47 protein-coding genes (2 of these 47 running past the window's edge) are annotated in these 57,671 nt (G+C 40.3%); 24 read left to right on the top strand and 23 right to left on the bottom strand.

What is annotated here, in order from left to right; all coding sequences use genetic code 11:
- On the top strand, positions 1 to 903 hold the 3' end of the coding sequence (gene uvrA, locus H0W62_02510) for an excinuclease ABC subunit UvrA (protein MBA3647414.1). The gene continues 1,971 nt to the left of window position 1, outside the view; the window shows 903 of its 2,874 coding nt (coding positions 1,972-2,874); its start codon lies off the left edge, out of view; it ends in the stop codon at positions 901 to 903.
- A gap of 408 nt (positions 904 to 1,311) precedes the next feature.
- Here uvrA and H0W62_02505 read toward each other — a convergent pair whose 3' ends face one another.
- The 4 genes from H0W62_02505 to H0W62_02490 all read right to left on the bottom strand — a co-directional run bounded on the left by H0W62_02505 (position 1,312) and on the right by H0W62_02490 (position 5,658).
- On the bottom strand, positions 1,312 to 1,683 hold the full coding sequence (locus H0W62_02505) for a DUF3800 domain-containing protein (protein MBA3647413.1): 372 nt from the start codon (positions 1,681 to 1,683) through the stop codon (positions 1,312 to 1,314).
- A complete protein-coding gene (locus H0W62_02500; GenBank protein ID MBA3647412.1) occupies positions 1,638 to 2,048 on the bottom strand; it encodes a DUF3800 domain-containing protein in 411 nt (136 codons plus the stop codon). The genes H0W62_02505 and H0W62_02500 overlap by 46 nt, the downstream gene beginning before the upstream one ends.
- A 9-nt stretch (positions 2,049 to 2,057) precedes the next feature.
- A complete protein-coding gene (locus H0W62_02495; protein MBA3647411.1) occupies positions 2,058 to 4,943 on the bottom strand; it encodes a class I SAM-dependent DNA methyltransferase in 2,886 nt (961 codons plus the stop codon).
- A 70-nt stretch (positions 4,944 to 5,013) separates the two neighbouring features.
- A complete protein-coding gene (locus H0W62_02490; protein ID MBA3647410.1) occupies positions 5,014 to 5,658 on the bottom strand; it encodes an NAD(P)-binding domain-containing protein in 645 nt (214 codons plus the stop codon).
- A gap of 144 nt (positions 5,659 to 5,802) precedes the next feature.
- Between H0W62_02490 and H0W62_02485 the strand changes: the two genes are divergently transcribed.
- From H0W62_02485 to kbl, 3 genes are all read left to right on the top strand, one after another.
- Positions 5,803 to 6,051, top strand: a complete 249-nt coding sequence (locus H0W62_02485; protein ID MBA3647409.1) for a GlsB/YeaQ/YmgE family stress response membrane protein — start codon at positions 5,803 to 5,805, stop codon at positions 6,049 to 6,051.
- A gap of 55 nt (positions 6,052 to 6,106) precedes the next feature.
- Positions 6,107 to 6,628, top strand: coding sequence for an RNA 2',3'-cyclic phosphodiesterase (gene thpR, locus H0W62_02480; protein MBA3647408.1), 522 nt, complete (start codon positions 6,107 to 6,109; stop codon positions 6,626 to 6,628).
- 97 nt (positions 6,629 to 6,725) lie between these two features.
- Complete coding sequence (kbl, locus tag H0W62_02475) at positions 6,726 to 7,922, top strand: glycine C-acetyltransferase (protein MBA3647407.1); 1,197 nt, start codon at positions 6,726 to 6,728, stop codon at positions 7,920 to 7,922.
- A gap of 16 nt (positions 7,923 to 7,938) precedes the next feature.
- Here kbl and H0W62_02470 read toward each other — a convergent pair whose 3' ends face one another.
- A complete protein-coding gene (locus H0W62_02470) occupies positions 7,939 to 8,694 on the bottom strand; it encodes a segregation/condensation protein A (protein ID MBA3647406.1) in 756 nt (251 codons plus the stop codon).
- 199 nt (positions 8,695 to 8,893) lie between these two features.
- Between H0W62_02470 and H0W62_02465 the strand changes: the two genes are divergently transcribed.
- Complete coding sequence (locus H0W62_02465) at positions 8,894 to 10,816, top strand: 1-deoxy-D-xylulose-5-phosphate synthase (GenBank protein ID MBA3647405.1); 1,923 nt, start codon at positions 8,894 to 8,896, stop codon at positions 10,814 to 10,816.
- A 233-nt stretch (positions 10,817 to 11,049) separates the two neighbouring features.
- Here H0W62_02465 and odhB read toward each other — a convergent pair whose 3' ends face one another.
- Entirely contained in the window at positions 11,050 to 12,288 is a 1,239-nt protein-coding gene (gene odhB, locus H0W62_02460; protein MBA3647404.1) for a 2-oxoglutarate dehydrogenase complex dihydrolipoyllysine-residue succinyltransferase, read from the bottom strand.
- 153 nt (positions 12,289 to 12,441) lie between these two features.
- On the opposite strand from odhB, the gene H0W62_02455 reads away from it, so the two are divergent.
- Genes H0W62_02455 through H0W62_02445 form a run of 3 tightly spaced genes read left to right on the top strand, consistent with a single transcriptional unit; the run spans position 12,442 to position 14,936 of the window.
- Positions 12,442 to 13,110 carry a DUF2306 domain-containing protein gene (locus H0W62_02455; GenBank protein MBA3647403.1) on the top strand — a complete coding sequence of 223 codons (669 nt, stop codon included), beginning with the start codon at positions 12,442 to 12,444 and terminating at the stop codon, positions 13,108 to 13,110.
- Positions 13,111 to 13,141: 31 nt separating this feature from the next.
- Positions 13,142 to 14,182: a histidine kinase gene (locus H0W62_02450; protein ID MBA3647402.1), complete on the top strand. Its 1,041-nt coding sequence runs from the start codon at positions 13,142 to 13,144 to the stop codon at positions 14,180 to 14,182.
- A 4-nt stretch (positions 14,183 to 14,186) separates the two neighbouring features.
- Positions 14,187 to 14,936, top strand: a complete 750-nt coding sequence (locus tag H0W62_02445) for a response regulator transcription factor (protein ID MBA3647401.1) — start codon at positions 14,187 to 14,189, stop codon at positions 14,934 to 14,936.
- Positions 14,937 to 14,996: 60 nt separating this feature from the next.
- On the opposite strand, the gene H0W62_02440 is transcribed toward H0W62_02445, so the two are convergent.
- The 9 genes from H0W62_02440 to mce form a co-directional block, all read right to left on the bottom strand.
- Positions 14,997 to 15,533 (bottom strand): TlpA family protein disulfide reductase, encoded by a 537-nt coding sequence (locus H0W62_02440; protein ID MBA3647400.1) that lies wholly within the window; start codon positions 15,531 to 15,533, stop codon positions 14,997 to 14,999.
- A gap of 96 nt (positions 15,534 to 15,629) precedes the next feature.
- Positions 15,630 to 16,934 (bottom strand): UDP-N-acetylglucosamine 1-carboxyvinyltransferase, encoded by a 1,305-nt coding sequence (gene murA / locus H0W62_02435; GenBank protein MBA3647399.1) that lies wholly within the window; start codon positions 16,932 to 16,934, stop codon positions 15,630 to 15,632.
- Between the two features lie 113 nt (positions 16,935 to 17,047).
- Positions 17,048 to 17,722, bottom strand: coding sequence for a DUF4290 domain-containing protein (locus H0W62_02430; protein MBA3647398.1), 675 nt, complete (start codon positions 17,720 to 17,722; stop codon positions 17,048 to 17,050).
- A gap of 160 nt (positions 17,723 to 17,882) precedes the next feature.
- Positions 17,883 to 20,099 (bottom strand): T9SS type A sorting domain-containing protein, encoded by a 2,217-nt coding sequence (locus H0W62_02425; protein ID MBA3647397.1) that lies wholly within the window; start codon positions 20,097 to 20,099, stop codon positions 17,883 to 17,885.
- 641 nt (positions 20,100 to 20,740) lie between these two features.
- Positions 20,741 to 23,350, bottom strand: coding sequence for an AAA family ATPase (locus tag H0W62_02420; GenBank protein MBA3647396.1), 2,610 nt, complete (start codon positions 23,348 to 23,350; stop codon positions 20,741 to 20,743).
- A 271-nt stretch (positions 23,351 to 23,621) separates the two neighbouring features.
- Positions 23,622 to 27,953: a T9SS type A sorting domain-containing protein gene (locus H0W62_02415; protein ID MBA3647395.1), complete on the bottom strand. Its 4,332-nt coding sequence runs from the start codon at positions 27,951 to 27,953 to the stop codon at positions 23,622 to 23,624.
- A gap of 216 nt (positions 27,954 to 28,169) precedes the next feature.
- Positions 28,170 to 28,565 (bottom strand): hypothetical protein, encoded by a 396-nt coding sequence (locus H0W62_02410; GenBank protein MBA3647394.1) that lies wholly within the window; start codon positions 28,563 to 28,565, stop codon positions 28,170 to 28,172.
- The gene (locus tag H0W62_02405; GenBank protein ID MBA3647393.1) at positions 28,565 to 28,960 is read right to left on the bottom strand and encodes a GNAT family N-acetyltransferase; all 396 of its coding nucleotides are present in this window, start codon (positions 28,958 to 28,960) and stop codon (positions 28,565 to 28,567) included. The genes H0W62_02410 and H0W62_02405 overlap by 1 nt, the downstream gene beginning before the upstream one ends.
- A 7-nt stretch (positions 28,961 to 28,967) precedes the next feature.
- On the bottom strand, positions 28,968 to 29,375 hold the full coding sequence (mce, locus tag H0W62_02400; protein ID MBA3647392.1) for a methylmalonyl-CoA epimerase: 408 nt from the start codon (positions 29,373 to 29,375) through the stop codon (positions 28,968 to 28,970).
- A gap of 54 nt (positions 29,376 to 29,429) precedes the next feature.
- On the opposite strand from mce, the gene H0W62_02395 reads away from it, so the two are divergent.
- A complete protein-coding gene (locus H0W62_02395; GenBank protein ID MBA3647391.1) occupies positions 29,430 to 30,644 on the top strand; it encodes an IscS subfamily cysteine desulfurase in 1,215 nt (404 codons plus the stop codon).
- Between the two features lie 65 nt (positions 30,645 to 30,709).
- Entirely contained in the window at positions 30,710 to 31,036 is a 327-nt protein-coding gene (locus H0W62_02390; GenBank protein ID MBA3647390.1) for an iron-sulfur cluster assembly accessory protein, read from the top strand.
- A 100-nt stretch (positions 31,037 to 31,136) separates the two neighbouring features.
- Here the strand turns inward: H0W62_02390 and H0W62_02385 are convergent, their stop codons facing one another.
- The 4 genes from H0W62_02385 to H0W62_02370 form a co-directional block, all read right to left on the bottom strand.
- Positions 31,137 to 31,988 (bottom strand): hypothetical protein, encoded by an 852-nt coding sequence (locus tag H0W62_02385; protein ID MBA3647389.1) that lies wholly within the window; start codon positions 31,986 to 31,988, stop codon positions 31,137 to 31,139.
- Between the two features lie 323 nt (positions 31,989 to 32,311).
- The gene (locus tag H0W62_02380; GenBank protein ID MBA3647388.1) at positions 32,312 to 32,818 is read right to left on the bottom strand and encodes a rod shape-determining protein MreD; all 507 of its coding nucleotides are present in this window, start codon (positions 32,816 to 32,818) and stop codon (positions 32,312 to 32,314) included.
- Positions 32,819 to 32,825: 7 nt separating this feature from the next.
- Positions 32,826 to 33,662 carry a rod shape-determining protein MreC gene (gene mreC / locus H0W62_02375; protein MBA3647387.1) on the bottom strand — a complete coding sequence of 279 codons (837 nt, stop codon included), beginning with the start codon at positions 33,660 to 33,662 and terminating at the stop codon, positions 32,826 to 32,828.
- Between the two features lie 82 nt (positions 33,663 to 33,744).
- Complete coding sequence (locus H0W62_02370; GenBank protein MBA3647386.1) at positions 33,745 to 34,767, bottom strand: rod shape-determining protein; 1,023 nt, start codon at positions 34,765 to 34,767, stop codon at positions 33,745 to 33,747.
- A gap of 371 nt (positions 34,768 to 35,138) precedes the next feature.
- Here H0W62_02370 and H0W62_02365 point away from each other — a divergent pair, with 371 nt between their 5' ends.
- From H0W62_02365 to H0W62_02355, 3 genes are all read left to right on the top strand, one after another.
- On the top strand, positions 35,139 to 36,482 hold the full coding sequence (locus tag H0W62_02365) for an OmpA family protein (protein MBA3647385.1): 1,344 nt from the start codon (positions 35,139 to 35,141) through the stop codon (positions 36,480 to 36,482).
- Positions 36,483 to 36,551: 69 nt separating this feature from the next.
- Positions 36,552 to 37,223: a hypothetical protein gene (locus H0W62_02360; GenBank protein ID MBA3647384.1), complete on the top strand. Its 672-nt coding sequence runs from the start codon at positions 36,552 to 36,554 to the stop codon at positions 37,221 to 37,223.
- 75 nt (positions 37,224 to 37,298) lie between these two features.
- Entirely contained in the window at positions 37,299 to 37,781 is a 483-nt protein-coding gene (locus H0W62_02355) for a low molecular weight phosphotyrosine protein phosphatase (GenBank protein ID MBA3647383.1), read from the top strand.
- On the opposite strand, the gene H0W62_02350 is transcribed toward H0W62_02355, so the two are convergent.
- A complete protein-coding gene (locus H0W62_02350; protein ID MBA3647382.1) occupies positions 37,771 to 39,924 on the bottom strand; it encodes a S46 family peptidase in 2,154 nt (717 codons plus the stop codon). The genes H0W62_02355 and H0W62_02350 overlap by 11 nt on opposite strands.
- Before the next feature lie 203 nt (positions 39,925 to 40,127).
- Positions 40,128 to 41,114 carry a DUF1028 domain-containing protein gene (locus tag H0W62_02345; protein ID MBA3647381.1) on the bottom strand — a complete coding sequence of 329 codons (987 nt, stop codon included), beginning with the start codon at positions 41,112 to 41,114 and terminating at the stop codon, positions 40,128 to 40,130.
- Between the two features lie 120 nt (positions 41,115 to 41,234).
- Between H0W62_02345 and H0W62_02340 the strand changes: the two genes are divergently transcribed.
- The 5 genes from H0W62_02340 to H0W62_02320 all read left to right on the top strand — a co-directional run bounded on the left by H0W62_02340 (position 41,235) and on the right by H0W62_02320 (position 46,325).
- Entirely contained in the window at positions 41,235 to 41,753 is a 519-nt protein-coding gene (locus H0W62_02340; GenBank protein MBA3647380.1) for a DUF4199 domain-containing protein, read from the top strand.
- Positions 41,753 to 43,114: a histidine--tRNA ligase gene (locus H0W62_02335; GenBank protein ID MBA3647379.1), complete on the top strand. Its 1,362-nt coding sequence runs from the start codon at positions 41,753 to 41,755 to the stop codon at positions 43,112 to 43,114. Before H0W62_02340 ends, H0W62_02335 begins: the two co-directional genes overlap by 1 nt.
- Before the next feature lie 18 nt (positions 43,115 to 43,132).
- Positions 43,133 to 44,629, top strand: coding sequence for a histidine ammonia-lyase (gene hutH, locus H0W62_02330; GenBank protein MBA3647378.1), 1,497 nt, complete (start codon positions 43,133 to 43,135; stop codon positions 44,627 to 44,629).
- A gap of 96 nt (positions 44,630 to 44,725) precedes the next feature.
- Entirely contained in the window at positions 44,726 to 45,466 is a 741-nt protein-coding gene (locus H0W62_02325) for an acyl-CoA desaturase (protein ID MBA3647377.1), read from the top strand.
- An 88-nt stretch (positions 45,467 to 45,554) separates the two neighbouring features.
- Complete coding sequence (locus tag H0W62_02320; GenBank protein ID MBA3647376.1) at positions 45,555 to 46,325, top strand: TIGR02757 family protein; 771 nt, start codon at positions 45,555 to 45,557, stop codon at positions 46,323 to 46,325.
- 42 nt (positions 46,326 to 46,367) lie between these two features.
- Here the strand turns inward: H0W62_02320 and H0W62_02315 are convergent, their stop codons facing one another.
- Both H0W62_02315 and H0W62_02310 read right to left on the bottom strand, forming a co-directional pair.
- Positions 46,368 to 46,574 carry a hypothetical protein gene (locus H0W62_02315; protein ID MBA3647375.1) on the bottom strand — a complete coding sequence of 69 codons (207 nt, stop codon included), beginning with the start codon at positions 46,572 to 46,574 and terminating at the stop codon, positions 46,368 to 46,370.
- A gap of 7 nt (positions 46,575 to 46,581) precedes the next feature.
- Positions 46,582 to 47,421 (bottom strand): sulfurtransferase, encoded by an 840-nt coding sequence (locus H0W62_02310; protein ID MBA3647374.1) that lies wholly within the window; start codon positions 47,419 to 47,421, stop codon positions 46,582 to 46,584.
- A gap of 328 nt (positions 47,422 to 47,749) precedes the next feature.
- Here H0W62_02310 and H0W62_02305 point away from each other — a divergent pair, with 328 nt between their 5' ends.
- The 6 genes from H0W62_02305 to H0W62_02280 all read left to right on the top strand — a co-directional run.
- Positions 47,750 to 49,003 (top strand): efflux RND transporter periplasmic adaptor subunit, encoded by a 1,254-nt coding sequence (locus H0W62_02305; protein ID MBA3647373.1) that lies wholly within the window; start codon positions 47,750 to 47,752, stop codon positions 49,001 to 49,003.
- Between the two features lie 84 nt (positions 49,004 to 49,087).
- Positions 49,088 to 49,765 (top strand): ABC transporter ATP-binding protein, encoded by a 678-nt coding sequence (locus H0W62_02300; GenBank protein ID MBA3647372.1) that lies wholly within the window; start codon positions 49,088 to 49,090, stop codon positions 49,763 to 49,765.
- A 94-nt stretch (positions 49,766 to 49,859) separates the two neighbouring features.
- Complete coding sequence (locus tag H0W62_02295) at positions 49,860 to 52,283, top strand: ABC transporter permease (protein MBA3647371.1); 2,424 nt, start codon at positions 49,860 to 49,862, stop codon at positions 52,281 to 52,283.
- Positions 52,284 to 52,475: 192 nt separating this feature from the next.
- Positions 52,476 to 54,902 carry an ABC transporter permease gene (locus H0W62_02290; GenBank protein MBA3647370.1) on the top strand — a complete coding sequence of 809 codons (2,427 nt, stop codon included), beginning with the start codon at positions 52,476 to 52,478 and terminating at the stop codon, positions 54,900 to 54,902.
- Positions 54,903 to 54,983: 81 nt separating this feature from the next.
- Positions 54,984 to 57,401: an ABC transporter permease gene (locus H0W62_02285; GenBank protein ID MBA3647369.1), complete on the top strand. Its 2,418-nt coding sequence runs from the start codon at positions 54,984 to 54,986 to the stop codon at positions 57,399 to 57,401.
- A gap of 256 nt (positions 57,402 to 57,657) precedes the next feature.
- Positions 57,658 to 57,671 carry the 5' portion of an ABC transporter permease gene (locus H0W62_02280; GenBank protein ID MBA3647368.1) on the top strand. 2,323 nt of this gene lie beyond the right edge of the window, so 14 of the gene's 2,337 nt are visible here — the first part of the coding sequence; it begins with the start codon at positions 57,658 to 57,660; its stop codon lies beyond the right edge, outside the window.

The following is a 57,671-nucleotide window of genomic DNA, read 5'->3' as shown; positions in this document are numbered from 1 at the left end:
GTTTCAGGCAGTGGCAAATCTTCACTCATTACTGAAACACTCTATCCTATTCTTAACCAGTATTTTTTTAACTCCAGAAAAAAGGCTCTTGAGTACCGGGCAGTTGAAGGGCTGAAGCTGATTGATAAAGTGATTGAGATTGATCAGTCACCGATTGGCAGAACGCCAAGATCGAATCCTGCAACATACATTTCTGTGTTTTCAGATATCAGGGAATTATTTGCACTGATACCGGAGTCAAAAATCCGGGGATACAAAACCGGCAGGTTTTCTTTTAATGTAAAAGGCGGAAGATGCGAAGAATGCCAGGGGGGTGGTATGAAGCTGATCGAAATGAATTTTCTTCCTGACGTATATGTAGAATGTGAAAAATGTCTTGGCAAGCGTTACAACCGTGAAACACTGGAAGTCCGCTACCGTGGAAAATCAATCAGCGATGTTTTGGAAATGACGGTAGATGAAGCGGTAGCATTTTTTGAGAAAATGGCGAAAATCCATCGCAAGATAAAGACGATGCAGGATGTTGGGTTAGGTTATATACGGCTGGGACAACAAGCTACTACGTTAAGCGGTGGTGAAGCGCAACGCGTAAAGCTTTCGACCGAGCTTTCAAAAAGAGATACAGGAGCAACTTTTTATATCCTGGATGAACCCACCACGGGTCTTCATTTTGAAGACATCCGTGTGTTAATGGAAGTGCTCAGCAAACTGGTTGACAAAGGAAATACGGTTCTCATCATCGAACATAATATGGACGTAATAAAACTCGCCGACTACATCATTGACCTGGGACCGGAAGGAGGCAACGGCGGAGGGTATATTATTGCAGAAGGGACACCGGAAGAGGTGGCTAAAAACAAAAAAAGTTTTACAGGGGAATTTTTAAGAAGGGAACTGAATTGATTAGTAATAGGTGGAATAGATAGTTTGTGTCGATTAAAGATAAAATTTTTACAGTCACTGTATATCCTGGAACCAGCCAAAGTAACCAATATATGAATACAAACTCAGGTGCTATTCTTAAACCATCTTTTTATTTTCCACTCTCAACCTCACACAATCCTTTTTTACAAAGAGCTCTTTGTTTTTTATCCCTGATGGCAAGCCTTGTTATGCACATTTGCCCACGCCTAACTCCAGGGTTTCAGTTATTTGTTATCTGTGAAGATAGGAGCGGTCGCGTGCGAGTGCAGGCAATTCAGAAATATCTATCTACCTTTGTATTACCGTCACGCAAAACCGAAAACCCAAATGATGTTTGGGAAACCTGCAAAAGGTAGCCAAGAGGCGTAGGTTTTACGGACGGTTTTTTTATTGCTGCAATTTGAAGTTCCATATTGTGAATCGTTGATTGTTTCTGAGTGTATTTTCACTTAAATTTTTTAGCCCTGCACTTTGCGCAATATAATTTGCCAATTCAATTTTACTCTTCTTTGATTCGGTAAGCAAGGGGTATCCGTTCTTCTGGTATCCCATTGCACCAAGGATGAGGTCGCTGATTTGAAGTAAATCACTTTGCTTCGATTCTACAGGCTCAATGGCTACAAAGGGGTTGAAGTCAATTTCAAACTTTTTGTTCATCCCTGAATTGAGAACCTTCTTGAGAGTATTCAATTTATATTTTGTCTGTCGCTGATCTAGGTGAACTGCAAATCGAACAGGTTTGTCTTTGTTACAATACACTTTTCCAAAACAATGAAGCAGCAACTGGTAAAAGAATTTATAGAAGCCCAGCTCCTTGTCTCCTTTGTTGAACTTTCTATGATTACCTGATGGTTATCAATGATGATGCTGTGAAAATGAATATTGTCAGTATTATTGAGAGCGAAAAAATAATCAACAAACCGTTTGTACTCATTTAATTTTTGTGATGAAACTTTTGACCACTTCAATTCAGCATTCATATTCTCTTCAGCTCGGAATTTTTTCATGGTTTCATTGAACTGCGGGATGTCTCCCTTGTTCATAATGATTCCGCCTAAAACCATATAACGATCTTTACTTTGACGGCTTTCATCGCAGTAGATATAATTAACTGAGATGGACATGATTATTTCTTATTTTTTAAACAACCCTTCTCCTTCATCTATCCTCAACCTCACACAATCCTCCGTCACAAATTGCTCTTTGTTTTTTATCCATACTGGCAACCCTGGGGAAGTCACTTCTTTTCCTTTTGTTTCCAGCGCTGCGACTTCGAGATTGAGTTCTAGCAATTGTTCAAGAATATCTTTTTCAGAGGAGAAACCATAAGCATTCATCACAGCTTCATCGAGCGCGGCATGTAAATTTTTGAGCGGATTTTTGCCGGGCGTTTCGAGTGAGGTGTAGAGTTCGCGCAGCGTGAGGCGATATTGCTCGATCATTTTGTTTCGGTAGGCGCGCAACTCAACTGCGGCTTTGGTTACTTGCTCGACTTGCTTTTGTGTGGGATGTTGTGGGAAAGGAAAGGTATCCCAAACAGTTGTAGTTGTGTATCGAAAATCTCCTCTCATGGTTGAGCATCTTTCTAACCACCAACGCCAATGGTGTTCTGATGAAATAATTCCGAAAGAATAATCATCATTGAATACAAAAGTTGTTAGCGCATCATTGGGATGAATTTCAGGTGAAATAAACTCAAAGATTTTTCTTTTGGAAACGCGCGAGCAAGCAATATATCTACCAAATGAATTTATTTCTCCGAGCATTTCTTGCCTTGATCTCCACAATTTCCACCAAGTTTCAAGATGCTCAATCATTCCATTTAATTTTATTTTACCATTTTTCTCCAATTCAGCTTTCTTCAAAATAGCTGGGTAAACTTTTTCATTAATAATCTTGAAAAGCTCTTTATATTGCTGTACTTCGATGATGTTGTCAAGAGTTGAAAAATCCATTACGAATCTGCCCGGTTGCGAAAAAACAGTTCCTACCAATTCATCGCCAATCAAAAATGGCTTAAGTACTACGCTGTATTCAGAATGTTTCTGCAACATCTTCAATCCATCTTTCATGGACAGAAGAAATCCTTCGTGCCCGTGTGTTTGTCCCTGAAAACATTTCTTGGGGTGCTTGTTGCATTCCAGAACTTTTGCTGCGGTTACATCAGTTTGCAAACTGAGGGAGCTGTTGATGTAGGATAGGCGATGCGGCAAAAGTTCTTCGCCGTTCTCAGAGGTGTAAAGAGTTTTTACTCTATCAAATTTTCCTTTCTTCCAGCATGCAAGGGAAACATGCACGGCTGCTTCACCACTCCATTTTTTACTTGACACCGCTTCAATAATTTCTCCGCCGTTGTGCGTGATGTAATCCAAACTTCCTTCGCGGCTGTAGTTCTGGCGAATCGTATTCGTTCCGACCAATCCTGCAAAAGAATTTTCTTTCAGTTGCCTGTGCGCTTTGTAAAACCAATAGACACAGAAATCAGCACGACCGGGAACTTCTGTATATGCGGCGCGTAGCTTGTTCATGTACTCAGCGCCAAATTCCTGCTGCATTTTATTCTTGCTCTGAAACGGCGGGTTGCCGATAATGGCATCGGTTTCAGGCCACTGAGTGAACAAGGCATCGGCACATAAAATATTTAAATCAAGGTTGTCGAGCGGCAATGCACGCTCGCGGTCGTAGGCCTCACCTGTATCAAGCAAGGAGAGTTCTTTAGCTACCATCAACGTCACCTTCGCAAGCTCAACCGCATATTCATTGGTATCAATTCCGAAAAATTGCTTCGTGCTTACGAATGGATTCTCCATCAAAAACTTTTTGAAGCGATTTCCTTCTGCAAGCTTTACAGACTGTGCGCGAATAAGAGTAAGCAATCGCTTCTCAATAATTTTCATTTCACGAAAAGCCACGAACAAAAAATTTCCGGAGCCGCAAGCAGGATCAAGCACTTTGAATTGGCGAAGTGCATTCAGCAAATTATACAATTCGTCGAGTGAAGCTGCTTTATCAATCCGTTCCGTCCATGGTCGCACGATCACGGGATACACAATCATCTTAATGTCAGCTTCACTGGTATAATGTGCTCCGAGCGTGTGCCGCTCACCGGCATTCATTCCCGCTTCGAAGATGCTGCCGAAGATGGCGGGGTTTACTTCGTCCCAGTTTTGCCGTGCTGCACTTGCGAGCAAATTTATTTCCTGTTCCCGAAGATCAATGGCATTAACGATGCTGAACAAACCTCCGTTGAAATATTGAACATCTTTAAATTTTCCTGCCGCGGCTGGCTTTGGGTTATTCATTTGCCTGAATAGTCCGCTGATGAGATCGTAATTAACTGATTTGTCCTTTTCACACTCCTCAAGAATTCGGGTAAAAATTTTTTCAGGAAGTAACTGCACGTCTTCAGAAAACATTGCGACCACACACTGAAGAATGTAACGCAGTGCTTCATCAGTGGCAATCGTGCCACCGACACGTTTCTTGTCAGTCATCTGCTTGTATGCATTGCTTACACGATATGCAGCTTCCTTAGATACTTTTTCCCAATCCGCACCAAAGGAAGGATTGAGTGGTTTGGGAAGAAGAAAATAAAATGATTGTTCACGCTTGGGCAGCTGGTCGAACTTCACGCGGTCTACCGGCTCATAAATATTTTTGTTGAAGTCGTAAATCCAGAACTCATCGAAGTTGCAGAGGATGGTATATTGCGGACGATCAGGCACGAGCTTCATCCAGTAATCAAATGACTGCTGGAAATGTTTTTGCAAATCTTCGCCGCTCTTTTTCATTTCGATGAGCACGCGCGGCTTCCAAACCAGATCGGCATACCATTGTGCTTTGTGCTTTTCGTTATGGATACGAAACTCACACGAGGCACCCGCACCTTTTAATCCATCTTCATAACCGAGGGCAAGAAAGAAATGATCAAGAAAGATTTGTGCTTCGCCGGCTTCATCCCCTGCTATGTGCTTTGTGCAATAGTCAACAAATTTTTGCAAATCCTGATCATGATGCATACCGTTTCGAAAGATAAAAATATCTTTTCAATGGAATCAAATGGATGCTCATTATGTCCGGGCGAAATTGCTATTTCTTTAATAATGTAAATGCATGGTTCCATGTATTTGTGCTCGCGCCATAAATCACCCACAGTATACACATCGGCTCTAGCAGCCGCGCTCCTTCAATGCCGCCTATATCAATAGGATTCCATCCAAACTTCAATAAGATATCCTTCACCTTTTCTTTCGCATCCTTATTATTTCCGCAGTAAAACATATCGGGAGTGCCTTCGGGAAAATTGGGATTTACCATCAGCGTATTACCAACGGTGTTGAATGCCTTTACCACAGACGAATCTTTCAACCAGCGCTGCACCTGTTCGCCTCCTGAATCTGTATGACCTAAAGCAAGACCCGGAGGCATTCCTTTTGAAAAATCAAGTGGATTAGTAACATCCACTACAACTTTTTCCATAAAGTTTTCGATGTCCGCAAGCTGCAATGCATTTTCTGTTCCTGACCAAAGCGTACATAGGAAAATCATTTCACCAAAAGAAGCAGCATCGGCAAAGGTTCCTATGCTTGCCGAAGCACCGGTTTTTTCTGCCCAGGTCTTAAGCTTTTCATTGTCGGCACTTCGTGATCCAATCATCACGTCATGACCAATACGGGTAAGTCCGGTTCCAAGTGCCCGGCCTACATCCCCTGATCCAAGTATCCCAATTTTCACAAATTAATTTTTAGTAAAGGAATAAAATATATTCACAAATAAAGTTCAGTAAAATTATTCCAGCTAGGGAAAAGAAATGAAAATGCGATTGCAAATTAGTTTTTGCTATATTTCGAAAATAATTCAACCAAAAATAATTCAACCATGAATTTTTTGTACTTCATTTTAATTGGTGCCGTAGCAGGCTTCCTTGCCGGTAAAATTATGAAAGGCTCCGGTTACGGATTGATAGGTGATATAATAGTAGGAGTTATCGGGGGTTTGATAGGAGGCTGGCTTTTTGGCCTTATGGGCATTGCAAATGGAGGACTCATTGGAGCTCTTATAACTGCTGTAGTGGGTGCCGTTGTTCTGATCTGGATACTAAGGTTAGTGTCGGGTAAGAGAACCTAATACCGATCACGGTTTCTTCAGAAGTTTAATCAGGGGAGAATGAACTTTTTATTTTATGAAAAGACTCTTCTTTGCTATTCCTTTGCCTAAAGAAATTAAGAAGCAGATTAATTATTCCTTTCCTCCGAAGTCTTTCCATGGCATCAGGTGGATAGGCGAAGAAGATATGCATATCACTGTTCACTTTCTTGGAGCCACCGGGGAAGAAGAGTTGCCGCAGGTTTTGAAAAAAGCCGAGGGCGTTTGTGAATCCGTTTTTTCTTTTGAATTGAAGTTTGCTTCTTATAAAACAATTGTAAAAGACAGAAAACCAATAATGGTCTGGGCACAGTTTGAAGAGAATAATACGTTTGAAGATATATGTCTAAAATTCAGAGAAAGTTTTCCGACGGAAGAAAAGAGAAAACCCGCTCCGCATCTTACACTGGCCCGGATAAAACAATTACACAAGCTGCCGTTTGATCTTCCAAAAGAATTTCCCTTTTCTTTTATTGCGCATGAAATAGATCTAATGGTGTCGCAACTTCATGCCGACGGAGCAAAATATGAACTGGTTAAAAGCTGGTATTTAAATTGATTTTTGTCTGAAGAAACTTTCAGAATGCAGTCTCTTTTAAAGTAATCCATTTTAAAGTAATCCATTTGTATTTACAACTTTTAAATCTTAATGATTTATGTATACCATACAAACACGCCTGCTGAAAGAGCTTGAAGAAATCAGGAATTCTGGTCTTTATAAAAATGAGCGCATCATTTCCTCACCACAGGGTGCAGAAATAGTGGTGAACGGCAAAACAGTTTTAAATTTTTGTGCAAATAATTACCTGGGTTTGAGCTCCCATCCAAAAACTATTGAAGCTGCAAAAGAGACTATTGACACTCACGGCTATGGCATGTCAAGCGTGCGGTTTATTTGTGGCACACAGGACATCCATAAAAAACTGGAGGAAAAAGTTTCTGCATTTCTTGGCACCGAAGAGACCATTCTATACGCAGCTGCCTTTGATGCGAATGGAGGAGTGTTTGAACCTTTATTTAATGAAGAGGATGCCCTGATTAGTGACGAGCTGAATCATGCCTCGATTATCGATGGAATCAGGTTGTGTAAAGCGCAGCGGTTTCGCTATAAGAATAATGATATGAATGATCTGGAGGCGCGTTTAAAGGAAACGCAATCGGCACGGACCCGCGCCATAGTTACCGATGGCGTCTTCAGCATGGATGGCACTATTGCACAATTGGATAAAATTGCAGAGCTCGCGGAGAAGTATGGTGCAATAGTTATTGTAGATGATAGCCATGCCAGTGGGTTTATGGGTAAAACGGGCAGAGGCACTCATGAATACCGTGGTGTAGTGGGAAAGATTGACGTAATAACTTCCACTCTTGGAAAGGCTCTCGGAGGCGCGTCCGGGGGTTTTATATCCGGCAGAAAAGAGATAATTGATTTGCTCCGTCAAAGATCCCGGCCTTATCTGTTTTCAAACACACTTGCTCCCTCTATTGCAGGCGCTTCCATAGCAGTGCTGAATATGCTAAGTGAAAATACGGCACTTAGAGACAAATTGGAATCCAATACAAAATATTTCCGGATGCAAATGACAGAAGCGGGCTTTGACATTAAGCCCGGCGAGCATCCGATTACTCCCGTAATGCTGTATGATGCAGTACTCGCTCAAAAGATGGCGGACCAGTTGTTGAAAGAAGGTATTTATGTGATCGGATTTTTTTATCCGGTGGTTCCTAAAGGTCTTGCAAGAATACGGGTTCAGATTTCAGCCGCGCATGAGCAACATCACCTTGATAAGGCTATTGAAGCATTTATAAAGGTGGGGATGGAGCTTGAACTACTGAAGAAGCAATTAGTATAAAAGGAAATACTGCTAATTATGCTGCTGCTTTATTTACCCAAAAATTATTCAGGCCCAAACCGGTTTGAATAATAATTAATTTCTGCTGTATCATTTCAAGAAGGGCAAGAAATGTAAAAACTGCATGTATGCGGTTTTCGCAATTAGTAAATACTTGATTAAATGCTAGATTCTTTTCACTTTCTAAGAGATGTAAGACATAATTTTTTTGACCTTCAATGGTAAACGGGTAATTGACTACGTAATGAACCGGTTTATTCTTATTTTCTTCGAAGCGATTCATGACCTTATCGAAGGCCTTGAGTAATTTAAAGAGGGTTAGCTGGTGCAATTCCGCTTCTCCTGTCCAGGCCTCAGAGACTGCTTTTAATTCTGCCTTCATATTTCCCCTCTCAAATTGCTTACTGCGTTCTTCTTCAAGAGAACGAAAATCATCCAGAATTTCTTTATACCGCCTATATTCCAGCAATTGTTGCACTAAATCCTTGCGCGGATCTATTTCATTACCTGAATCATCTATGTCTTTTCTTGGCAGAAGCATCTTTGCTTTAATACGCATCAGAGTTGCTGCTACCACTATAAATTCACTCGCTAATTCTATATTCAGCACACTCATTTTATTCAGGTAAATGAGAAAATCCTGGGTGATTTTTGCTATTGGAATATTGTATATATCCAGTTCGTCGCGCTCAATGAAGAATAACAATAAATCAAACGGACCTTCAAACTCCGGCAGCTTTATCTCATATGTAACCGGAGTTTCAGAAATCATCTAACAAAATTATTCTATGCGCTGCGCTAATGCTAAAGCGGATGAAAAGACATGTTAACAGTATAATTCTGTATGCAGCGGGAATTGTATTAAACTTTTCCAAAATAATAACCCCTGGAAATCAGATATTTAAAACGTTTCGTATGTTGCTTTATTGAGTAATCTCTAATTTAGCAATTCAATTGTTCACATCCTGGAAATGGAAATTAATGCAGGTGACCTTCTTTCGGAAATTAATTATCCGGCGGATCTTAGAAAACTAGGCAAAGACAAGCTGCACCAGGTTAGCGAAGAATTGCGCCAGTACATAATTGATTCCGTTTCTGTATATGGCGGACATTTCGGGGCGAGCCTGGGTGTAGTGGAACTTACCGTTGCAATTCACTACGTTTTTAATACGCCGTATGATCAGCTGATCTGGGATGTAGGCCACCAGGCTTACGGGCATAAGATTTTGACAGGAAGAAGAGGAAGGTTTCATACTAATAGGAAATATAAAGGTATAGCCGGATTCCCTTCACGTTTTGAAAGTGAATATGATACGTTTGGCGTTGGGCACTCTTCCACATCCATATCAGCCGGTGTAGGGATGGCAGTAGCAAGTAAATATAAGGGTGAAAAAGACCGTCAGCATATAGTGGTGATCGGAGATGGTGCATTAACCGCCGGCCTGGCATTTGAAGGGTTAAATCATGCGGGGGTATCCGACACTAATCTGCTCATTATTCTTAATGATAATTGCATGAGCATAGATCCCAATGTGGGTGCACTTAAAGAATACCTTACAGACATCACTACCTCGCATACTTATAATAAAACACGCGACAAGATTTGGAGATTTTTTGGAAGATTAGGAGGTAAGGGGGCTCAAAAACATTTATCCAACTGGGAAGCAAGCCTGAAGGGCGCCATTTCTAAAAGCAGTAACATCTTTGAAGCACTTAATCTTCGCTATTTTGGACCTGTAGATGGGCACAACGTAAACCGGCTGGTAGAAATCCTTGAAGATTTGAAACATATTCCTGGCCCGAAATTATTGCATTGTATCACTACCAAGGGAAAAGGTTACTCTCTGGCGGAACGGGACCAAACCAAGTGGCATGCACCGGGCTTGTTCGATAAAGTGACTGGAGAGATTACAAAGAAAAGTTCTGATCAGCCTTCCCCTCCGAAGTATCAGGATGTTTTTGGCTATACGATTGTGGAGCTCGCTGAAAAAAATCCGAAGATTGTAGGGATAACACCTGCGATGCCTTCTGGCTCTTCGCTCAATTTGATGATGAACCTGATGCCTGACCGCGCTTTTGACGTTGGAATTGCTGAGCAGCACGCAGTCACCTTTGCTGCCGGACTGGCAACGCAGGGATTGATTCCGTTTTGTAATGTATACAGCACTTTTTTGCAGCGGGGCTATGATCAGGTAATCCACGATGCTGCTATTCAGAAACTGCCCGTTATTTTTTGCCTTGACCGCGGGGGCCTCGTGGGTGAAGATGGAGTTACTCATCAGGGTGCATTTGATCTGGCATATATGCGGATGCTTCCAAACATGGTGGTAAGTGCGCCAATGAATGAAGAGGAATTGCGTGACCTGATGTATACTGCACAGCTTGAAAAATATCAGGGGCCTTTTTCCATCCGGTATCCGCGTGGTGAAGGTGTAATGGTGGAATGGAAAAAGCCTTTTAAGGAGATAGAAATAGGCAGAGCAAGAAAAATTTGTGATGGAGAGCAGGTTGCAATTTTAAGCATTGGCCACCCAGGCAATTTTGTTATGGAAGCCTGTAAGCAATTGCGTTCCGATGAAATCTTTCCGGCTCATTTTGACATGCGTTTTGTGAAACCTCTTGATTCAGAATTACTTCATGAAATATTTTACAAATTCAGGAAAATTATTACTGTTGAAGATGGTGTAATTGCAGGAGGCTTCGGAAGCGCTATATTGGAATTTATGTCCGAGCATAATTATTCCGCAGAAATAAAACGCCTGGGCATTCCCGATAAATTTGTGGAACACGGCTCGCTTAAAGAATTGTACCATGAGTGCGGCTTCGATGCAGACAGTATTGCAGATGCAGTGAGAATTATGGTAAAAGATTCAGTAGCGGTGAGTGTAAGGTAAGACTCAAAGGTCTTTGGCAGGAATCTTCTCAATTTTTCCATTTCGCTCAAATACAAGGTATCCTCCGGCTTTCTTCTCCTTCTTAATCAGCCGGCGAATAGCTAATTGAACCCCCTGAAAATCTTTTCACCTAAATCTTTTCTTTCTTTATCCGTTATGTTTTCTTTCATAGATGTTATTCCAGTTTTCACTATTGCAACCGCCAATAATATCGAGATTCTTATAGACATAAATTACATCCCCAGCATCGCTTTCACCGGATCGTTTCCAATAAGCATCTGTTCAGGATGTTCCAGTAATTCTTTTACCCTCACAAGGAAGCTAACTGATTCACGCCCATCAATGATCCTGTGATCATAGCTTACTGCCACATACATCATCGGCCGTATTACCATTTGACCATCTACCACTACAGGGCGCTCCTGTATTTTATGCATTCCAAGAATTGCAGATTGGGGAATGTTAATAATGGGTGTAGACATTAATGAGCCGAAAACACCACCATTAGTGATGGTAAAAGTGCCACCACTCATTTCATCGGGCGAGAGCTTATTATCCCGTCCACGTTTTGCCAGATCCGCTACTTTTAATTCAATCTCCGAAAAAGAGAGGGATTCCGCATTTTTAATTACAGGTACTACCAGCCCTTTAGGTGTAGAGATAGCAACAGAAATGTCACAGTAATCATGATAAATTATTTCATCTCCATCAATAAATGCATTTACTGCCTGCCAATCCTGCAAAGCATAGCAAACTGCCTTGGTGAAAAAGGACATAAAACCCAAACCGACACTGAATTTTTCTTTAAATAAGTCTTTATATTTTGAACGGATATCCATAACAGGTTTCATATCCACTTCATTAAAAGTGGTAAGCATGGCCGTGGTATTTTTAGCCGTCACCAAATGCTTGCTCACTGTCTTCCGCAATGAGCTCATCTTTTCCCTGCGCTCATCACGGCTGAATGCCTTTTTTTGCTGTGCGCCGTTCTTTAACGTATTTAAAATATCCGCTTTAATTATTCGGCCATCCTTGCCGGTGCCATTTGTAATTTCTGCACCGCTCTCCCGAATTAATTTGTCAGCTGCAGGTGAAGGAATATTTTTAGCGTACGTATCTCCTGCAGTTATTTCATTTTTTGCTGTTTCAGGAATGTTCCCTTTAGCTAAGACTTCCGATTTTGGTTCTTGTTTCTTTTCTTCTTTCACAGGTGCTTCGTTATTCTCAGATGCGCTAACCTCCGTATCGATTCTGCATAAAATATCTCCGATTTTTAATGCGGATTTTTCTTCAGCTTCAATTTTCAGCTGACCAGATTTTTCTGCTGTAAGTTCAAAGGTTGCCTTTTCCGATTCCAGTTCACAGATCACCTCATCCTGTAAAACCAAATCACCATCTTTCTTAAGCCATTTCGATAGAGTAACTTCATTTATAGATTCACCAACTGCGGGCACCTTAATTTCAATTAGCATAGCGGGATAATTGATGGTAAAGTTACTTTTCTTTTTACTGGTGTTAAGCAGCTTAACCGGCATAAATCACTTTCAACCGCTCATGAAACACTTCCATCCCATTTAGCCTACAACTGAAATGAATAAGTAATTTTTTTACAAAAATTTATTTATATGGATCTGTTTTTTAAGACATTATTAGCACTTCACATTGCTTCTGGCTTTACAGCACTAACGAGCGGCTTAATTCCAATGTTTTCAAAGAAGGGAGGAAACATTCACAGGCGATTCGGTATGGTCTATTTTTGGGCAATGTTTGGCGTCTTTTGTACGGCTATACCCATGTCGTTCATGCACACAAATTTCTTTCTTTTTGCCATAGGGATATTCAGCTTCTACCAAACCTTTACGGGTTATCGGCACACAAAGATTAAGAACAACATGATAGTTCCAATACCTGATAAAATTTCTACGTGGATTACTTTTAGTACCAGCATTTGCATGATTGTTTACTCCGTTTATCTCGCAATGCATTCCATCTGGCAACCTGCAAGTGTTCTTACAGTGTTCGGAGCGATTTGCCTGCTGCTAACGGTACATGACTTACAGCGATACCGGCGGCTGAAAAAATCCATGCAGGATAAACAGGCCTGGTATTTTGGACATATTACGCGCATGGCAGGTTCCTACATAGCAACATTTACTGCTTTTGCAATAACGAATCTTATTTTTCTCCCTTCCATAATTGCCTGGCTGGCACCTACCGTTATTGGAGTATTTTTAATAACCAGGTCAGTAAATTATTATAAGAATAAGTTTAGAATGAAAACGTCCACAGCATAATTTTATATAGTATTTACCGGCTTTACAGAAAATGAGAAGAGTATCTTTTTCCCGCTTAAACTGGTTGCTGGTAATTCTTATTGGAATATTTCCTCCTGTATTTTTATTCTTAAGTCAATGGCTGATTAATGGATTTAGAACTGGTGACCAGGTATGGATGGATTTTTTTAGTTCGGCTTTGTTTTCAATCGCAGTAACCATTTTACTCTTTTACGGAATAACGTTTATTGTCCACTGGTTACAGAAACAATATCCCTGGAATAAAAAGGCAGGGGAGCGATTAATTATCGAATTGATATGCGTAATAGGTTATGCAATCACTTGCATGTTGGTATTTTCATTAATAGTAAATGCCCTTTTTTTTCACGTTACTTATTTAAAAAGTTATCTGTTTCAGAATGAAATTCTTGCTGTTGTTATTTCAATAATAGTCACCATGTTCATGGAAAGCAGGGGACTTTTCATCAATTGGAAAGTTTCACTGATTCGCTCTGAACAATTGAAAAAAGAGATGGTGCAGGCGCAATATGAAGCACTGAAAAACCAGGTAAATCCTCATTTCCTGTTTAATAGCTTGAATACCCTTTCATCACTTGTATATAAAGATCCCGAAAAGGCAGTTCAATTTATAATTGAGTTTTCTAAAATGTACAGGTATGTTCTGGAGAAGAGTAACAATGCATTGGTGGAAGTATCCAGCGAAGTGGATTTTGTAAACTCCTATTTCTTTTTACAAAAAATCAGGTTTGGCGAAAGCTTGGTAGTACACATGGACATTCCTGTAAGAAATATGCACCAGTTGATACCACCATTATCTTTGCAATTGCTTGCCGAAAATGCAATAAAGCACAACGAAGTTTCTGTAGAAAATCCATTACAGATTACTACAACTGTTGAAAATGATTTTTTAATGATGAGGAACAATTTGCAATTGCGCAATGATAAGATGGAATCTACAGGAATTGGATTAAAAAATCTGAACGCCCGCTATGAAACGATTACTGAGAAACTGATGGAGCATCGTATTGAAGGGCATTTTTATATTGCGAAAATTCCAATGTTAGAGGAATAACATGATACGCATATTAATTATTGAAGATGAAGCAATAGCAGCCGAACGGTTAGAAGCACTTATTCAAAAGGTCGAACCGCTTATGGAGGTTGTTATGAAGCTTGGTTCTGTTAAATCAACGGTAAAATGGCTCAAGGAAAATTCTGTCGATCTTATTTTTATGGACATCCATCTTTCCGACGGAAACAGCTTTCAGATTTTTGATCAAATCAATATCAGCGCCCCTGTTATTTTTATTACGGCATATGATCAATATGCTCTTAAAGCTTTTAAAGTAAACAGCATAGATTATCTGCTGAAACCCATAGCTGAAGAGGACCTCAGCGTTGCTATAAAAAAATTTAAAGGCATAAAAAATAATACTGCTGATTTACAGCCTTTGCTGGAATGGATGCATCAACAGAAGCCCGCTTATCAGAAGCGCTTTATGGTAAGCACAGGTAAAAAAATAATAAAACTGGATGCCAATGAAGTGGCATATTTCTTTATAACTGATAAAGTAGTAATTCTTCAAAGTAAAGAACAGTATCTAAAATTTTCTATAGATTATACGCTCGATAACCTTGAAGAAATATTAGATCCTGATGATTTTTTTCGCATCAACCGTAAAATAATTGTGAGTATTCACTCAATTACCAGTATGTCATCTTATGGACGAGGTAGAATTTTTTTGGAGCTGAAACCCAAGCCTGAATTTGAAACTATAGTGAGTATAGACCGGTCAGCAGCATTTAAAAATTGGCTGAACGGGTAATAAGGTAAATAACATTGTAGACAAGGAGGCAAAATCGTGATGCAGGCAAAATGAAGGAACTTAACTGTCCGAACGCTTTTTTAAGACATTTTCAATTTCAGTCGTCGTCAAATTATTGCCGATTATTTTTCCGTTCTGATCGATAAGAATATTTGCAGGAATTGAACGCACTCCAAATTTCAAAGCGGCGTCTGAATTCCATCCCTTCAAGTCACTCACCTGGTAAGGCCAGGTAAGACCGTCCTGCTGAATGGCGTTCACCCAAAAGTCCTTATTGTTATCCAGTGAGATGCTGTAAATTTCAAATCCCTTTGCATTTTTAAAAGAAGTGCTGTGGTAACGCTGGTATAAATTTACCAGTTCCCGGTTTTCATACCTGCATGGGCCGCACCAGCCTGCCCAAAAATCAATGAGCACGATATTGCCTTTCAGGGAAGAAAGAGATATTTGATGGCCGCCGGGATCATTATAAGAAAGCTCCGGTATGCGATCTCCATTTGAGAAATCTAAAACTTTATAGTAATCATATATTTCGTAAATAATAATTCCTATTACTGCTAATATACAGAGTGCAATTATTAAGTTTTTGTACTTCAATTCTTAAAAGTTAATCTTGTTTTTAAAGGAACTTGCGTAAACCTATATGTACTCTACAAATTCTAAAAAATTGGACTTCTGATTTGACCATCGGGTTTACACTCTTTTAATCCTTGCTCCTAAATTATTCAATCGCTCATCTATCCGCTGGTAACCGCGATCTATCTGGTTAATATTATTTATGGTACTGGTTCCTTCTGCGCTCATCGCGGCTATTAAAAGCGCAACTCCAGCACGGATATCCGGAGAAGTCATAGAGATGCCCCGCAGAGGTTGCTGGCGGTTCATCCCAATCACTGCTGCGCGGTGCGGATCACATAAGATAATCTGAGCACCCATATCAATTAATTTATCTACAAAAAATAACCGGCTTTCAAACATTTTTTGATGGATCAGTACGGTCCCTTTGGCCTGGGTTGCCACCACCAGCATCACACTCAAAAGATCAGGCGTAAGGCCAGGCCAGGTTGCATCAGCAATAGTAAGGATGCTGCCATCAATAAATGTTTGAATCTTGTAAGATTCCTGTGCAGGAATAAAAATATCTTCGCCGCGTATCTCCATTTCTATTCCTAATCTTCTATAGGTATCAGGAATTATTCCGAGGTGTTCTGACTGTGCGTTTTTAATCAGTATTTCAGATTGCGTCATAGCGGCAAGACCTATAAAGCTCCCGACCTCAATCATATCGCTTAACATTCGATGCTCACAGCCATGCAGGGCTTCTACCCCTTTTATTTTCAAAAGATTGCTTCCTAATCCTTCAATCTTTGCACCCATGCTCTTCAGCATTTTACACAGCTGCTGGATATAAGGTTCACAGGCAGCATTAAAAATGGTAGTGGTGCCTTTTGCGAGGGTGGCCGCCATTAATACGTTCGCCGTTCCGGTTACAGATGCCTCATCGAGCAAAAGGTAAGCGCCGTTCAGCTCGGATGCATCAACGGTAAAAGAATTTTCTTTTGCATCGAAATTAAATTTCGCCCCTAATTTCTCAAAGCCCAAAAAGTGAGTATCCAGCCTTCTCCTCCCGATTTTATCGCCGCCCGGTCGCGGTATGTAAGCTTTTTTGCAACGGGCCAGCAGCGGGCCGAGGATCATAATAGAGCCCCGAAGTTTTGCGGCCTTTTGAGCATACTCCTTAGTATAAAGAAAATCGAGGTTTATGTTTTTGGTCTGGAAGGAATATATTCCTTCCGAAAGTTTTTTCACTTCAGTTCCCAGGTCCTTTAACAGGCTGATAACCATATTCACGTCACTGATATCGGGAATATTAGAAACGGTAATTTTTTCACCGGTAAGAAGGGTAGCGCAGAGAATTTGCAATGCTTCATTTTTTGCGCCTTGCGGAACAATGGTGCCTTTCAGTTTCAGGCCACCTTCAATTTTAAATGCATCCATAATCAGTGCTGAGAGAATTCACCAACAATATGCTGATTAATTGAAGGACAATTGCATATGTTTTATAAACACTTTGTAGACCCAACAATAAATTAATTTACTGATGAGGATATTTAGCGGGCAGGAGGATTATTTCTTCTCTTAAAGCGATTGTTACTTCCATTGAATGGCCGGTTCTTTTTCGCAAATCCGCCTTTCGCAAAATTTTTCTTTTGAGGCTTGAATGAAAATTGAGAATTAGGTCCTGGCACGGGTACTTCGAAATTATAATTTTGATCCAGTTCCAGCAAGCCTTTCGACATGGATTTAAGATCCTGTCGTATCAGATCATCACTTACCGTTTCCTTGTTCCAGTTGGCATATACCAATTTCATATAATTGGCAACCACGTAAGCCAGGCCATTCCGTTTTTCAGGATCTACATCTTTTGTCTTCTCAACCAGAGTTTCAAGATTTTTGCCATAGTGGCGAAACTTAATTTTATGCTTGGGATACGGTAAAGGTTCATTGGATTTTACTTCTATATTTCTTCTTTCCGGAAATGGATAAGGAGAATCTACTACCAGCTTGAAATCACTGATCATAATCAGGTGATCCCACAACTTATGCTTGTATTCTTCAATATTTTTAAACGCAGGATTTGCCTGGCTCATAAGCTCAATTATAACCCGGGCTGTTGCGTTGCGTTCGTTTTGGTCTTCTATTGTGGCAGCATAGCGCGCCATATTCTGAATGATACGTCCATATTCGCTGATCAACAGCTTCGGACGCTGCGTATTGTATTCCATTAATTATTTAAAAAGTGAGAGAAGGGCAAAGGTAAATGTATTTTTTGAATGAAAAGAATCCAGGTATAGTTCTGTACAAGCTTATACGAAGCTATTAGCTGACAACTTAAAAATAATAAAGCGCCATCCAAAAATTGAATGGCGCTTTAAGGATTTAGAACTATTTCTGGATCATTACTCTCGAATGCTCCGAGGTTCCATTACACTTAACTTCAATCATGTATAACCCATAGGTCAATTGATCAGGCTGAATGGTGAAGTGGTTGATTCCTTCGAACACATTAGCATTTTGCATATATACCTGCTTACCCAGCATGTCGTACATGATTAGTTGGGCCTGGCCTGATTTCAAAGCACTGAAATCGATTGTCATATTTCCGGTGGTAGGGTTGGGGTAAATGCTGATCATTTTACTGTCCAGCGTATTACCCGATGCAATATCTGTTAACCGGAAAGGCGTGCTGCTGATAGATGCGTTTAGTGTATAACAGGAGGAGCTATTGAAAGCTCCGCTTACGCCAACTACTTTTATCTTATACGTTCCAGCTACAGAAGTATTAAAAATAATCTTTTCATTAGCTGTTCCGCTATTTTTTGACGAAGCTACCTGCGTGCCGCTGGGATTAAAAAGAAATAAATTGTAATTCGCTGGCAGCGATGAAAGCGTAACCTGAATGTTAGGCTGACTTACGCTATTAGCAAAGCTATAAAAGTCTTTATCTGTTGAAGAGCTGATTAAGGCCGTGATATCGGTATTCACCGAAATTGGAGCTGCAGCACCCTTCGAATTGTTCGGTTCAAAATTATCGGTGCAGGATGTTCCGCCACCTCCGGCAACATTAGCCCAAACGGTTCCCCAGTTGTTTCCGGTCTGTGCCCATTCCACTAATGTCCAGAAGCTTCCGTCAACAGGATCTACAGAGGTCATGGAATAATCTCCCCAGCGGTTTCTGCCTGATCCAAAATCTTTAAAGTATGAAGCCAAACCTGCCTTAAAGGTGAAGTTAGATTGAATGGTATTTGCTGCATCAGTCCCGGCTCTGAAAGAATAGCCTCCACTCGCATAATCATTGGTTCCTGAAAGCGTATAGCCCATCAGCACATCGTTATTGGAATTTACCGCCATAGAGGGATAATAATAATTGGTATTTCCGGTAGCATCTTCCACACGGATAAATTGCTGCACTGTATTGCGTGCCGGATCAATCTGCCACATATCAGCTGCACTGTGCGTAGGATTAGTAGCAGGAAGATACACATGGTGGGAACCCCACAAAGAACCATTGCGATAGATGCAGCTGATGAAGCGCTGGTCATCTGATTCAATAAGCTTGGTGCTTCCTTTTTGCTTTACATCAATCGCTGAATTGCTCCAGGGATGATTTGTGCCAATAGTAACACCGGTGTTATAAACAGGCGAGCCAACACTGCCGGTTATGTTTGCAACCTTTACATATCCAAAACCTCCGGAGTTGCTGTTCGTTGCATCGCTGATCAGGTATTCCGTGGTTTGGCTCGCATCCAGCGTGGCAGCCGGAAAGATTACCTGGATGTGGGTATTATCGGTAAAACGGGACGCAGTACCTAATGTTCCACTGTACAAGCTTGCACGGTTCATGACCCAGATATCTTCTTTATTCCAGCTAAATCCACCCGAGAAGTTATCATCGGTAATTACCACCCAATTGGTATTAAAACCCATAGAAGGATAATCAGGAAGATCACTTCCTGACCCTGTATCCAGCACGTATTCAAACCATGTTCCGGTTGGATCATCTGTTTGAGATACGGCAATGTAAAAAGCATAGTGGTTATTGCTTGTCAGCTGGCCAATGATGCAGGTGAGCCATTTATTATTTATTGGATCATAAAGCAGTCGCGGATCAGAAAAAAAGGAAGTATTTGGGGCACCTGACCAGAAAGAGGAAAGGCTTAAGGTGCTTACTATTCCACCCGTTTTAGTAGAGATACGGTACTGGGTATTGATGGTCTCCATAACATGATTCGAACCTGCCACACCCATTACATCAGGCGGAATAAGCGTATTATTATCAAGCAGTCCATTAAAGGTGATCACTGGAGCCGGTGAAGGAGCAACAGGAGCTGCCTGGTTAGGGAGCGCAATCGTAGTCTCAACAGCATCTGCAGGAATAGGAGCAATGCTACTGGATGTAACTACGTTTTCGGGCTCATTTTCCCGGTTGCGGAAAACTACTGCCGGCGGATTTTTTAATTCCTGCTGTGCTAATTCTGAGAAGTTAATAGTTCCTGAATTAATGATGCTAAAAGGAACGGGTTGCTGCTGTGCCCAGGTTTTATGCGCGAAGGAAAATAACGATAAGGTTATCCCCGCCGCGTAAACGTAAAATTTTTTCATTTAGGAATGGTTTTTTTTGGTTACAATAAAATGGTTAGAATCAAACGTACGTATTAATACATAATTCTTAAAACAAAATTTCTGAAAGAGTTTTTTTCGTGTATGGCCTGGGCGTATTATACTCCGAACTATGTATCTGGTAAGAAATAATTTTAAACCGGACTATCAATAAATTAGCAGGTAAGAATGATTATTAGGTTTTTTCTTCCAAAACAATAGGTATTTTGAAAGTTTTTCATTTTAGTGGTGAGCATGCTCATCAGTATGTTCATGATTTTTTTTAGGTGGCCCGAAGGCTTTTATAAAGGAATAAATTACTCCAATTGCACCAGTAATTATAAGGATCTGTGGAAACCAGATTTCAAGTAATACCATAAATACGTTTTGACAAATGTAGGTCTAAAACAGATTCAGATAATTTATGAGCTGATTATTTAAAAAAGCAACACCGATTGCTCGTGTTGATGGTAACTGCGAAATAATTCCTGTGTTTCCTTACTTAAACTTAAGATGCCTTACGGTCGGAAACTTTGTGTAGGGCTATTCCATTGCCGTTATATCTGAAATGAGCCAATAAGAATTTAGAAAACTGTTTTGTCTCTGGTATTTCTAATTCAATCATATCGGCGATTATTGACAAATCAGGTTGTTCCGGGTAAACTAAAACCAATCCGTTTCCTTACATCCGATACCTGTTGACCTAGCTTAAATTCCTCTACATCCGCATAAATAATTTTAGAAAGCAATTCGGTTGTGCGTTCTTCTTTAGGTATGGAAGAAGCTCTTAGGTCACGATTCTTGATTGTCTCTTCAACTATTCTTCTAACGGCTCTTGCATTTCCAAAATATTTATCCCGTTTATCATAGATCACCTGCAAATATTTTTTGAGGTGCTCCGCAGCCTCCGAGTCAGGTGTCAGATTTTCGTTACTCAGCATCAGAAGCGCAATCGCATACAACTCTTCAGGTGAATAATCATTAAATATAAAAATCTTATCGAACCGGGATTTTAAACCTGGATTTGAATCGAGAAAATAATTCATGTTTCCTGTATAACCCGCTACAATCACCACCAGCTGGTCCCTTAGATCTTCCATTTTTTTTAGCAGGGTTTCAATAGCTTCCATTCCAAAATCATTCCCCGAACCTGTGCTGAGACTGTAAGCTTCATCAATAAACAGCACCCCTCCTTTTGCCGAATCAATTATTACCGAAGTTTTAAGAGCTGTCTGACCAACATACCCTGCAACCAATCCCTGTCGGTCTGTTTCAATAAGGTGGCCCCGCTCCAGCAACCCTAAGGCCTTATAGATGCGGGCGGTGATACGGGCTACGGTAGTTTTTCCCGTGCCTGGATTCCCCATAAATACGCTGTGAAGCGAAAATCTGCTTAATACATCTTTTCTTTCTTCCCTATAGAAGCGAACAAGCTTCACCATTTCATTGATCTCATTTTTTATGTGATCCATGCCAATAAGTGAATTCAGTTCACCAATTGCTTCTTTTAATTCCAATTCATCTACAGGTATATCAGGTGTTACTTTTTCCTTTATTGCAAAAATTCTTTGAAAGTCCTCTCTTTCCAGTGTAGAAAACATTTCTTTGCTTAGAGATTTGGGGTTTTGCAGCGTCATTACGCGAAGACCCATATTCATTTTAGCCTCTTCAATCAAAGCCATTACCATCCGTGCATTGCCAAAAGAACGGTCCCGGCTTCTATAAGCTGCTACCAGTTTTTCATATAGATATTTGCTGGCTTCAAATGTAAATGAGAGTGAGCGTTCCGCAGCTGCATATTGTGCTATTGCAGCAAGTTCCTGAGGAGTATAATCGGGAAACTCGAAAAACTTTCCAAAGCGCGACTTCAGTCCCGGGTTTGAATTGAGAAATATATCCATTTCTTCAGGGTAACCTGCTACAATTATTGCAAGATCTCCCTTACCATCGCTTAGTTCCTTTACCAATATTTCAATCACTTCCTTTCCAAAGTCTTTGCTATCTTCTGCTTTTCGTGCCAGGGCATACGCCTCATCAATAAAAAGGACTCCGCCCCTCGCCCGATTAATTACTTCTTTAGTCTTAGGAGCCGTTTGCCCGATATATTCCGCCACCAGATCGCCACGATCCACTTCTACCAAATGTCCTTTTGTAAGTAAACCCATCCTGGCGTACATAGTACCCAGTAGCCGGGCAACTGTAGTTTTTCCTGTTCCGGGATTTCCGGTAAATACGAAATGAAGATTTAATTTTTCCGTATCCGGCAACCCTTTTTCTGCACGAAGCTTAGTAAATTCCAAAAATTTCAGATAATCGTGAATCTTTGTTTTTATTGATTGCAGTCCAATGAGCCCGTCAAGCTTTTCAACCAGCTGCTCAGCAGTTTCAATGTGATCACTTGATTGACTTGTCTGCTGTAAAAGAACCTGATCTATTACAACTACCACACCTTCTTCAAAAGTTTCGGCTACGGTGAAAGGGATTTTGCTAATAATCTGATCCATAAACACTACTTCCAGGAGAAAATGATCGGCATACCAGGTGCCTTTAGTATCTGATCCCCAGCCGGTGGTAATAGTGTATAAACCGTTTACTTCGGTATCAGCAAAATGGAGCTCTATGCACTGCCCTTTGAGCTGTGCAGCATCATTGTAGAAATCGAAAAAAATTTCGCATGGCCAGCCCTTTTCTTCATAAAAATTTTGAATGACCAGTTCCACCCATATATATCTTGTTTCATCTTTATTGAACTTTTTCAGATACCTGCGCTGCTCCAGGGGGATTCCACTATTAGGACCTTCATAAAGCTTTAATGACTGAATTTTGAAATAGGGATTTATTTCTGCTGTTACTCTTCCTCCATTGTTTACATAAAAAGTTTTGATACCTAATAACTCGCCGTCAACCCAGGCCTCCCAGAAATATTTCCCTTTTTTCCAAAATATTCCCGGCCCGGTACTACCCCATCCTTCACGGAAATAAACAATATTTTCATCAGACCTTACAATACGGCTTACTTTTAGATCACATAATTCTTTTCCGCCTTCAGAAAAAGCCTTCAGGCTAACGTTAACAGTCCACTCATCCTGGTCGAACCTTTTATTAAAAAGAGACAACTCTGCATATATATAAACAATATCAGATTCTTCCAGCACCTGCTGGTATTTACGCTTACTCTCAGCCAGAGGATCGGCGGGACCAAATACTTTCAAGTCGCGAAATTTGTAATTAGGTTTTGCCTGATTTTTTGCCATGCTTATGATAATGCTAAAATGCCTTTCTGCAAATGAAGCATTTTATTAATTGATCTGAATTATGGGGAAGCTATGCACCAGGCTGGGTTAATATTTTAAACATAGCGTTTCCGGTTTTTCTTAATAAATAAAATAGCTTCTATACCGGAAATTGCTTTTATAGATTTAAAATTCTGATCAAAAATACATGGTGCACGTTAAGGCATAAAAAGCTAAAAGGCCATCGTGATTTGATGGCCTTTTAAGATAATTCAAGGACCAAAACAGAACGTCAATCCACGATAAATTCTGTAAAGAATATCTCTTTATCCTTTTTAACTGATATAATGTAAAGACCTTGTGGTATTGCAGTATTTATATTAATTGTTGCCACAAGCACTTTATTATTCACGGGTTTATCTTGAGCAAAAATTAATTCACCCAAAACATTCCTGATTTGCAGAGTACACATTCCACCGGACTCACTAGTAAATACAATTTTTGCGGTCAGCACGTCTGTAACCGGATTGGGGTAAACTATCATACCTGCTCCTGAATTGTTCCCTTCATTGATATCTGATGTTTTACAGTTACTGGTAACAGTTTTGGCGGCTGATGTGGCGGAGCACCCATTACCGTCTGTTACCATATAAGTGTGATTTCCCGGAATACCTGTTATATAGCTGCTTCCGGTTGCACCAGCTATGTTATTCCCATTCAATTGCCATTGATAATGATAACCAATGGCGGTTTTTGCGTTGAGCGTAACTGTTTTTCCGTTGCAAACGTTTAACGATCCGATAACAGAAATGGTAGCAGCAGGAAGTTTATTTGCGGTTACACTTACGGAATTTGATGAGGTTTTAGTACACCCATGTGAGTCTCCCCCAATTACTTTAAACGTGCCTGATGCAGTTGCTATATAAGTGCTATTGGTCGCCCCGTTTACATTAACACTGCTCTTTAGCCATTGATAAGTGGAATAGGCGGAGCTCGTTGAAAGCAGCACAGAATTTCCCGTGCAAAATGTGGTAGGTCCGTTGGAATTTACCGTTGGCACAGCCACATCCCAAACCGTAACAACAGCAGGCGATGATGTGCCGGTACATCCGTTAGGATTTGTAACGGTTACGGAATAACTTCCTGCAGTAGTTACACTAACTGTTTGTGTTCCTTTTCCGTTTGACCAGCTGTATTTAGTATATCCGCTACCGGCGTCGAGAGTTACGCTTCCTCCATTACAGAATGAAACCTGCCCCTGAGCAGTAATAATTGGCGCAGGTAGGGAATTAACGGTAATGGTCTGCACGGGGGAGGTTGCAGCGCATCCATTTGAATTTGTAACGGTGCAGGTATAATTTCCTGCCGTGACAACATTTATAGATGCAGTATATGCGCCTGTTGACCATTGGTAAGAGGAATAAGATGTGTTTAAGCTTAATGTAGTGCTTAAACCTGAACAAATCCCACTTCCCGCAGAAGAAACTATGGTAGGTGTCGGATTGCTGTTAACAGTAATAGTTGAAGCATCCGATGTTTGCGAACAACCGTGAGTGTCAGTTATTGTTACCTTGTAAGTACCTGAAGAGGTAGGATAATAAGTTTGCTGTGTTGCTCCGCTTATTGCTACACTTGCTTTTGTCCATTGATATTGATAACCTGATAGGGTGGTTAAATAAATATTGGCTCCCTGGCAAAAAGTAGAAGGACCATTGGAAGTAATAACCGGAACCGGAGGTGTCCAAACGGTGACGTCTATTGGAGTTACAGCGGTTCCTGAACAGCCATTTAAATCAGTAACAGTTACGCCGTAGCTTCCGGTCGTGGTTGCACTAATGGTTTGCGTATTTTTTCCATTCGACCAATTATAACTATTATAACCAGAACCTGCATCTAACGTTACGCTCCCTCCATTGCAAAAGGAGGTGGCACCTGTAGCCGAAATAACGGGTACAGGCAAGGGATTAACGATAATGGTTTGCACAGGTGTGGTGCCTGCACATCCGTTTGAATTGGTTATAGTGCACCAGTAATTTCCAGCAGTAGTGACCGGAATGCTTTGAGTAGTGGCGCCTGTGTTCCATAAGTATGAATTGTATGTGGAAGTAACCGATAGGGTAGTGCTTGAACCCTGGCAAATACTGATGCCTCCCGCTACCGTGATCTTTGGGGCAGGCAACCCATTAATAGTAACGGAGACAGGAGCAGAAGTGGCAAAGCAGCCATTATTATCTGTTATGGTTACTTTATAGCTACCATTGGCGGTAACATAATAAACCTGACTGGTGGCTCCGTTTATGTTGATCCCCGATTTCAGCCATTGATATTTATATCCTGAAGGTGCACTTATAAAAAAAGTAGTACCCTGGCAAAAGGTGGTGGGACCACTCGGGGTTAAAATGGGTATAGCGATGGTATCTACATAGACGGTAACTGCATTCGTTGAATTTCCAATACAATTATGGTCATTCGTTACTGTAACCGAATACGTTCCGCTTGAAGAAATACTGTTGGTTTGTCCCACTTTTCCATTAGACCAGGTATATGTTTTGTAGCCTGCCCCTGCGTCCAATGTTACGGCGGTTCCTTTACACGTAGTAACAGGACCTTTGGGTGAGATAGTAGCATGCGGCAGGGCATAAACAGTTACTACTTCAGAATCTGAATTCATCTTACAACCATTTTGATCGGTAATGGTTTGCCAGTAATTTCCGCTGATGGTAATGGTAACAGAAGGAGTGGTAGCTCCGTTATTCCATAAAACACTATAGCCGCTAAGATCAAAACTTGGACTTAGCACCACATTTCCACCGTCACAAAAATCACGGACTCCGCTTGGATTAATGTGCGGCTTTTTCGGTAGTGGATTAATTCTTACTGCAATTGTATCACCGGTAGCATAGCCATTTAACGCCGTCCAGACACGAACCCAATAGTTGCCCGAATCACTTACTGTAATAGTAGGACCTGCTGCACCCGTTGACCACTGATAAGCTGCATAACCGGGACCTGCATCCAGCTGCACATTTTGTCCTAAGCAAAAGGTAGTAGGCCCGCTGGCAACAATATCTACCTTTGCCGAAGGGGGGGCAGGAACTGTATTTGCTGAGATGCGTGTGATGGAGTAAGGCTTTAATAAAATACAAGTGCTATCAACCGTTAGGCTCCCGGTAATGTGCTCTACCTGGCTATCGTCTGCGATATAATTTAATGGATCCGAATCATATTTGTCGTAGTTTCCTCCTGCAGGAAAAATGTTTTTTGTATATATCTTATATGGTTTATTGGAAAGATTTAATACGATAACTGCGGAAGAAGCATTGTCTGAAAATAAAAAGCCAAATAATGCCGGATAAGTTACAGGCAAATTAGCTTCATCATTAAATGTTATGGTAGGGCCGGTATTGAAAAGTAAAGGAGCAACGTATTGTTTCTTTTCATAGGTTTCTCCCATAAGCTTCATAATTATTCCCCCCGCGGTAAGCCCCCATTTTTTAGTTGCAGGAGGGTTGGGAGGCGGCAAATAGCCATCATCAGTGTTAAAGGTGAAGCCACTCACGCTTTCAAAAAAAGAAGCATGCTCAGCGGAGCCTACCATGTCATGACAATCCACAATTTTTATTCGCCAGTCTTGCAGAAATTGCATGGTATAATTTGCAAGGAATAGCGCATGCCCCCAGGAGCCATGGACCGGTTTTTTTAGATCATCGAGATTGTATTCTGTAATCCACGCTTCGTCTCCCTGTCTTAAAAATGGAAGGTCCTTATGGCTGAGAACATCCCAGGCATCGAAAGGTCTCCACATAAATTCAGGAATATCCGCGGCTGTGTAAACGCCATAGGTTAAGGTGCCTGGATTTTCCCCTGCATAATAACAATGGTAGGTTATTGCATCCTCGTGGCGTAAAGTGGTAGCAGTAAGTGAATCCCAGGTTGTCCTTCTATCATTTGAGCTTTTATTGAAGGTGCCCTGTGCAGCTACTTTTGCATTCGGAAAATAATGGTGTATGGAATCTATCCAGGTGGTGGCAGAATCGCCATAGACATCAGCCGTAGGATAATATTGTAAAATCAGTGCTGAATCGCCATCTCCGGCACCCCCATTGTCACCAAGAATATAAAATTCGTTTCCCAATTCAACATACTTAACAGCCATGCCTATTGCGGCAGCATGTTTTAGCATGGCCAGTTGATCCTGCAGGGTAGCTGTGAGCATATTGAGATCGAACATAGTAGTGGCATGGCAGCTATCCAGGGTTTTTTTAAAGTTTTCCAGGGTATTTGCCCGCTGTGTCATGTCTTTATACTTCTGAGGCAGGTCGGGCCGGTTGATAAACCATCCTATTTTCCAATCCCACCAATTAGCAGGAGATCCTGCAGGATAGCGAAGGGTCTTAGGCTTCAAGAGTGGCGTATGGCTCATAAGATTGGGCTCATTCCACCACTCGCCGCTGTGGATAGTATTCATGCCATTGTAACCGATATAATCTGAATTAAGCGGCGTTCGCACACCCAGGGTTGGAGTAATTAATTGTGCTGATATATTTTTTGTGGGAAAAATCAATGACCCTGCAAAGCAGGCCAAGATTACACGAAAAGCAGTAGTTAAGAAGAGATCTCTCATAATTTAATAGTTTATGGTAACAAATATGGTTACCCATTAATAGGTACAAAAATATACAAATTTTTTAAGCGGACACCGCAATAATTTCATAATTCTTACTATTAAATAGTAAAAACATCAGATAAGGAGTCCTGAAATGTCCTGGGTGGTATTCTAAATCCTTCTTATACTTTAGAAAGAAGTTATCAATGCCGCTGTCAAAAATTTTTAAAGGTGTCAGATTTTATTCTTAGCTGAAGCAGGATTACACCCACCGGTTTTTGGCAAAAGCTTACCATTAACGCTTATTAATTTATCGAGCCGAATCATTCGTTTGTCTGAAAGCTCCACAAACTCCTCACCGTTCCGGTTTAAAAAAGTTTTGATATGGCCACATATCTTTATTGTAGCGCCAACCGAATTTGAAAAGACAATTTCACATTCACTTTTTATAGTAGCAATTGCCTCCATCTCATCGTAAAAATTACAATCGATAGGAATATAGGGTTCTTCTTTCCAATTTATATTATCGATTTGAAAATACAGGCTGGGATGCTCATGAAACTGCATTTCCTTTACGAGGTGCATTCCGCAGTGTTTTAGAACACTTATAGATGCACTATTTTCTTTCATCACTCTCCCAACTGCTTAAGATTCAGTTGTTCAAATCCATAATCTATTGATGCCAGGGAAGATTCCGTGGCTATCTTTTGTCCCCAGAACTTTTTAAAAAAACGGTAACCCAGATTAACTTCCCCGTCAACACCCAACTCAGCCTGAAATTTTAAGCCACAATAACCTGTAAATTCATATGTCGATTTTAAAATTACCGCCCATCTTCCCATACCATATTTTTCATATTCCCCGTAATGATCCATAAAGTTTTTTGCAGCCGCTAAGGAGTCAAAAGATTTGCCGCTTACATACTTCATTACTTCCGGGTCATTGTTCAGATCGAAAACATCATAGTAATCATCAGGTACAAATTGCCGCAAAATCAGGCGTGGTGTTTCAACAATTATTTTCATTCAGAACCTAACGTTTTATTATCTCCTGGCATAATTCCACCAACACCCCGTTTGTGTTTTTTGGATGTACAAAACACACCAGCTTATTATCTGCTCCGAGTTTAGGTTGCTCACTCAGCAATAAGAATCCTGCATTCCTGAGGCGCTCCATTTCTTCAAAAATATCTTGTACTGAAAATGCAATGTGATGGATACCTTCTCCTTTTTTTTCAATGAATTTTGATATTACCCCATTCGGATCGGCTGATTCAATCAGCTCAATTTTATTTTCTCCTACCTTAAAAAAAGAGGTAATAACGCTTTCAGCCGGTACGGCTTCCAACTTATAATGCTCTATTCCTAAAATCTGTTTATATAAATCATTTGATGATTGCAGATTTTTTACAGCGATGCCTATATGCTCGATCTTTTGCATGCAAATGTAATCAGGGTTAAACTTTTCTTTAAATTCGCGTGTAGATTAGATATGATAAAGCTACCGATTTACCTGGATAACAGTGCTACTACACCCGTAGATCCAAGGGTATTGGAAGTAATGTTGCCTTACTACACGGAAAAATTTGGAAATGCTGCAAGTCGCACTCATGCCTTTGGATGGATAGGTGAAGAGGCAGTTGATCATGCCCGGGAACGGTGCGCCCGTCTTATTAATGCAAGCCCAACAGAAATTATATTTACTTCAGGTTCAACTGAATCGAATAATCTTGCTTTAAAGGGTGTTTTTGAAATGTTCGCTTCGAAAGGAAATCATATTATCACCGTTGTTACGGAGCATAAAAGCGTATTGGATGCGTGTAAGCACCTGGAGAAATATGGAGCTAACATTACTTACCTGCAGGTAGATAAAAAAGGCAGAATTGATATAAAGGAATTGGAAAATGCCATTACTGATAAGACGATTTTAGTTTCCATCATGTATGGTAATAATGAGATCGGTATTCTTCAGCCTGTTAAAGAAATTTCAGAAGTGGCCAGAAAACACCATGTTCTGTTCCATACCGATGCAACTCAAGCGGCAGGTAAAATAAATATAGATGTGGAGGCTGATGGTATCGATCTGCTTTCTTTTTCAGCTCATAAAATTTACGGTCCAAAAGGAGTTGGCGCCCTGTATGTGCGAAGAAGAAATCCAAGGGTAAGGATAACCGCCCAAATAGATGGAGGAGGGCATGAACGAGGAATGCGGTCAGGTACGTTAAATGTTCCCGGCATTGCGGGTTTCGGCATGGCTTCAGAAATTTGTGCAAATGAAATGCTGGCCGAGGCTGCGTACCAACAGAAAATGCGTGATAAATTGGAGAAGGAATTATTAAAACAGGAAGAAGTTTATGTTAATGGTGACACTGAACGCCGGTTACCACACATTACCAATCTTTCCTTTAAGCATGTAGAAAGTGAAAGCCTGATGATAGCCTTAAGTAAGAATATTGCTGTAGCATCCGGAAGTGCCTGTACTTCTGCATCGCTGGAACCTTCTTATGTATTAAAGGCGTTAGGATTAAGTAATGAGCTTGCTTATTCTTCTATAAGGTTTTCTGTTGGCAGATTTAATACTGAAGAAGAAGTTAATTATGCTATTCAGTATGTTACTGAAAGTGTGAAGAAGATCAGGGAACGAAGCTCTTTGTGGGAAACACATAAAAAAGATATAATTATTAGAGAGATAGAAGAAGTCAGAAAGTAAACTTCACGATGTAATATTTAAATCGTAGTACCATTGTTTAGATTACCTAGTTAAAATATATTCAAATGATTACAATCAGTAACAAGGCAAAGTCGAAAGTTCAATCTCTTGTTCAGGAAACAAATTTAAATGAGCCCTATTTTATTCGTGTTAGTGTAGTAGGGGGTGGATGCAGCGGACTATCTTATAAAATGGACTTTGACCATGAATTAAAAAAAGAGGACCAGGTCTTTGAGGATAAAGGATTGAAGCTGGTTTGTGACTTGAAGAGTTTTCTTTATTTATGCGGAACAGAACTGGATTTTTCAGATGGACTGAATGGTAAAGGATTCCATTTCATAAACCCGAACGCTACAAGAACCTGCGCCTGCGGAGAAAGCTTCGCTGTTTAAAATATACTTAGTGGGGTTATTTCAATCTGGCACTTTATTTTAATAAAAAAAGGAAACCTTCTTTCGAAGATTTCCCCCTTCATTCCAAATTATTTATTTGTTATGGCTTATCAATATGAATAGTTCTGGTAGTGCCGTTGCTTAATGTTACGGTTGCAAGGTCATCACAATTTCCATCACCGTAATCAATAGTCCTGGAGGAATTGTCTCCATGTGTAACTATTTTTGTTCCACTTACTATCCATTCACAATCATCTTTACGAAGTGGCTTTAGGATTTCTGCAGTAAATGGTTCGCCTTTGCGATCAATACCATTGCTTCCTCCGGTAATTAAGAATACATCATCACTTCTGTTTGGGGTTTGTGCTCCCTGTACCCATTCGCGGTCATGATTTCCGTTCCAGGTAATAGTTCCTCCATCCCATAAAGTGAGCGTTGCATTTTTCATTTCAACGAGGAAATGAGTATTGCCTTTTTCATTTTTACCCATGTTGGTAATGGTCTTGGAAAATTCAAACTTATTCATCCTGGAAGCAGAATCACCTACATAATAGTTTTGAGGAGTAATTGTTTTTACTGTTCCCGAATCGAGCATATTGCCCGTCCATGTAATAATTAAAGTTCCCTGGCGAAATTCTTCACCGTTTGGAACCTGACAAGGGACACTGCCAAAATCGATAGTAACCGTTTTCACGACGCTGGAAGTGTCATAGGTTACAGTACTACAGGGCGACAGCACACTGGCCGAATTAAGCGGAGTTATTACATTCCAGCTTACCGCCTGTGTAAGTGCATCTACATATGCGGATTGGTGGTCGGCAAAAGCAACATTTGCTTCCCGAGTAATATCCTCATTTTGCAGATCTGTATTCATTTGATCTTTCTGGCATGCAGAGAATACTCCTATACCTGCAAGAAGCAAAATGGTAAGACTTAACTTTAGATTTTTCATGATAGCGAATATTTTATTCAGGTCCCATTTTTCAACTACCATGCCATAGCAACTTTTTAACATCTGCTACATTTCAAAGAAAGGCCTGGGTCAATCGGCACTTTAGAACACATTAAAAAATGATTAACAATATATCTGGCTATTAATAAAGATTTATTATCGGAAATAAATCCTAATATAAATTTTATGTAAAAAAAACCAGAAAATTAAGTAAAGCAAACTGGTTATGTTAAAATGTTTTAAAGAGGATTAATGACGCTTCCGTTACATTTTCTTCCTTCTGAGAAATTTTTGGACGTATTATTTCCGGGAAAAATAATGTCTTATACAAGACGTGTTTTCTTTCTTCTGTAAAAAACATATTGGAGCAGAATCATCAGCAAAACTGATACAGCGGCACTTATTATTATTTTGGAAAAAACGAAAAAAATTTGCTGAAGGCTAAGTGTTTCGATTATAAAGAAATAGAGGTGATGAACAAATATAAGTATAGAGGCATAAATGGAAAACCAGGTAAATCCCATACTGGAGATAGTTGGCCGGTCTTCAGGCTGGTAACCATCATTTGGTTTCATAGCAATGATCAGATAGGGACGTAAAAATGCTACTACAGTTAAGGCAGAAGCATGCAATCCCCCTGTTCCTGAATAAAAGTCAATTACTAAGCCCAGCAGAAATGCCAGTAGCAATTGTAACCCTCTTGAAGTCTGAAAAGGGAGTAATAAAATAAACAATGGGTAAATGTAAGGATTGAATAAACCGTGTAAATGAATGTTATTCAGGATTAAAACCTGTCCTAAAACAAGCAATATAAAACGGACAATATGCACAGGGACTCTATTTATCATTTTCCAATGTCCGGTTCATAAGGGAATCCGATTCGCTATGCATCATATAATTTACTACATATACATAATCCAGGCGGCGGAAGTTTGTTGATAATCTTACGGTAATGTCATAAAAATTACCCGGCGGCTTAAGCGAAAATTGATCAATAGTCCCTATCGGTACATTGTCGGGAAACAGCCTTGAAACGCCACTTGTGTAAATAGTATCACCCTGACGGAGCTTTTCCATCCGGGTAATATCGGCTAAAATCACGTAATCCGGATTGCCACCGTCCCATCGAATGGTGCCCCGGCTTCCATTTTGCCTCACACGTCCGCTGATTGTTACCTCCTGATGTAAAACTGAATAAAGGGTTGCAAAATGGGCAGAGACATTTTTTACAATACCTACAATTCCATCAGGGCTGATAACTGCCATGCGCGGTGCCACACCATCGTTTTTCCCCTTATCTATCATGATGTAATTTTTCATACGATTGGTTGTTGTTTCTATCACGCGGGCCGGAATATAAGTATACAGCTGCCGGTGAATAGAATCAGTTTTAGAATAGACATTTGAAGTATCCGTGTAAAAAGAAGACGGCATAAGCATCCGGAGCCTCGCGTTCTCTTTGGATAAGCGGGAATTTTCATCACCTAATCGAAGATATTCTGTAACCTGATTATAAGCCTTATAGGACCTTCCGACCCATTCATCAGCAAGATTTTGAAAAGCAGCCTGGTGGTAATTTTCATTCCAGACAATTAATACAATGCAGATGGATTGTAATAACAGAAAAAAAAAGAATGCGTAATTCCGGTAAATAAAAATAAATAAATTACGCATTGCAATTAGAGGATATTAGCCTATGGTAGTGACAGGGCAATCTGCTATAACGTCTAATACTAAAGCCATTCAGACATTCTAATCAAGTCATAAGAAATGGGAAACGGGCAATATTTTTAAGTGCAATTCCAGTACCTCTTACCACTGCCCTCAATGGATCATCGGCAACAGTTACCGGCAGTTTGGTTTTTAAAGAGAGCCGCTTATCAAGTCCACGGAGTAATGCACCGCCGCCTGTAAGATGCAGGCCGGAACGGTGAATATCTGATGCAAGCTCCGGAGGGGTTGTTTCTAAAGCCTTTAAAACAGCCTCCTCAATTTTTGCAATCGATTTATCCAGAGCGTGGGCAATTTCCTGATAATTAACTGTAATCTGTTTCGGTATTCCAGTCATTAAATCGCGGCCGTGTACTGCAAAATCTTCGGGCGGATCATCTATATCAATCATGGCTGCACCTACATTGATCTTAATTGCTTCCGCAGACCGTTCACCTATAAGCATGTTATGCTGCCGCCGGATGTAATCCATAATGTCAGCGGTAAATTCATCTCCTGCTACGCGGATGGACTGATCGCATACAATTCCCGCCAGGGCAATCACCGAAATTCCCGTAGTGCCTCCTCCTATGTCGATGATCATATGACCAACCGGCTCTTCCACATCTATGCCAATGCCAAGCGCTGCTGCCATAGGTTCGTGTATAAGGTAAACTTCACGCGCACCTGCCTGCTCCGCTGAATCACGAACTGCACGTTTCTCTACCTCTGTTATACTGGAAGGTATGCAGATTACCATACGCCATGTGGGCTGAAACAGAAACCCCTTCGGGTTGATCATTTTGATCATTTCGCGGATCATTGTTTCTGCTGCATTAAAATCGGCAATTACGCCATCTTTTAAAGGCCGGATGGTCTTAAGGTTATCATGAGTTTTTTCATGCATCTGCATTGCCTTCTTTCCAACGGCAACTACCTTACTGGTTATGCGGTTAATTGCTACGATTGATGGCTCATCCACCACCACTTTATCATTATGGATGATCACAGTGTTTGCGGTACCGAGATCAATAGCGATTTCCTGGGTAAGAAAATTGAATAATTTCATGTATCTCCTTCTTTCTGCTCTAACGGTCACTTTCTAAAAATTGCGTGCAAAGTTCAAAAAAGAATTGGATTAGAGAGGGAAATGTCAAACTTTCTTTGCACTATAATCTGTGTATAAGCTTTTATTGTGATTTTATTTAATGATGAACATTTTGTGAATTATAAAGTGATGGTTAAATAAAAGCTAACAGATTTTTTTGATACACCCTATTGTGGTGCAGCATATCTGCTGCGTGAAACTTACAAGAGATACCGTTCTATAAATTTAAATTAGATTATCTGTTTATTATTGAATTGATTATTTTGTAACGTACCCGGTGTTACATGACACTATTCGATAATAGATTTTTTTTGCGTTGCAGCCTGTTTATAATGCTGGCGTTATTAAGTGAAAGGAGTCTTCTTTTTTCACAAATTAATTTTGATACTTCCTATTCTGCAAATCAACTGGTTGATAAAGTATTAATGGGCCAGGGCGTTCGTGCAGGAAATATAAAATATTCAGGAAACCGGCTTGCCATAGCAGCCTTTCAAACAGATTCTGCAGTATTGGGAATCAGGAGAGGAATTATTCTTTCCACTGGAAGTATTTTTAATGCAAACGGGCCCAACACTTCTCCGTTTATAACCACCAAATTCACGAACTCGAATATTAAAAAAGGTCAAAACAGCGACCGGGATTTAAACCGGATCAGCAAAAGCATTACTTATGACATAGCCTCTCTCGAGTTTGATTTTATTCCTTTCAATAATCGGATTTCATTCATTTATGTTTTCGGTTCTGAAGAATATTCAGAATATGTTGGATCGCGATTTAACGATGTATTTGCATTTATAATTAACGGAGAAAAACTCCATAACCAGAATCTTGCTGTAATTCCAAAGACAATTTTACCAGTTACCATTAATACTATTAATGAGAAGCAAAATTCCAGGTATTTCATTGATAATGACTATTTCAAAAAAGTAGTCTTAAATAAAGTAGTACCAGGGCAAAAAACTACTTCGGAAGAAGATGAAAAATTCAATAACCAATACGAGATTAACAAGCGAAAACGAAAAAAGCTGAATCGCTCCAGGTTAAATACTTTGCAATATGATGGATTAACCACCGTGATGCTTGCCTCCTGCTATGTAATTCCATATAAAAAATATCATATGAAGATCGCCATAGGCGATGTGGGGGATTCACAATATGACTCAGGAGTATTTCTAGAAGGAGGTTCGTTCAGCAGTGATAAAGACAGGTTACAACCTCGGTTTAAGGAGTATTTAAACCTTAGCAATACGCTTAACTTTGACAGCATCTTTGGATTAAAAAACTCACTTACAAAAGCTCAAAAGGATTCCGCTGCAAAAGAGGAAGCAGAATACGAGCTCTATACTCTTACTGATGTAAACTTTGATTTTGATTCGTATGTTATTCCTGACAGCTCAAAAAAAGAATTAGATGCATTGGCTGAGTATCTAAAAAATCACAGAAATTATCATTGTGATTTATACGGCTATACGGATAACCTTGGAACCAGGAACTATAATCAGCCGCTGTCTGAAAAGCGTGCACTGGAAGTAAGGGAATATTTAATATCAAAAAATATAGAACCTTTACGCCTTGACATTTCAGGCCACAATTACGAAAACCCCGTTGCAGACAATAATGACGAGCGCGGACGTGCTAAAAACCGGAGGGTAGAAATTGTATTAATTGAAGAATAGTTTATTTAATCAGCTTTCCCGATGTTTCCGAAAATGGAATTTTTTTTATTCAACTTATAATTTATTGCATTGAAATATTGTAGTAGTCAGGTGACAGGTATTTTTTTATTTGCTGGAATTTTTATGTTGTTATTAGTTGGTTCGGGATGCAACGATTGTAAAGACAGTGATCCTATAACTTTATTGGCTGGACGGAACCTGAAAGCTTACGGTGTTTTTAAGCCCGGCACATATTGGATCTATCAAAATGATTCTACACTGTTGCTGGATAGCATTGCTGTTTCCAACTATATGTATGATACAGTACCCGTACAGATACCGTGTGGAAAAAATAACAGCAATATGAAAATCTCAAGCTACCTGGAAAACTTTTACACTTACCTTACCAGCTATACTTTTAACAAAAACTACTTGCTGAAGGTAGAGATTAATCAGCCGGTCTTATTTTCCCTGGTTGACCAGGCAGCAGACACGCTCTTTATTGATGCAGTTTGTGCAGACACCTCTTTCTGTAAAATAATCGATACTTTAAGAATAATCCGTATAACGCCACCAATAAATTACGACCATTATGAATACATGAACGTGTATGAAAGAATTGATTCAAGCTCTTCTGTTGAAGATGGCAATTTGGTTTATTACTATAGCGCTGCGCATTATGGAATTGTTAAAAAACAAATTCAGCATCCGGATCATACGATAGATTCGTGGAGTTTACTCCGGTTTCATATTGTGCAATAAAAAAATTAGCTATCCTCCTTTCCCATAAGCTAATTGCAATTTCGGGAGTATTAGAATTAGCCATTACTTTGCCGTATGAAAATTTTATTTGTCTGTTTAGGAAACATCTGCCGCTCCCCAATGGCAGAAGGGCTTATAAGAAATATATTGGATCGGGAAGGGCTGAATTGGGAAATAGATAGTGCCGGTACCGAATCCTATCATGTAGGCGAATTGCCGGACAAAAGAGCAATAAGCACTTGCGCAAAATTTAACATTGATATTACGGTGCAGCGCGCACGCCGCATAACGTTTCAGGATTTTAGTCATTTTGATATTGTGTATGCCATGGCTGGCGATGTGCTTGAGGAAATACAATTCTTTCTGCGGGGCAGAACTGTTAAAGCTGAAGTGAAGCTTCTGATGGATGAAGTATATCCAGGGAAAAAGCAATCTGTTCCTGATCCCTGGTATGGATCTGAAGAAGGATTTTTGCCTGTATACAAAATGATTGAATCAGCCTGTGAAACCATCGTAAAAAAATATCATAATAAGAGAGAATCCGTTATTACCGGGTGATCTTCATCTCCTTCAGAAGATAACCTGCACCTGCAAATTTATCGATGATAAAAAGTGTATACCGGACATCGAGGGCTATATTCCTGCACTCATCAGGGTCAAAATAAATATCACTCATCGTACCTTCCCACCAACGGTCGAAATTGGTGCCGATCAGGTTTCCGTCACCGTCAATCACCGGGCTGCCACTGTTACCACCGGTAGTATGGTTCGAGGCAATAAAATCGGTATGTAAAGTACCGTCGGTGTCTGCGTAGTCCCCATAGTCTTTTTTGTGATAAAGATTGATGAGCTTTTTTGGGGCATCATAAAATTCATCATTCGGCTTGTATTTATCCATCACACCATCGAGTGTGGTAAAATAATTATAAGTAACTGCATCTGTGGGCTTATAACCTTTGATAGCTCCATATGAAATACGGAGTGTAAGGTTTGCATCCGGATAAAATCTTTTTTCCGGAAAGACTTCCATCTGAGCCTTCATATATTCTCTGTTGAGCAGATTTATTTCTTCATTGAGCCTCTGATAAGGTGGAGAAATAATGGAATCATAATAATCCGATAGTGAAATTGCAAATTGGTAAACCGGGTCATTAATTATTTTTGTTTCCTGCCCTATTTTAAAAGTGTTCAGGAAACCTAACGTTAGGGAATCGTTATCAAGCATAGATTTATCAAACAACCATTTACCGGCATCATTACTGAAATATTTTTGATTCCATGAGGTCAGCAAACCAGGTTCATATATAGAACCGACGTTCTTTTCAAAAAGGTTCACCATCGCAGCCGTCATTTCCTGATCAGCGGGAGCATAATAGTCTTTATAAAAACCTGTTAGTCCATTTTTAATTTTCAATACGGTACCGGTTATTTCCGCATCATTAGCTGCCTGTATTGAAGCAGCGTCTGTAAGTGGTTTCATTGCAAGTGCCACTTTAAATATTTCAGGAGTCATCAGGGCTTCGCTGTAATAATTGACTGCGGGCAGCAGCATGCTCATGCTGTCGTAGCATTGCTTTAACCGCGGCAGCAGATTGCCGTATTCATTTTTCCATTGCGTGTTACTATTAATTCTTTGTGTAAAAATATTTTCATAAGCAGCCTTTTTAGCAACAGCATCCGCCTTATTCAATCCTCGTATTTCCCCCTGCCACTTTTTCCAGGCATTACTCAGTCCATAATATTTTGAGGAATACTTTATGCGAACCGAATCGCTTTTCATCATCTCATCCCACCATATTTTTAACCTTACATCGCGGATGGCTACTCTTTCCGGATCTGAAATATGCTGTGTGACATCCACTGCATAACTGGAAATGTATTCAGTGGTTCTACCGGGAAAACCATATACCATTGTGAAATCATTTTCCCTAACTCCTTTTAAGGAGATCGGAAAAAAGTATTTTGGTTTGAAAGGAAAATTATGTGAAGAATAATCAGCAGGGTTATTATTTGAATCAGCATAAATCCTGAAAAGTGAAAAATCGCCGGTATGCCGCGGCCATATCCAGTTATCTTCATCCCCGCCAAAATTACCTATTGCCTCAGGTGGTGCTCCAACCAACCTCACATCACGGAAAGTTTCGGTAATGAATAAGTAGTATTGATTACCATTATAGAAAGACCGCACATAAGCAGCGTAATGAGTCCCTTTGACAGCATTTTGTGCGATCAGTTTATTATTCCCCTCGATGGTTGTCTGTCTGTTTATTTGATCCATTCCACCGGTAACATTATTTAATGTTTGATGTGTTACATCCTCCATCCGAACAATAAACGTAACCGTGAGGCCAGGGCAAGTGAGCTCTTCACTTTTATTCATTGCCCAAAAACCATTCTTCAAATAATCATGCTCCACTGTACTGTGCGACTGGATCTGGCCCAGACCACAGTGATGGTTAGTAAGCACCAGTCCTTCTGCTGAAATCACTTCACCGGTACATCCGCTTCCAAATAGAAGAACCGCATCTTTCATGCTGGAGTGGTTCACACTATAGATATCTTCAGCTGAAAGATGACAACCTTTTTGCTGCATGTCCTTAATGTTAAGCTGCTGCAAAAGAATGGGCAGCCACATTCCCTCATCAGCAAAAACAGAATTGGAAAAAAGAGTAAAAACAGATGCGATCAGCAAGTTTTTCATGAGAAGAGGAAGGCTTCAAAAATGCAAAGTTTTGCGCCTTTGTAACTTTTTAATCTGTCCGGCGTCGTACACAAATCAATGAAGAAGAATTATAAATAAGATCATTTTAAGATCTTCCCCGAAGAAGCGTGCAGGCAGTTACTCATGGTTTGGTTCACTTATAGAGCTTCCTGCCGCTTTTTCCTATTGATGAATAAATATTACTATAGGTGCAAAAATTGAATTCTTTCTGAATAACCGCCATCATAAATAAGCTGGAGAAAAATAATTCCCTTACTTAAAGAAGAAATATTTAGTTGCATTTTAGTTGCACCGTTTTCAGTTATTATTTTCTCCGTATTTCCTAATGCATTTGCTATTATAATTTTTTCTATAGGCACGACTGATTTTACTGAAAGCAGATCTGTGGCCGGCGAAGGATATACGGAAGCTCTCTTAACGGCCTGGTTATAAAATGAGGTGCCTGTAACAGTGCATTCCGCATAGGCGCTTGTACCTTTGTAAATTTTAAACAGCGAGTCAATAGGATCAATAACCCGGGTGATAGGCACGGAAGGCACATTCAGATCAAGAGATAAATGTGTAAGGCTGTCGGTTGGCTTTGCCACCCGTAAGAAAGCACTTAATGTAGAAATGCCGTATGGCAGACAGCGCTGGTCGGCACCAGGCACTTTTGCACCTTCCAATGCTGCCATAAGCCGGCAGGAAAGGCTGCCCTGTGTCCTTAAAAATTGCGCTTCCATGGAATCAATAATCTGCGGACCAAGCAGTATGTTTCCCTGTATAGAATAAGTCGGCCCTGTAAGATCACCTTTCCAATCCAAACAATTTACACCCGTATAGGCAGCCGATCCATTTGCGATTTCTACCACACCATATTGCCGCACAGAAGGATTTAATTGGAAATCATTAGCTACCACAGAATCAATAATTTGCTGTGAAGTATAACCTAAATTCATCAATGTCCTGGCATAGTTCTGGTTTTGTGAAATATATGATGCCTGGGTATGAATGACCCCTACCCCGGGATGTACATCACTTATAATTCTGGAATTTCCGATACAGGATGCACCTGCACTTCCCACCTCACCGGTATTGGGATCAAAGGCTGCAATGCTGAAAGTGTCCTGTGAATAAACAGTAATAATATAAGCAAAAAGAAAATTACTGATAAGGAGAAATTTTTTCATAAAGAGGTTTTATAATTAAAGTTATTGATTTTAACTATCAGATTTTGTTTCGCAAAGTATTTTTCTATTTCTGTTTTCCATGTTGGTACATCCTTTTACCTTCGCCGCTTAGTTTGTACAATGAGCAGGGAGCTGGTAAATGGCATTATAACAGGTTTTGTTACGCTGGGCTGGATGTTGCTGGTGACGTCACTTTCATGGGATGATACAGAAGCCGGGAAGTATGCCTCTTTGGTAAGTTTAGCTTTTCTTATTGCTGGAATTTATATCACTATTTTGAAGAAACGGGATACAGAGAAGAACGGAGTAATTTCCTTCAAAGAAGCATGGTATGCAGGTATGGCCGTAAGCTTTGTAGTGGGGTTGATGATTGGTATTTACATGGCTATTTATGTAAAATACATTTATCCCAATTTTATAAATGATCAGATTAAGGAAGCAATGGAATATTACAAGACGGAAAAATATTCACAGGAGCAAATTGATAAGGGAATTGAAAGTATAAAAGCTTTGTATTCGGGCTTTGGTCAGCTAACCTATGGAATTGGGACCACCATGCTTTCAGGAATGCTGATCTCCATTATTTGTGCGGCAATTATGAAACGAAGCATGAAATCACCTAGTAATGTGCAGATTTAATGATGGATAAACCAGCCATACCTTCCGGATTCCGTGATTTTTCTTCGGAAGAAGTTTACAGGCGACAGCATATATTCAATACAATCAGAAGTGTGTTTGAGAAATATGGCTATCAGCCCATTGAAACACCTACAATGGAAAACTTAAAGACGCTGGAAGGGAAGTATGGAGATGAGGGTGATAAGCTGCTTTATCGGATTGTAAACTCAGGTGATCCTTTCCGGAAAATTAAATCAAGTTATCCTGATCAATCTACTTCAAATTTTAACCCCAGGGTATCAGATATAGCCGAAAAAGGACTCCGCTATGATCTGACAGTGCCTTTAGCACGGTACGTGGTGATGCATCAAAATGAAATTATATTTCCTTTTAAGCGCTATCAGATCCAGCCTGTGTTCAGGGCAGACCGTCCGCAGAAAGGACGCTATAGAGAATTTTATCAATGCGATGCCGATGTGGTTGGCAGCGATTCTTTATTAAATGAAGTGGAGCTGATCCAGATTTATATTGAAGTTTTTAAAGAGCTGGGTATTGGAATCCAGATTTATTTAAATAACCGGAAAATTTTAGAAGGAATAGCAGAAGTAATCGGCGCGCCGGGCAGGATGATGGATATCGCGGTTTCGATAGATAAATTGGACAAAATTGGAATGGACGGAGTACGAAAGGAATTGAATCTGAAAGGTTTTACATCCGAACAAATCGATAAGTTGTTTAGCATTCAGGCTCTCGATATTATTAATGGCGGAGCACAAATCTTTCATAATTCGGAAACCGGGAGAAAGGGCAGCACAGAACTCGAGTATATCTTAAAAACGCTCAACATTGCAGGCGGCTTTACAAACCTCGAAAACATAGGGATAGACCTTTCTCTTGCGCGCGGTCTTGATTATTATACGGGGACTATTATAGAAGTAAAAGCAAAAAACAGTTCTTTTAAATCAAGTCTTGGCGGAGGTGGCAGATATGATAATTTAACGGGCGTATTTGGACTGCAAGGTATATCCGGCGTTGGAATTTCCTTTGGCGCCGATCGGATCTACGATGTGATGGAAGAGCAAGGATTTTCCACAATATCCTCTAAGGGAACTCATGTTTTGTTTATCAATTTCGATGAGGCATCTGAAACCTATGCACTCCCTTTGCTTACACAGATCCGTAATGCAGGTATTGCCTCTGAATTATATCCTTCCGCAGAAAAATTAAAAAAGCAGATGAAATACGCCAACGATAAAAAAATTTCATTTGTAATTTTTACCGGAGAAAATGAAAGAAAATTAGAAATGCTAACCTTAAAAGATATGTCCAGCGGGGAACAGATGATGCTGAGTATTGATAAGATTATTGAAAAAATAAAATAACTGCCGAACGGTTACTCCATGATCTCTATTTATCAAATCTCTTCAGAGCACTTATCCCTGGAGAAGCTGGAAGAAATTATTGATTCCAATGCTAAGCTGGAATTATCTGCTTCTTCGGAAGAAAAGATAATCTCCTGCAGAAAATACCTTGATGAGAAGCTAAAAAATTCTGACGGATTATTTTACGGCATCAATACGGGTTTTGGTTCCCTTTGCAACATCCGCATCAGTGATGACCAGATAGGCCAGCTTCAAACAAACCTGGTGATGAGCCATGCCTGTGGCACCGGTGATGAAATACCGGAGCAGATTGTAAAGCTGATGTTGCTGCTGAAGATTCAATCACTTTCTTACGGGCATTCTGCAATAGATATTTCCACCATTCGCCGCCTGATTAATTTCTATAACCAGGATATTTTACCTGTAGTTTATCAAAAAGGTTCTCTGGGCGCTTCCGGTGACCTTGCGCCACTGGCACACTTGAGCCTGCCGCTTATTGGAATGGGTGAGGTTAATTTAAAAGGAAAAAAAATGGCTGCATTGGATGCAATGCAACTCCTTTCATGGCAAGCAATTCACCTTAAATCGAAAGAGGGATTAGCGCTTCTGAACGGTACTCAGTTTATGAGCGCTTATATGGCACACATTTTACTTCAGGCCAAAAAGCTTTCAGGGCTCGCCGATTTTATTGCATGTATTTCCATTGATGGATTTGATTGCCGGCTTGATCCTTTCAACGAACTGATCCACCATGTTCGCCCGCATAAAGGTCAGATCGAAACAGCTGCAACCGTTTTAGAAATATTGAAAGGAAGCGAAATAGCTGCTAAGCATAAAACAAATGTGCAGGATCCCTACTCCTTCCGGTGTATTCCCCAGGTGCATGGTGCGTCTAAGGACGCTATTCGTTATTGTGAGGAAATTCTGACCACAGAAATAAATTCGGTAACGGACAATCCGATTGTATTTCCTGAAGATGATTTAATTATTTCAGGAGGAAATTTTCACGGACAACCGTTGGCACTTTCATTCGATTTTCTTGCCATTGCTTTGGCAGAGCTGGGAAATATTTCTGAGCGAAGAACCTATCTGCTCATAAGCGGACAACGGGACCTTCCGGGGTTTTTGGTTTCTGATCCTGGCTTAAATTCGGGATTGATGATTCCGCAGTACACTGCAGCTGCACTGGTAAGTGAAAATAAGCAGTTGTGCACACCCGCATCGGTAGATTCCATACCTTCTTCCAACGGACAGGAAGATCACGTGAGCATGGGCGCCAATGCAGCAACTAAGTGTTACCGCGTGCTCAAGAACCTGCAGGCCATTCTCGCCATTGAATTGCTGAATGCTGCGCAGGCCATGGATTTTCGCCGGCCCTTAAAAAGCAGTGACCGGGTGGAAGAGTTTTTAGATAAATACCGTAAAAAGGTCTCTTTTAACGAGCAAGACAGGGTATTGCGGAATGATATACAAGCGACAGAGCATTTTTTAACAGAATATTTTTATAAAAAGTGAACGTTATGCAGGTTTCCCTGTTGTCTTTTATGCTTAGCTAAAATGTCGTTTCTTTGCACATCTTTTTCAATGTTAAATAACTAATTTAAATAATACATGATCATCTTAATTTTCTTTGTCTGTCACTGGTACTTTTCGTTATTTTTTCAGACGTTTTTTCACCATCGATATTCAGCACACCAGATGTTTACGATGCCGAAGACCACCGAGAAAATTTTTATTTTTCTTAGCTGGCTTACACAAGGCAGCTCTTACTTAAGCCCTTATTCATACGGAATTTTACACCGTCTTCATCACGCGTATGCCGATACGGAAAAGGATCCGCACTCACCCAAATACGATAAGAATATCTGGGCGATGATGTGGCGCACCAAAATTATTTACATGGATATTCTTCATAACCGTTACCCTGTAGAAGAGAAATTTAAAAAAGATCTTCCTTACTGGCCTTCTTTTGAAAAATTTGCCGATAGCTGGTTTGCAAGGATTGCATGGGGAACCTTTTATGTTCTTTTTTACATTGCTTTTGCTACCCACTGGTGGATGTTTTTGCTGCTGCCCATTCACTTTTTAATGGGACCATTTCATGGTGCAATCATTAACTGGTTTGCACATACTATTGGTTCGGTTCGCTTTAAAATGAATGATACTTCAAGAAATCTTTTTCCTGTTGATTTTTTAATGCTGGGTGAAAGCTATCATAATAACCACCACAGCCATCCGGGAAGACCCAACTTTGGCATAAAATGGTATGAAGTAGATCCGGTTTATCCGTTTATCAAATTATTTCACTGGATGCGGATTATTCGGCTGCGAACAGTTCCTGTAAGAGCTTAGGCATTTACTTTTAAGCTAACTGCGTTTTTATAATGATGCATTGTCATCTATAAAAACGCAGTTTTTTATTGTATTTATCTCACTTTGCATGAAGCAAGAATTAAAAATATTCCTCGATCAAAAATCCGCTCAATATAATAGTCAGGACTTTATTGCATTAGATCCGGTAAGTATCCCACATCAATTCTCTAAAAAACAGGATATTGAAATAGCAGGTTTCTTTGCCGCTACATTCTCCTGGGGAAAGAGAATTTCGATATTAAACAGTTGCAACCGTTTAATAAAACTAATGGATAATGATCCATACAACTTTATTATAGATCACACTGAAAATGATTTGAAGCGATTGCTTGATTTCAGACACCGGACTTTCAATCCAACCGATTTGCTTTACTTCATTCATTTCTTTAAAAACTATTATTCGGAACATTCCTCCCTGGAATATGCTTTTTCACAGTTTTTAAACCGGGAAGATGAAAATGTTACTCCTGCGTTGAAAGGTTTTCATCAATTATTTTTTTCGCTTAAGGATTTTCCACAAAGAACTATTAAACATGTGTCTACCCCTGAAAGAAACTCAGCCTGCAAGCGCATCAATATGTTTTTACGCTGGATGGTTAGAAAGGATAATTGCGGTGTTGATTTTGGAATCTGGAAAAACATTAAACCCTCGCAGCTTATTTGTCCGTGTGACGTACACGTGTTGCGCGTTGCCCGGAAGCTTAAGCTGATCCGAAACAAACAAAATAACTGGAAAACAGCCGTGGAGCTGACTTCAAATCTAAAAAAATTGGACCCGGTTGATCCTGTTAAATATGATTTTGCCTTATTCGGATTGGGTATTCTTGAGCATTTTTAATCTGAATAATACCTCGCCAATTCCTCTTTAAAAAGGGATAACTTAGGAAGGCTTGATCCGTTGTGATGCTTTCACAAGTGCTTTGTCGCGCGCTTGTTCCATAGTGGAACCAATGGCTCTTGAAATAATGGCGCCAGGGTCCACACTTGATATATGGCAATAATAATCATCGGCAATTTTATAGGTGGTTATACACACAGCCACGTTATTGACTTGCTGCTGCTCTTCTTTATACTCCTCGGTTTTCAAGGCTGTATTATTTTTCAACAGGCGCACCAACGAGATTGCCCCATTCAGTCCAGGAACCATCATAGTTAGTAACGTTAGGATACCCCAGTAAATATTTAAGCACAAACCAGGTATGGCTGGAACGTTCTCCGATCCGGCAGTAGGCAATTACTTTTTTTTCGGGTGTGATTCCTTTTCCCATATACAGCGCTTCCAGATCCTGCCGCGATTTAAAAGTACCGTCTTCATTGCAAGCCTGTGCCCATGGAATATTTTTAGCCCCGGGAATATGACCCCCACGCTGGCAGGTTTCAGGCAAGCCGGGCGGTGAAAGTATTTTACCGGTAAATTCATCTCCGGAACGAACATCCACCATCACATAATCTTCAGCATCCATTGCCTGCATAGCCTGTCTCAGGTAAGTACGCAAGGATTCATCGCGATCCTGTGCATTGTAGCGAACTAATTTTTGAGGTGGCATATCTCTGGACAGTTCTCTTCCTTCCGATAACCATTTTTTCCTTCCGCCATTCATGATGCGCACATCCGCATGACCATACATCTTAAGTTGCCAGTGGGCCCAGGCAGCAAACCAATTATTACTGTCGCCATAAAGAATTATTGTTGAGTTATTTGAAATACCGCTCTGTCCAAGAAGCTTTTCCAGATCAGCTTTACTGATAACATCCCGTTGAATTGTATCACACAATTGTGTTTGCCAATTCCAGCCAATAGCATTAGGAATATGACCTTCTGTATAAGAAGCTGTATCAACATCTACTTCGGCTATTACGATGTTTTGATCAGTTTTATGCTCATCTACCCATTCTGTTGACACAAGCATTTCTGGATTGGAATACTCCGGCATAATATGGTTTTATCGAAAACGATGAAGAAAAATCGGGGTCAAATTACAATTTATTCGAGGTTCTTCCCAAGCGTTATATATCTATACGGGGTGACAGATCGCTTGCTGTGATTATATTTCTTTACACACAAAAGCGAACATAGATTGTATCAAAAGCGAACAAGGTTTGATTGTTCTTATTTCATTAATGCATTGAAAATCAGAAAATACCTGTTCTGGCATATTCCTATCATAACGCCGGCATAAAAATTAATTCTTCTGCACATGTAACAAAAACACTTGTAGCTGCGCATTTCAATAATACAAATAGATTCTAAAGCTTAAAGAGTTGGACAGAGTAATTCCAAAAAAAAGGTGGACTACGAAACGAATCCTTACCTATGCTGGTATTGCAGGCATGGCACTGCTGATCATCGCCAGTTATTATTTCACCACAGGAAAAAGCCGGTTAAACGTAGATACAGAGCGAATCACTATTAGTGAAGTGAAGAATGGATCTTTCCAGGAATTCATTCCAGTAAATGGTGTGGTACTTCCTATCACCACCATTTACCTGGATGCCACCGAAGGCGGAAGAGTAGAAGAAAAATATGTTGAAGATGGAGCTGTGCTGAAAAAAAACGACCCCATACTTAAGTTGGTGAACACGGATCTCGAGCTGGATCTTGCCAACCGGCAAACTGCAGTATTTGATGTTTTGACTCAAATGCAAAACACAAAAAATCTTTCAGATCAAAACACCATTCGTGAGCTCAACCAAATGGCGGATGTAGAAAATGCTTTTGAAGAAGCACAGCGCATTTTCTTTGTCGACAGTACACTGTATAAACAAGGAGCGATCGGCTTGCAGGAATTCCAATCTGCAAAAAATAATTATGATTACCAGATAAGCCGTAGGAAACTTGCAGGGCGGACACTTGCAAGTGATTCAATTTCCACCAAACAGCAGCTCCGGCAAATGCATGAGTCTTATGCACATATGCAAAACGCCCTTTCTCTTATGCAAAGGAAAGTAGGTGATCTGATTGTACGTGCCCCGGTTGATGGCCAGCTCACTTCACTCGATGCAGAAATTGGTGAGTCGAAAAATAACGGAGACCGGCTTGGGCAAATTGATGTGCTAAGCGGATATAAAGTACGTGTAGATGTGGATGAACACTACATCTCCAGAATTTTTACCGGGCTGATGGGTGACTTCACATTTGCAAACAAAACATACCAGCTTAAGATAAAAAAAATATTTACACAGGTAAACAATGGTCGCTTCCAGGTGGATATGGAATTTGTAAATGAAGTACCCCAGGGCATCCGGAGGGGACAAACTTTACAGATTCGTTTGGCATTAAGTGATGAAACCCAGGCATTGCTGTTACCTAAGGGAGGATTTTTTCAGCAGACTGGAGGCAACTGGATTTTCAAAGTAAATGCGTCCGGAGCTACAGCTTATAAAACGGATATTCAGATTGGCAGGCAAAATCCGGATTATTACGAAGTATTACAGGGGCTGAAGCCCGGGGACAAGGTGGTTACGTCCAGTTATGAGAATTATGGAACTATGGACGAATTGGTTTTGAAAAAATAAATATTTACGGTTTAGAGTTTCGAGTTGATTCATTACTGTCTAACCCAAACACTAAACCCAAAACACTAACTCTAAACTAATTAAATGCTTAAGATCACTGAACTTGAAAAAATTTACCGCACAGAAGAAGTAGAGACTGTCGCGCTTAACAGGCTTTCACTTGAAGTGAAGGATGGAGAATTTATTGCCGTAATGGGCCCTTCAGGATGTGGCAAATCCACCCTTCTGAATATTGTGGGACTGCTTGATGATCCGGATAGCGGAAGTTTTCTTTTTAACGGAACTGAGGTTGCGCACTTTAACGAACGCAAGCGTGCGGATCTCCGTAAAAGAAACATTGGATTTGTATTTCAAAGCTTTAACCTGATTGATGAGCTTACGGTATATGAGAATGTCGAGCTTCCGCTGATTTACACCGGAGTAAAAGGTGCAGATCGAAAAAAACGTGTAGAAGAGGTGCTTGATAAGATGCAGATCATGCACCGCCGCAACCACTATCCGCAACAGCTTTCCGGCGGACAGCAACAACGGGTTGCTGTGGCCCGGGCAGTAGTTAATAACCCCAAGCTTATTCTCGCGGATGAACCTACCGGTAATCTTGATTCACACAATGGCAGCGAAGTGATGCAGCTGCTTACTGATTTAAATGAACAGGGAACCACCATTGTGATGGTAACCCACAGTGAGCATGACGCCCGATACAGCCATCGCATTATCCGTATGCTCGATGGACAAACAGTGATGGAAAATATTATGGCGTGAATAGCCATCAGCTTCTGTAATCAGAAACCTGAACGCTGATAACTGAAGACTGACTGCTGATTACTGAAAGTTGTAACTGAAAAGCGGATAGCTCATGATTAGAAATTATTTAAAAACAGCCTTCCGAAATTTACTAAGAAACAGAAGCTTCACGATCATCAATATTGCCGGACTTGCACTGAGTGTTGCCTGCGCGCTGATCATTTTTATTAATGTGCAGTTTGAGAAAAGCTTCGACCACTTTAATTCGCAGAAAAGCCGAATCTACCGGATAGTAACAAATACGAGCTATTCGGATGGCACAAAAGCTCAGACCTCGGGTGTTCCACTGCTTTTGGGAGAAGCACTTCAGGTTGACATGCCCCAGTTAAAAGATGTAACTACTGCCTATTCCCAGTTCAATTCCTTTTTTGCAGTTACCGATCCTGAAACGGGGGAGGTCAGAAAATTTAAGCAGGACGATGGCATCTATTATATTCAGCCTGATTTTTTCAAAATATTCACTTTTCCCTGGATCACGGGGAATCCGGCTACCGCGATGGCGGAACCAAATTCCATTGCACTAAGTAAAAGCGTTGCTGAGCAATTCTTTGGTGACTGGAAAAAGGCAATCGGACAATCTATTAAGGTGAACCATTCATTTACGCTTCAGGTGAATGGAATCATGAATGACTCTCCTGATAACAGCAGCATTCCGTTAAAAATAGCAATGTCGTTTATAACTTTTCGTACCAACGATTCCGCTTCATACAATCAACTAAGCGATTGGGGGAATATAAGCAGCAATTTCAACGCTTATGTTTTATTACCTCCAAACATGTCAGCCGCATCTATTGATAGATTGCTTCCTTCGTTTTCAAAAAAACATTACCGCAGTAATACCAATGAGCAGATGCTAAATTCGCTTCAGCCATTGAGCGATGTTCACTTCAACCAGGATTACGGTTCCGATGTAAGGACGGTGAGCAAAACAACTCTAAACGGAGTGATCCTGATTGCCCTTTTCGTCGTTCTGATGGCGTGTATTAACTTCATTAATCTCGCTACTGCACTTGCTACCCGGCGTTCCAGGGAAGTAGGTGTACGCAAAGTGCTCGGCAGCAGCAGGTTTGATTTGGTAAAACAATTTGCCGGAGAGACATTTTTAATTGTTACTGCATCATCAGTGATTGGAATCGCAATTGCAGTTGCCGCTTTTCCTTTTGTGAAAGACCTTACAAACCTGCCGGATAACGTATCCATTCTTTTCAGTAGTAATGTCTGGATATGGATTGCAATAATCATTTTAGCTGTAACTGTGTTAGCGGGTACATACCCTGCATTAGTACTTTCCGGTTTTCAGCCGATTCAGGCACTTAAGAATAAAATCCCCAACAGAACTAAGACAGGTGTAAGTCTGCGGGCAGGATTGGTGGTTTTTCAATTTCTGATTTCACAGGTGCTCATAATCGCAACCATTATTACTGCAGGTCTGCTGCAATACATTCATCAGGCAGACCTTGGCTTAAATCCCAATGTGATTATGCAGGTTCCTTTATACAGTGATACCACTGCTATTGCCCGCTTCAGCGATTTTAAGAATGAGGTGCAGCAGCTTTCATCTGTTACTAATGTTAGCATCAGCAGTGATGCCCCCACTTCTGAAAATGACTGGAGTACAAATTTTTCTTTTGATCATCGGCCAAAAGATGAAGATTTTAATGTTTACCTCAAGTTTGCAGACGCAGATTTTTTCCGGACATACGGATTAAAGTTTCTGGCAGGACAAGGATATGAACAATCAGACACCTCAAAAGAAGTGGTGATCAATAAGACACTGATGAAAAAATTAGGAGTTTCAAATCCTCAGGATGCTATCGGAAAAATGATCCGGACTGGAAGAGGAAAGTGGAAACCAGTAGTTGGTGTTGTAAAGGATTTTAAAACGAATTCTTTGCATGAAACCGTAAAACCTACTTACATCTCCTGCAAAAAAGATTATTATGGAATTGCCGGAATAAAGATTTTACCCGGAACTATAAGTGAAACGATTACAGCAGTAAATAAAATATGGGATAGGATTTATCCTGAATATTTCTTCGGGAATACTTTTCTCGATGAGAACATTGCACAATTTTACCTGCAGGATGAAAAGCTTGCCAAGCTGTATAAAGTAGTTGCTGCCCTCGCCATTTTTATTTCATGCCTTGGTCTGTTTGGTCTGGTTTCATTCTTTATAGCAAACAGAACTAAAGAAGTTGGGATACGAAAAGTACTTGGTGCATCGATAGCAAATATCAGTGCTTTGTTTCTTAAATATTTTTTAGTCCTGGTTATTGTGGCGCTGATAATTGCAATCCCCATGGGTTGGTATCTGATGAATAGCTGGCTTCAAAATTTTGTTTTCCGCATTAATATCAGCTGGTGGACTTTTATCCTTGCAGGGTTGCTTTCTATTTCTATTGCTGTGCTTACCGTGATCGTACAAATATTAAGATTGGCATTTATTAACCCCGTTAAATCACTGAGGATAGAATGAAGAGAATGAGCTCTCAGGTATCAGCCATCAGGTTGAGTTCAGTATAAAATAATGTTGAATGGATACTGATAAACAAATTCAAAATAAAACACACTTCAGCATCAAACCTTAAACTTTCAGACTTCAAACTTGAAACACCTGATTACTGAAATCTAATTACAGAAATCTAAAAACTAACCTGGCACTTTTTCCATGAGCAACTATTTTAAAATTGCAATCAGGAATCTATTAAAATACAAGTTCACTTCCTTTATAAATCTTTTTGGATTAACGGTAGGCCTTACCTGCTGTTTGCTGATCCTGGCATTTATACTTAATGAACTAAGTTTCGATCGCTATAATAAAAATGCAGGCCAGATATACCGTGTTACGAGGAGCTTCAATAACAGCGAAGGTATTCAGGAGCTGAATTTAAGTTCCGTTGCTCCTCCCTTCGGACCACTTCTGAAAAATGATTTTCCAGATATTGAAGACTATACTCGTTTGCTTCCAAATGGCCCTACACCATTTCGCTATAAAGAAAAGATTTTTAATGAACCGGGTTCCTGGTATGCTGATAGGAGTTTGTTTCACATTTTCACTGTAAATGTTTTGCAGGGTGATCCCGAAACAGCATTAAACGATCCATTTTGCGTAATGCTTACTCCGGACGAAGCCAGAAAATATTTCGGAAGTGAAGACCCTATGAATAAGGTGATGCGCCTTAACAATACGAATGATCTGAAAGTAACTGGTATTTATCAGCCTTTTCCGGCAGCTGCCCACATCCATCCTGAAATTCTCATTTCATTTCCTACGCTCGAGGATTCTTCTATTTATGGAATAAATAACCTGCTTACCAATTATGGTAACAATTCATTTTTCACCTACATCAAGTTGCCTGAAAATTATCCTGCAGAAAAAATAGCAAACCAGTTCCCGGCATTTATTGACAGGCACATGAAAAGCAAAATGCACCCTGAATTAAAACAGTCGAAATATACGGCGCTTAGTCTTCAGAAGCTTACGGATATACACCTGCGGTCGCATTTGGATGATGAGGCAGAGCAGAATGGTGACATCACTATCGTGTATATTTTCGCTGCAATCAGTCTTTTCATATTACTGATTGCATGCATTAATTATATGAATCTTTCCACTGCCAGATCGGCGCTTCGCTCGCGGGAGATTGGTGTCCGGAAGGTGATTGGCGCTCAACGCGGAAATTTAATTACCCAGTTCCTTTTCGAATCTGTTTTATTGAGCTGGACGGCGATGTTATGTGCTTTGCTAATGACTATTCTGGTACTTCCCGTTTTAAACCAGGTTACCGGGCAGCTATCACTACCAGGTTTATTGAGATGGTGGCTAATGATCGTTCTATTTATTACTCCATTTATTGTCGGAGTTCTTGCAGGGATTTATCCTGCGCTCTACCTTTCATCCTTCCAGCCTATAATTGCATTGAAAGGAATTTTTAAGCCCGGAACGGGAAGTATTTCATTTAGAAAGGTTTTGGTAGTCGTTCAATTCACCATCTCCATTATACTTATTATTTCAACTGCAATAGTATTTCGCCAGCTGAATTATGTAATGAAAACCGCTCCGGGATTCGATAAGGATCAGGTGGTGACCATGACCTACAATTATGCTCTGGATCCCTCCTTTGAAGCATTCAAGAGTGAATTGCTCCGGCATGCTACTATCAAAGATGCTACACGTTCCTCACGCATTCCAACGGGTCGGCTGCTTGATGATATGGGTGCACAAACCATCTCCGCGGATTCAACTGTACCTGTTTCTGCAGCAATAAAATATGTAGCAGTAGACTATGGATTTATACCCACCTATGGTATTAAGATGGTAGCCGGAAGAAATTTCTCACCAGAATATCCAAAAGATACAGACAATTATATCTTAAACGAGGCGGCAATAAAAATGCTTGGCTGGCAAAACCCAAAAAATGCAATTGGAAAAGCATTTAAGTACGGGAATGTTGAGGGTAAGGTGGTTGGTGTTATGAAAGATTTTCATTTTGAATCGATGCATCAGCCGATTGTTCCGGTAATCCTGATCATGGGAACACCAGTTATTAAAAAATACTATGGCAGTCTTTCAGTTAAGCTTTCGGCAAATAACACCCATGCAGGGTTAAATGATTTAAGAGAGGCATGGAATCAGTTTTTACCTGGCTTTGCATTTGATTATACCTTTCTGGATAATAATTTCAGCAGGCTGTATGATGCGGAACGGAAACAGGAACATCTGTTCACACTGTTTTCTATCATCGCTATTCTGATTGCATGTTTGGGGTTACTTGGCTTGTCATCCTTTACAATTCTTCAGCGGTTTAAAGAGATTGGAATAAGAAAAGTACTGGGCGCAAGCGTGAGTTGTATTGTGCGAATGTTATCCTACGATTTCTTAAAGCTGGTGATCGTTGCCGCATTAATCTCGTTTCCTATCGGATGGTATGCTATGAACGAATGGCTGAAAGGATTTGCATATCGGACGGAAATTAGCTGGTGGATTTTTCCTGTGGCCGCTCTTCTTGCATCATTCATTGCCTTTGCAACAATCAGTATACAATCAATTCGAGCGGCAATTTCCAATCCGGTAAAAAATTTACGAACCGAATAATCAGAAAAAAAAATCCGGAATGGATCAGGATTAAAATTAATGAGGACGCCAACCTAAACAGAAACTGGAAACATTTTTCCTATGATAAAAAATTATTTGAAAATCGCCGCACGTTACCTCTTAAAACATAAAGGTTATACTGCTATAAATATTTTAGGCCTTGCGGTAGGAGTTGCTTCGTGTATTCTCATTATGCTCTTCGTGAAAAGCGAATGGAACTATGATTGCTTTCACACAAAATCGGACCTGCTCTATCGCGTGTGGATGCAGGAGAATTACGGTACGGATAAAATTTATACTGACATCGCAACGCCCATTCCCCTTGGTCCCGCAATTAAAGCCAATATGCCGGATGTGGTGGAATTCACCCGGGTTAATTCATTTTCATCGAATGTAAAAGCAATCAATCAAACGGCGAGTAACGAAGACATTGACATGGTTGATGTTGCTTTCTTCAAAATGTTCGACTTCGAATTGACGCAAGGAAATCCGAACAATCCTTTTCCCACTGCGAATTCTATCATCATCACCAAAGAAAAAGCAAAAAAGTATTTTGGGAATACAGATCCTATAGGACTGAATCTTGAACTGCAAATGCGGGACGATAAAGTGCTGTACACGGTTAGTGGCGTCGTGGATCATGTACCGGAAGAATCGAGTATTCAATTCGACATGCTGATGTCGTTCGACAATGCACACTATCTTTTTTCACCGGAGCAGATGACGGCGTGGACTCAGATCTATCCCGAATCATTTGTGCTTTTGAAACAACCTGAAACATCAGCATCCTTCGCTCCGAAATTTGAATCACTGATTAAAGTGATTTCAGGAGACAATTACCAGCCTGGCGTTTTAAGTTTGTACCTGCAACCGATCAGCGATATTTATTTCGGACGTACCGTTCCTCCCGGCAACGGAACAAGCACTCCGGTTTACTCTTACGTGCTTGCCACCATTGGAATACTGATTCTGTTAATTGCCTGTATCAATTTCATTACGCTTTCCATTGGAAGATCCACCAATCGGGCGATGGAAGTAGGCGTGAGAAAAGTGATGGGCGCAGAAAGAAAACAATTGATCCAGCAATTCTGGACAGAGGCATTCCTCTTCACCATTACTTCAGTGGTGATCGGATTTCTTTTCGCATTGTTGTTTCTGGATCCATTTAACAATTTATTTCAGAGACATCTTTCTTTAACATTTGATCCGGTGGTGATTTTATTTTTTATCGCATTACTCCTTTTTATTGCTTTCGTCGTAGGTATTTATCCTTCTCTTGTTCTTTCATCTTTTAATCCTACCGAAGTTTTCAAAGGGAAATTGAAAGGCTCGGGAAGTGTGGGACTGTTTCGTCGGTCACTGATTGCCGGGCAGTTCATTGCTTCGATCTCGATGATTATCTGCACGCTCGTAATCAGTGGTCAGTTGAATTATATGAAAAACAAAAATCTCGGCTATAATAAAGAGCAAGTGGTAATTGTGCCAATGAATAAAGGTGGAGTGGAAGCCAGTCAGATGGCAATGCGATTCCGTAATGAACTCAATAAAATTCCGCAGGTAAAAGAAGCAACCACTTCGCTCTATTCTTTTTCTGAAAACAGTTGGATTCACATGGGCTTCAGAGATGAGCAAAGGAAATATGGCAACTTAAATATGAATGAAGTGGATGAAGATTTCATTCCTGCCATGAACATTCAGATTGTGGAAGGAAGAAATTTTCAGAAGAATAACACAGCAGATAAAGCCGAGGCTGTGATCGTGAATGAGGCATTCGTGAATGAATTTAAAATAGGAGATCCTATCGGAAAAAAACTCCCCGGTAATTTCAGTCAGCATGTGATTGGTGTCATGAAGGATTTTAATTATGAATCACTTCATGTAAAAGTTAAGCCTCTGGTTCTTGCACTGCAAGCCGATTCGATGGCGAATCAAACGAACGACATCAATATCAATGTCGCTCCGCAGCCAAGAGTGAGTGTTCGCCTCGCTGCAGGAAGTTTATCCGCAGGCATTGAACTTCTGCACGATGCTTGGAAGAAGATCGCGGCCGACCAGGATTTTGATTATCGTTTTCTAGATGAATCCATCGCCGCTCAATATGCCAACGAACAGCGTGTGAGTAACATCATTTTGCTGGCATCGGTACTCTCCATTTTCATTGCATGCATGGGATTGTTTGGGTTGGCAACACTAGTAGTAAACCGAAGGACAAAGGAAATTGGCATCCGGAAAATTCTCGGTGCCTCATATGCACACGTGCTTTCCATAATCTCAAAAGATTTCATGATCACGGTGGCCATTGCATCTGTGATTGCATTTCCTCTTGCCTTCTACGCTATGAATAAGTGGCTGCAAAATTTTGAATACCGAATCAGCATGAGTTGGTGGATGTTTTTAATCGCTGCTATTTCAGCATTGCTGATTACACTCATTACAGTAGGATTTCAGGCAATGAAAGCAGCGAATGCAAACCCGGTTAAAAGTTTAAGAACAGAGTAAAGGCACGGCCATCTGCATTAAATCCGGTGAACCACACCTATCATTTTCGAACAGCAAATGTATCATAAGCGAACACCTTTTTTCCTTATAAAATACTAACTAATTGTAAATCAGGAATGCTTCTTTCTGGCATGTTGATGTGATCAATGTTTAGAGGTAATTTAATTGATCTGCGCTGTAACAAAAGAGTGAATTAATACTTCGACAATTAAATAATGAGAGGTAATCAACATTAACTCACACCTTAAACATTAAGATGCTTCAACACTA

The organism is Chitinophagales bacterium (genome assembly GCA_013816805.1).
Lineage (GTDB): Bacteria > Bacteroidota > Bacteroidia > Chitinophagales > UBA10324 > MGR-bin340.
Note: the sequence above shows the minus strand (reverse complement) of the source record. Positions and strands in the feature narration are given on the sequence as shown.

Bases quoted from the DNA above. Each gene is read 5' to 3' on its own strand.
- H0W62_02385 (MBA3647389.1), bottom strand. From the start codon at position 31,988: ATGAAAAATCTAAAGTTAAGTCTTACCATTTTGCTTCTTGCAGGTATA.
- hutH (MBA3647378.1), top strand. From the start codon at position 43,133: ATGATCTCTATTTATCAAATCTCTTCAGAGCACTTATCCCTGGAGAAG.
- H0W62_02300 (MBA3647372.1), top strand. From the start codon at position 49,088: ATGCTTAAGATCACTGAACTTGAAAAAATTTACCGCACAGAAGAAGTA.
- mce (MBA3647392.1), bottom strand. From the start codon at position 29,375: ATGCAAAAGATCGAGCATATAGGCATCGCTGTAAAAAATCTGCAATCA.
- H0W62_02425 (MBA3647397.1), bottom strand. From the start codon at position 20,099: ATGAAAAAATTTTACGTTTACGCGGCGGGGATAACCTTATCGTTATTT.
- H0W62_02320 (MBA3647376.1), top strand. From the start codon at position 45,555: ATGAAGCAAGAATTAAAAATATTCCTCGATCAAAAATCCGCTCAATAT.
- H0W62_02450 (MBA3647402.1), top strand. From the start codon at position 13,142: ATGAGAAGAGTATCTTTTTCCCGCTTAAACTGGTTGCTGGTAATTCTT.
- H0W62_02430 (MBA3647398.1), bottom strand. From the start codon at position 17,722: ATGGAATACAATACGCAGCGTCCGAAGCTGTTGATCAGCGAATATGGA.
- H0W62_02410 (MBA3647394.1), bottom strand. From the start codon at position 28,565: ATGAAAGAAAATAGTGCATCTATAAGTGTTCTAAAACACTGCGGAATG.
- H0W62_02285 (MBA3647369.1), top strand. From the start codon at position 54,984: ATGATAAAAAATTATTTGAAAATCGCCGCACGTTACCTCTTAAAACAT.
- H0W62_02390 (MBA3647390.1), top strand. From the start codon at position 30,710: ATGATTACAATCAGTAACAAGGCAAAGTCGAAAGTTCAATCTCTTGTT.
- kbl (MBA3647407.1), top strand. From the start codon at position 6,726: ATGTATACCATACAAACACGCCTGCTGAAAGAGCTTGAAGAAATCAGG.
- H0W62_02500 (MBA3647412.1), bottom strand. From the start codon at position 2,048: ATGTCCATCTCAGTTAATTATATCTACTGCGATGAAAGCCGTCAAAGT.
- H0W62_02455 (MBA3647403.1), top strand. From the start codon at position 12,442: ATGGATCTGTTTTTTAAGACATTATTAGCACTTCACATTGCTTCTGGC.
- H0W62_02470 (MBA3647406.1), bottom strand. From the start codon at position 8,694: ATGATTTCTGAAACTCCGGTTACATATGAGATAAAGCTGCCGGAGTTT.
- odhB (MBA3647404.1), bottom strand. From the start codon at position 12,288: ATGCTAATTGAAATTAAGGTGCCCGCAGTTGGTGAATCTATAAATGAA.
- H0W62_02355 (MBA3647383.1), top strand. From the start codon at position 37,299: ATGAAAATTTTATTTGTCTGTTTAGGAAACATCTGCCGCTCCCCAATG.
- H0W62_02335 (MBA3647379.1), top strand. From the start codon at position 41,753: ATGATGGATAAACCAGCCATACCTTCCGGATTCCGTGATTTTTCTTCG.
- H0W62_02370 (MBA3647386.1), bottom strand. From the start codon at position 34,767: ATGAAATTATTCAATTTTCTTACCCAGGAAATCGCTATTGATCTCGGT.
- H0W62_02420 (MBA3647396.1), bottom strand. From the start codon at position 23,350: ATGGCAAAAAATCAGGCAAAACCTAATTACAAATTTCGCGACTTGAAA.
- mreC (MBA3647387.1), bottom strand. From the start codon at position 33,662: ATGCGTAATTTATTTATTTTTATTTACCGGAATTACGCATTCTTTTTT.
- H0W62_02465 (MBA3647405.1), top strand. From the start codon at position 8,894: ATGGAAATTAATGCAGGTGACCTTCTTTCGGAAATTAATTATCCGGCG.
- H0W62_02345 (MBA3647381.1), bottom strand. From the start codon at position 41,114: ATGAAAAAATTTCTCCTTATCAGTAATTTTCTTTTTGCTTATATTATT.
- thpR (MBA3647408.1), top strand. From the start codon at position 6,107: ATGAAAAGACTCTTCTTTGCTATTCCTTTGCCTAAAGAAATTAAGAAG.
- H0W62_02495 (MBA3647411.1), bottom strand. From the start codon at position 4,943: ATGCATCATGATCAGGATTTGCAAAAATTTGTTGACTATTGCACAAAG.
- murA (MBA3647399.1), bottom strand. From the start codon at position 16,934: ATGGATGCATTTAAAATTGAAGGTGGCCTGAAACTGAAAGGCACCATT.
- H0W62_02290 (MBA3647370.1), top strand. From the start codon at position 52,476: ATGAGCAACTATTTTAAAATTGCAATCAGGAATCTATTAAAATACAAG.
- H0W62_02310 (MBA3647374.1), bottom strand. From the start codon at position 47,421: ATGCCGGAGTATTCCAATCCAGAAATGCTTGTGTCAACAGAATGGGTA.
- H0W62_02485 (MBA3647409.1), top strand. From the start codon at position 5,803: ATGAATTTTTTGTACTTCATTTTAATTGGTGCCGTAGCAGGCTTCCTT.
- H0W62_02405 (MBA3647393.1), bottom strand. From the start codon at position 28,960: ATGAAAATAATTGTTGAAACACCACGCCTGATTTTGCGGCAATTTGTA.
- H0W62_02295 (MBA3647371.1), top strand. From the start codon at position 49,860: ATGATTAGAAATTATTTAAAAACAGCCTTCCGAAATTTACTAAGAAAC.
- H0W62_02365 (MBA3647385.1), top strand. From the start codon at position 35,139: ATGCTGGCGTTATTAAGTGAAAGGAGTCTTCTTTTTTCACAAATTAAT.
- H0W62_02325 (MBA3647377.1), top strand. From the start codon at position 44,726: ATGATCATCTTAATTTTCTTTGTCTGTCACTGGTACTTTTCGTTATTT.
- H0W62_02415 (MBA3647395.1), bottom strand. From the start codon at position 27,953: ATGAGAGATCTCTTCTTAACTACTGCTTTTCGTGTAATCTTGGCCTGC.
- H0W62_02350 (MBA3647382.1), bottom strand. From the start codon at position 39,924: ATGAAAAACTTGCTGATCGCATCTGTTTTTACTCTTTTTTCCAATTCT.
- H0W62_02340 (MBA3647380.1), top strand. From the start codon at position 41,235: ATGAGCAGGGAGCTGGTAAATGGCATTATAACAGGTTTTGTTACGCTG.